General features: G+C 61.2%; 52 protein-coding genes (2 of these 52 cut by a window edge). 27 read left to right on the top strand and 25 right to left on the bottom strand.

Features of this window, described 5'->3' with window-relative positions; translation table 11 throughout:
- A protein-coding gene (gene lpxE, locus DMO26_RS23435; protein ID WP_117194583.1) for a lipid A 1-phosphatase LpxE crosses the window boundary here: on the top strand, window positions 1-710 show its 3' portion. 106 nt of this gene lie to the left of the window's left edge; only the last 710 of its 816 coding nucleotides appear in the window; the start codon falls outside the window, past its left edge; the stop codon is at window positions 708-710.
- A 97-nt stretch (window positions 711-807) separates the two neighbouring features.
- Here the strand turns inward: lpxE and DMO26_RS33830 are convergent, their stop codons facing one another.
- Both DMO26_RS33830 and DMO26_RS23440 read right to left on the bottom strand, forming a co-directional pair.
- The gene (locus DMO26_RS33830; RefSeq protein ID WP_162895038.1) at window positions 808-978 is read right to left on the bottom strand and encodes a hypothetical protein; all 171 of its coding nucleotides are present in this window, start codon (window positions 976-978) and stop codon (window positions 808-810) included.
- 112 nt (window positions 979-1,090) lie between these two features.
- The gene (locus DMO26_RS23440) at window positions 1,091-2,788 is read right to left on the bottom strand and encodes an MFS transporter (RefSeq protein WP_117194584.1); all 1,698 of its coding nucleotides are present in this window, start codon (window positions 2,786-2,788) and stop codon (window positions 1,091-1,093) included.
- A 184-nt stretch (window positions 2,789-2,972) separates the two neighbouring features.
- Here DMO26_RS23440 and DMO26_RS33835 point away from each other — a divergent pair, with 184 nt between their 5' ends.
- From DMO26_RS33835 to DMO26_RS23455, 3 genes are all read left to right on the top strand, one after another.
- The gene (locus tag DMO26_RS33835) at window positions 2,973-3,179 is read left to right on the top strand and encodes a hypothetical protein (RefSeq protein ID WP_162895033.1); all 207 of its coding nucleotides are present in this window, start codon (window positions 2,973-2,975) and stop codon (window positions 3,177-3,179) included.
- A gap of 114 nt (window positions 3,180-3,293) precedes the next feature.
- A complete protein-coding gene (locus DMO26_RS23450; protein ID WP_117194586.1) occupies window positions 3,294-4,328 on the top strand; it encodes an aspartate-semialdehyde dehydrogenase in 1,035 nt (344 codons plus the stop codon).
- 202 nt (window positions 4,329-4,530) lie between these two features.
- Complete coding sequence (locus DMO26_RS23455) at window positions 4,531-5,343, top strand: lytic murein transglycosylase (protein ID WP_117194587.1); 813 nt, start codon at window positions 4,531-4,533, stop codon at window positions 5,341-5,343.
- A 32-nt stretch (window positions 5,344-5,375) separates the two neighbouring features.
- On the opposite strand, the gene DMO26_RS23460 is transcribed toward DMO26_RS23455, so the two are convergent.
- Complete coding sequence (locus DMO26_RS23460; protein ID WP_117194588.1) at window positions 5,376-6,050, bottom strand: carbonic anhydrase; 675 nt, start codon at window positions 6,048-6,050, stop codon at window positions 5,376-5,378.
- A gap of 67 nt (window positions 6,051-6,117) precedes the next feature.
- Complete coding sequence (gene pdxY / locus DMO26_RS23465; RefSeq protein ID WP_117194589.1) at window positions 6,118-6,987, bottom strand: pyridoxal kinase PdxY; 870 nt, start codon at window positions 6,985-6,987, stop codon at window positions 6,118-6,120.
- 213 nt (window positions 6,988-7,200) lie between these two features.
- Between pdxY and DMO26_RS23470 the strand changes: the two genes are divergently transcribed.
- Both DMO26_RS23470 and DMO26_RS23475 read left to right on the top strand, forming a co-directional pair.
- Entirely contained in the window at window positions 7,201-11,961 is a 4,761-nt protein-coding gene (locus DMO26_RS23470) for an NAD-glutamate dehydrogenase (RefSeq protein ID WP_117194590.1), read from the top strand.
- A 132-nt stretch (window positions 11,962-12,093) separates the two neighbouring features.
- The gene (locus DMO26_RS23475) at window positions 12,094-13,476 is read left to right on the top strand and encodes an MFS transporter (protein WP_117194591.1); all 1,383 of its coding nucleotides are present in this window, start codon (window positions 12,094-12,096) and stop codon (window positions 13,474-13,476) included.
- A 63-nt stretch (window positions 13,477-13,539) separates the two neighbouring features.
- Here DMO26_RS23475 and purH read toward each other — a convergent pair whose 3' ends face one another.
- The 4 genes from purH to htpX all read right to left on the bottom strand — a co-directional run bounded on the left by purH (window position 13,540) and on the right by htpX (window position 19,433).
- Complete coding sequence (purH, locus tag DMO26_RS23480) at window positions 13,540-15,159, bottom strand: bifunctional phosphoribosylaminoimidazolecarboxamide formyltransferase/IMP cyclohydrolase (protein WP_117194592.1); 1,620 nt, start codon at window positions 15,157-15,159, stop codon at window positions 13,540-13,542.
- A gap of 84 nt (window positions 15,160-15,243) precedes the next feature.
- Window positions 15,244-16,926 (bottom strand): heparinase II/III family protein, encoded by a 1,683-nt coding sequence (locus DMO26_RS23485; protein ID WP_117194674.1) that lies wholly within the window; start codon window positions 16,924-16,926, stop codon window positions 15,244-15,246.
- 99 nt (window positions 16,927-17,025) lie between these two features.
- Window positions 17,026-18,447, bottom strand: coding sequence for an RsmB/NOP family class I SAM-dependent RNA methyltransferase (locus tag DMO26_RS23490; protein ID WP_117194593.1), 1,422 nt, complete (start codon window positions 18,445-18,447; stop codon window positions 17,026-17,028).
- Window positions 18,444-19,433 carry a zinc metalloprotease HtpX gene (gene htpX / locus DMO26_RS23495; RefSeq protein ID WP_117194675.1) on the bottom strand — a complete coding sequence of 330 codons (990 nt, stop codon included), beginning with the start codon at window positions 19,431-19,433 and terminating at the stop codon, window positions 18,444-18,446. The genes DMO26_RS23490 and htpX overlap by 4 nt, the downstream gene beginning before the upstream one ends.
- Window positions 19,434-19,555: 122 nt before the next feature.
- Between htpX and DMO26_RS23500 the strand changes: the two genes are divergently transcribed.
- On the top strand, window positions 19,556-19,774 hold the full coding sequence (locus DMO26_RS23500) for a DUF1674 domain-containing protein (protein WP_117194594.1): 219 nt from the start codon (window positions 19,556-19,558) through the stop codon (window positions 19,772-19,774).
- Between the two features lie 213 nt (window positions 19,775-19,987).
- Window positions 19,988-20,434 carry a thermonuclease family protein gene (locus DMO26_RS23505; RefSeq protein ID WP_117194595.1) on the top strand — a complete coding sequence of 149 codons (447 nt, stop codon included), beginning with the start codon at window positions 19,988-19,990 and terminating at the stop codon, window positions 20,432-20,434.
- A gap of 1 nt (window position 20,435) precedes the next feature.
- Here DMO26_RS23505 and DMO26_RS23510 read toward each other — a convergent pair whose 3' ends face one another.
- Window positions 20,436-21,077, bottom strand: coding sequence for a tetratricopeptide repeat protein (locus DMO26_RS23510; RefSeq protein WP_117194596.1), 642 nt, complete (start codon window positions 21,075-21,077; stop codon window positions 20,436-20,438).
- A 136-nt stretch (window positions 21,078-21,213) separates the two neighbouring features.
- Entirely contained in the window at window positions 21,214-23,166 is a 1,953-nt protein-coding gene (gene acs, locus DMO26_RS23515) for an acetate--CoA ligase (protein WP_117194597.1), read from the bottom strand.
- Between the two features lie 235 nt (window positions 23,167-23,401).
- Here acs and DMO26_RS23520 point away from each other — a divergent pair, with 235 nt between their 5' ends.
- Window positions 23,402-24,112 (top strand): DUF1013 domain-containing protein, encoded by a 711-nt coding sequence (locus DMO26_RS23520; protein WP_117194598.1) that lies wholly within the window; start codon window positions 23,402-23,404, stop codon window positions 24,110-24,112.
- Between the two features lie 72 nt (window positions 24,113-24,184).
- Here the strand turns inward: DMO26_RS23520 and DMO26_RS23525 are convergent, their stop codons facing one another.
- Both DMO26_RS23525 and DMO26_RS23530 read right to left on the bottom strand, forming a co-directional pair.
- The gene (locus tag DMO26_RS23525; protein WP_117194599.1) at window positions 24,185-26,101 is read right to left on the bottom strand and encodes a propionyl-CoA synthetase; all 1,917 of its coding nucleotides are present in this window, start codon (window positions 26,099-26,101) and stop codon (window positions 24,185-24,187) included.
- 106 nt (window positions 26,102-26,207) lie between these two features.
- Window positions 26,208-26,867, bottom strand: coding sequence for a YggS family pyridoxal phosphate-dependent enzyme (locus DMO26_RS23530; RefSeq protein ID WP_117194600.1), 660 nt, complete (start codon window positions 26,865-26,867; stop codon window positions 26,208-26,210).
- A gap of 177 nt (window positions 26,868-27,044) precedes the next feature.
- Here DMO26_RS23530 and leuS point away from each other — a divergent pair, with 177 nt between their 5' ends.
- Genes leuS through holA form a run of 3 tightly spaced genes read left to right on the top strand, consistent with a single transcriptional unit; the run spans window position 27,045 to window position 31,244 of the window.
- Window positions 27,045-29,675 (top strand): leucine--tRNA ligase, encoded by a 2,631-nt coding sequence (leuS, locus tag DMO26_RS23535; RefSeq protein WP_117194601.1) that lies wholly within the window; start codon window positions 27,045-27,047, stop codon window positions 29,673-29,675.
- Window positions 29,665-30,225: a hypothetical protein gene (locus DMO26_RS23540; protein WP_117194602.1), complete on the top strand. Its 561-nt coding sequence runs from the start codon at window positions 29,665-29,667 to the stop codon at window positions 30,223-30,225. The genes leuS and DMO26_RS23540 overlap by 11 nt, the downstream gene beginning before the upstream one ends.
- Window positions 30,213-31,244 carry a DNA polymerase III subunit delta gene (holA, locus tag DMO26_RS23545; protein WP_117194603.1) on the top strand — a complete coding sequence of 344 codons (1,032 nt, stop codon included), beginning with the start codon at window positions 30,213-30,215 and terminating at the stop codon, window positions 31,242-31,244. Before DMO26_RS23540 ends, holA begins: the two co-directional genes overlap by 13 nt.
- Window positions 31,245-31,250: 6 nt before the next feature.
- On the opposite strand, the gene DMO26_RS23550 is transcribed toward holA, so the two are convergent.
- The 8 genes from DMO26_RS23550 to hemE all read right to left on the bottom strand — a co-directional run bounded on the left by DMO26_RS23550 (window position 31,251) and on the right by hemE (window position 39,927).
- Window positions 31,251-32,132: a ParB/RepB/Spo0J family partition protein gene (locus DMO26_RS23550; protein ID WP_117194604.1), complete on the bottom strand. Its 882-nt coding sequence runs from the start codon at window positions 32,130-32,132 to the stop codon at window positions 31,251-31,253.
- 24 nt (window positions 32,133-32,156) lie between these two features.
- Entirely contained in the window at window positions 32,157-32,948 is a 792-nt protein-coding gene (locus DMO26_RS23555) for a ParA family protein (RefSeq protein WP_117194605.1), read from the bottom strand.
- 15 nt (window positions 32,949-32,963) lie between these two features.
- A complete protein-coding gene (gene rsmG, locus DMO26_RS23560; protein ID WP_117194606.1) occupies window positions 32,964-33,581 on the bottom strand; it encodes a 16S rRNA (guanine(527)-N(7))-methyltransferase RsmG in 618 nt (205 codons plus the stop codon).
- Entirely contained in the window at window positions 33,581-35,461 is a 1,881-nt protein-coding gene (gene mnmG / locus DMO26_RS23565; protein ID WP_404947077.1) for a tRNA uridine-5-carboxymethylaminomethyl(34) synthesis enzyme MnmG, read from the bottom strand. Before mnmG ends, rsmG begins: the two co-directional genes overlap by 1 nt.
- 37 nt (window positions 35,462-35,498) lie before the next feature.
- Window positions 35,499-36,806: a tRNA uridine-5-carboxymethylaminomethyl(34) synthesis GTPase MnmE gene (mnmE, locus tag DMO26_RS23570; RefSeq protein ID WP_117194607.1), complete on the bottom strand. Its 1,308-nt coding sequence runs from the start codon at window positions 36,804-36,806 to the stop codon at window positions 35,499-35,501.
- 86 nt (window positions 36,807-36,892) lie between these two features.
- A complete protein-coding gene (rho, locus tag DMO26_RS23575) occupies window positions 36,893-38,158 on the bottom strand; it encodes a transcription termination factor Rho (protein ID WP_117194608.1) in 1,266 nt (421 codons plus the stop codon).
- A 192-nt stretch (window positions 38,159-38,350) separates the two neighbouring features.
- Complete coding sequence (hemJ, locus tag DMO26_RS23580) at window positions 38,351-38,896, bottom strand: protoporphyrinogen oxidase HemJ (protein WP_117194609.1); 546 nt, start codon at window positions 38,894-38,896, stop codon at window positions 38,351-38,353.
- Window positions 38,893-39,927, bottom strand: coding sequence for a uroporphyrinogen decarboxylase (gene hemE, locus DMO26_RS23585; protein WP_117194610.1), 1,035 nt, complete (start codon window positions 39,925-39,927; stop codon window positions 38,893-38,895). Before hemE ends, hemJ begins: the two co-directional genes overlap by 4 nt.
- Before the next feature lie 405 nt (window positions 39,928-40,332).
- On the opposite strand from hemE, the gene DMO26_RS23590 reads away from it, so the two are divergent.
- Genes DMO26_RS23590 through dnaQ form a run of 5 tightly spaced genes read left to right on the top strand, consistent with a single transcriptional unit; the run spans window position 40,333 to window position 43,949 of the window.
- Entirely contained in the window at window positions 40,333-41,154 is an 822-nt protein-coding gene (locus DMO26_RS23590; protein ID WP_117194611.1) for a pyruvate, water dikinase regulatory protein, read from the top strand.
- Window positions 41,155-41,185: 31 nt separating this feature from the next.
- Complete coding sequence (locus DMO26_RS23595) at window positions 41,186-41,794, top strand: Maf-like protein (RefSeq protein WP_226951401.1); 609 nt, start codon at window positions 41,186-41,188, stop codon at window positions 41,792-41,794.
- On the top strand, window positions 41,787-42,644 hold the full coding sequence (locus tag DMO26_RS23600; protein WP_117194612.1) for a shikimate dehydrogenase: 858 nt from the start codon (window positions 41,787-41,789) through the stop codon (window positions 42,642-42,644). Before DMO26_RS23595 ends, DMO26_RS23600 begins: the two co-directional genes overlap by 8 nt.
- A complete protein-coding gene (gene coaE / locus DMO26_RS23605; protein WP_117194613.1) occupies window positions 42,644-43,252 on the top strand; it encodes a dephospho-CoA kinase in 609 nt (202 codons plus the stop codon). Before DMO26_RS23600 ends, coaE begins: the two co-directional genes overlap by 1 nt.
- Window positions 43,245-43,949, top strand: a complete 705-nt coding sequence (gene dnaQ, locus DMO26_RS23610) for a DNA polymerase III subunit epsilon (protein ID WP_117194614.1) — start codon at window positions 43,245-43,247, stop codon at window positions 43,947-43,949. The genes coaE and dnaQ overlap by 8 nt, the downstream gene beginning before the upstream one ends.
- A gap of 246 nt (window positions 43,950-44,195) precedes the next feature.
- Here the strand turns inward: dnaQ and DMO26_RS23615 are convergent, their stop codons facing one another.
- The 4 genes from DMO26_RS23615 to DMO26_RS23630 form a co-directional block, all read right to left on the bottom strand.
- The gene (locus DMO26_RS23615; RefSeq protein ID WP_117194615.1) at window positions 44,196-44,606 is read right to left on the bottom strand and encodes a DUF2442 domain-containing protein; all 411 of its coding nucleotides are present in this window, start codon (window positions 44,604-44,606) and stop codon (window positions 44,196-44,198) included.
- Complete coding sequence (locus DMO26_RS23620) at window positions 44,599-44,799, bottom strand: DUF4160 domain-containing protein (RefSeq protein WP_117194616.1); 201 nt, start codon at window positions 44,797-44,799, stop codon at window positions 44,599-44,601. Before DMO26_RS23620 ends, DMO26_RS23615 begins: the two co-directional genes overlap by 8 nt.
- A 137-nt stretch (window positions 44,800-44,936) precedes the next feature.
- Window positions 44,937-45,413: a protein-export chaperone SecB gene (secB, locus tag DMO26_RS23625; RefSeq protein ID WP_117194617.1), complete on the bottom strand. Its 477-nt coding sequence runs from the start codon at window positions 45,411-45,413 to the stop codon at window positions 44,937-44,939.
- Between the two features lie 144 nt (window positions 45,414-45,557).
- Window positions 45,558-46,085, bottom strand: a complete 528-nt coding sequence (locus DMO26_RS23630; protein WP_117194618.1) for an FxsA family protein — start codon at window positions 46,083-46,085, stop codon at window positions 45,558-45,560.
- 125 nt (window positions 46,086-46,210) lie between these two features.
- Here DMO26_RS23630 and DMO26_RS23635 point away from each other — a divergent pair, with 125 nt between their 5' ends.
- From DMO26_RS23635 to gyrB, 5 genes are all read left to right on the top strand, one after another.
- A complete protein-coding gene (locus tag DMO26_RS23635; protein WP_117194619.1) occupies window positions 46,211-46,909 on the top strand; it encodes a Tim44/TimA family putative adaptor protein in 699 nt (232 codons plus the stop codon).
- A complete protein-coding gene (mltA, locus tag DMO26_RS23640; protein ID WP_117194620.1) occupies window positions 46,906-48,033 on the top strand; it encodes a murein transglycosylase A in 1,128 nt (375 codons plus the stop codon). The genes DMO26_RS23635 and mltA overlap by 4 nt, the downstream gene beginning before the upstream one ends.
- Window positions 48,030-48,644, top strand: a complete 615-nt coding sequence (locus tag DMO26_RS23645) for a Smr/MutS family protein (RefSeq protein ID WP_117194621.1) — start codon at window positions 48,030-48,032, stop codon at window positions 48,642-48,644. The genes mltA and DMO26_RS23645 overlap by 4 nt, the downstream gene beginning before the upstream one ends.
- A complete protein-coding gene (locus DMO26_RS23650; RefSeq protein WP_117194622.1) occupies window positions 48,641-49,006 on the top strand; it encodes a helix-turn-helix domain-containing protein in 366 nt (121 codons plus the stop codon). Before DMO26_RS23645 ends, DMO26_RS23650 begins: the two co-directional genes overlap by 4 nt.
- A gap of 138 nt (window positions 49,007-49,144) precedes the next feature.
- Window positions 49,145-51,580 carry a DNA topoisomerase (ATP-hydrolyzing) subunit B gene (gene gyrB / locus DMO26_RS23655; RefSeq protein ID WP_117194623.1) on the top strand — a complete coding sequence of 812 codons (2,436 nt, stop codon included), beginning with the start codon at window positions 49,145-49,147 and terminating at the stop codon, window positions 51,578-51,580.
- 228 nt (window positions 51,581-51,808) lie between these two features.
- Here the strand turns inward: gyrB and DMO26_RS23660 are convergent, their stop codons facing one another.
- Window positions 51,809-52,408 carry a nitroreductase family protein gene (locus tag DMO26_RS23660; RefSeq protein ID WP_117194624.1) on the bottom strand — a complete coding sequence of 200 codons (600 nt, stop codon included), beginning with the start codon at window positions 52,406-52,408 and terminating at the stop codon, window positions 51,809-51,811.
- A 169-nt stretch (window positions 52,409-52,577) separates the two neighbouring features.
- Between DMO26_RS23660 and DMO26_RS23665 the strand changes: the two genes are divergently transcribed.
- The 5 genes from DMO26_RS23665 to DMO26_RS23690 form a co-directional block, all read left to right on the top strand.
- Complete coding sequence (locus tag DMO26_RS23665) at window positions 52,578-53,420, top strand: fumarylacetoacetate hydrolase family protein (protein ID WP_117194678.1); 843 nt, start codon at window positions 52,578-52,580, stop codon at window positions 53,418-53,420.
- 315 nt (window positions 53,421-53,735) lie between these two features.
- On the top strand, window positions 53,736-55,019 hold the full coding sequence (locus DMO26_RS23670) for a polyhydroxyalkanoate depolymerase (protein ID WP_117194679.1): 1,284 nt from the start codon (window positions 53,736-53,738) through the stop codon (window positions 55,017-55,019).
- Between the two features lie 311 nt (window positions 55,020-55,330).
- A complete protein-coding gene (locus tag DMO26_RS23680) occupies window positions 55,331-55,756 on the top strand; it encodes a DUF2852 domain-containing protein (protein WP_117194625.1) in 426 nt (141 codons plus the stop codon).
- 159 nt (window positions 55,757-55,915) lie between these two features.
- The gene (locus DMO26_RS23685; protein WP_117194626.1) at window positions 55,916-56,677 is read left to right on the top strand and encodes a M48 family metallopeptidase; all 762 of its coding nucleotides are present in this window, start codon (window positions 55,916-55,918) and stop codon (window positions 56,675-56,677) included.
- Window positions 56,678-57,480: 803 nt separating this feature from the next.
- Window positions 57,481-57,671, top strand: partial view of a phosphoribosylanthranilate isomerase gene (locus DMO26_RS23690; protein ID WP_117194627.1) — the 5' end (the start) only. Its footprint extends 466 nt past the window's final position; 191 of the gene's 657 nt are visible here — the first part of the coding sequence; it begins with the start codon at window positions 57,481-57,483; the stop codon falls past the right edge of the window.

Below are 57,671 nucleotides of genomic sequence, written 5' to 3' on the forward strand. Positions count from 1 at the left end.
TGATCGCCTTCTTTCTTCTCGATGCCCCGGTCGGTTCCTACGCCGCTCACACGCCCAATCTCCTCAAGCCTTTCGGCGAAACGATCACCGACCTCGGCAAATCCGGCTGGATCCTGTTCGCCAGCGCTATACTGTTCTTCGAGGCTCTGGCCGTCATCCGTCTGGCGCCGACGCTGAAGGCGCGCTTCCAGGCCATGCTGGTCAGTCACATGGCTTTCTACGTTTTCGTGTCCGTCGCCGGATCGGGCCTCGCCGCCAACCTCATCAAGCGGGCGATCGGCCGCGCCCGCCCCGGCCTTTACGAGCAATGGACTTCGCACGGCTTCAATCCGTTTTCGGGCGCCCGGTTCGAGAGTTTTCCATCCGGCCACGCCACGACGGTCGGCGCGCTGATGATGGTGATGGCCCTGCTCGCACCGCCCTATCGCCTGCTTTTCCTCATTATGAGCCTTTGGCTCGGTTTCTCGCGAGTCATCGTCGGCGCCCACTATCCGAGCGACGTCATCGCCGGACTTGCCTTCGGCGCCTGGTTTTCGGTCGTCACGGCGATCGTCTTTTCCCGCTACGGACTGCTCTTCCGGCAGGAACCGGACGGCTGGCCGGTCCTGCGCCATCCAATTCCGCTCGTCGGCCACCCCGATTGGGTGAATCGGCCCTTTCCGCCGCGCGGCATGCCATCGACGCGGGAGAAGAATAAAACGGTCGAGTGATCGGATATAAGAATGCCCGGCGCAGTGCCCTGCGCCGGGCTTTTTCAATTCTTGGCGGGGACGAAACCTCTACCTGGCCTGCCTTATCCGCGTGTCCCTATTCGGCCTGGATGTCGCGATCCTTGGTTTCCGGAAGGAACAGAACACCGATCACCAGGGTGATCACTTCAAAGACGATCGGATACCAGAGGCCGTAGTAGATATTGCCGGCGGCTGCGCTCATTGCCATTGCGGGCTTGGGGCTTGCCGTGAACCTGTTGAAGCGCATTATCAGCCCCGCGCGCGCCCTGGCCTCTACGAGCGATGGACTTCGCCACAAGAACCTTCAAAATAAGAGCCCGGCACATCGGCCGGGCTCCTTTTTATCCACTGATCTTGCCTCAGTGAGCGAGATCGACGTCCCGTCTCTCGCGGACGAACAACAGGCCGATGGCGACCGTCATAAGCGCGAACAGGACGGGGTACCAAAGCCCTGCGAAAATATCGCCGGTGGAGGCGACGATCGCGAAGGAAGTGGCCGGCAGGAGGCCGCCGAACCAGCCGTTACCGATGTGGTAAGGCAGGGACATGGCCGTATAGCGGATGCGGGTCGGGAAGAACTCGACCAGTGCTGCAGCGATCGGGCCGTAGACGATGGTGACGTAGATCACCATGATCGTCAGGATCGCAATGATCGTCAACGACTGACCGTTGGCCAAGGCGGAGAAGAAGCCGTTGACCTTGACCTTGGCCGGGTCGTTTGCCGCCGGATAGCCAGCCGCAATCATAGCCGGGCCGAGCGCCGCATTGAAAGCCGCAGCGTCGGTGAAGGTTATCGGCGCTCCGCCATTGATGACGAGTTGTGTCGGAGAGCCGGCAGGTGCGTCCACCTGCGTGTAGCGGAAAGCCTGATTTGACATGGTGCGGCGCATCACGTCGCAAGGCGACGTGAAGGTGCGGATGCCGACCGGGTCGAACAGGGAACCGCAGGTGGCGGGATCGGCCCTGACCTCGGCCTTAACGGTTTCGATCGCCCGGGCATAGGTCGGGTTGGCCGCCGATGTCAGGGCGCCGAACAGCGGGAAGTAAGTTGCTGCCGCGATAAGGCAGCCCGCCAGGATCACCGGCTTTCTTCCGATCCGGTCAGAAAGAGAGCCGAACACCAGGAAGAAGGGTGTTGCGATGATCAACGCCCAAGCGATCAGCACGTTGGCCGTCAGCAGATCGATCTTCAGAACGGTCTGCAGGAAGAACAGCGCATAGAACTGCCCCGTATACCAGACCACCGCCTGGCCGATCACGAGACCGCACAACGCGATCAGCACGATCTTGCCGTTCGCCCAGTTGCCGAAAGCTTCCGACAGCGGCGCCTTGGACTGGGTACCCTCTTCCTTCATCTTCTTGAAGAGTGGTGATTCATTCATCTGCAGGCGAATGTAGATCGAGATGATGAGCAGGATGATCGACAGCAGGAAGGGAATACGCCATCCACCCTTGAGGCCGAAGAAGATATTCTGCGTAGTCTGGAACGCTTCCTCACCGAGATTGATGCGCAAGGTCACGATGACGAAAAGCGACAGCAGCAGGCCCATCGTGGCCGTGGTCTGAATCCAGGCCGTGTAGAAACCTCGCCTGTTGCGGGGCGAATGTTCGGCGACATAAACCACCGCGCCGCCATATTCACCGCCGAGCGCCAGACCCTGAGCCATGCGTAGCGCGACGAGAATGATGGGTGCGGCGACGCCGATCTGATCATAGCTCGGCAGAAGGCCGACCGCGAAGGTCGACAGGCCCATGATCAAGATGGTGAGAAGGAAGGTGTATTTGCGGCCGACGAGATCGCCGAGGCGGCCGAAAACCAGCGCGCCGAAGGGGCGGACAAGGAAGCCGGCGGCAAAGGTCAACAGCGCGAAGATCGCCTGCGTTGCCGGCGGGAACTGAGAAAAGAACTGCTTGCCGATGATCGCAGCCAGCGTTCCGTAAAGATAGAAATCGTACCATTCGAAGACGGTGCCGAGCGAGGAGGCGATAATCACCTTCCGCTCCTCGGCCGTCATCGGCTTGGTTCTGGAGTCAGTCGCCGTTGCGACATTTGCCATTGTCGTCCTCCCAACAAGATGAAACTCACGCGCCAGCCTCCATACCCGTCCCTCCTGGATGCGGAAGATGGCGACGCATTGTCGCAGATTGGCAGAATTCGCGCGACAAGCAGAGAGATGCTTTGGGATTATGACTTTCGTCTAATATCACGCAGGCCGTGCAGGCAGACCGCTGCAACGCGGCATGATGGTGGTGCGCTGCAATACGCCGCGGGCTTCACTTGACTCGTCCGAAAAATCTTCTAAACAGCTTGCGAACGGGAAAACACCCATGCGTGCCTGCGAAGTCGAAATCGCTGCCTCCGCACTGCCGGCCATCGAGGCCGGGCAACGGGCATGTTTTGCCGCTTTCTCCAACACCAAGGCCAAAACGACGACGAAAACCGTCTGACGTCTCTGGCCCGCCGCTCTCTCCCCGGTTAGGCCGGGGACAAGGAATACCGCGACCGGCAAGGCGCGGCTTTCCCCTCACCACACCGAGGAGAGACAGAAAGAGAGCAAGAAAATGGGTTTCAAGATCGCAGTCGCCGGTGCAACCGGCAATGTCGGCAGGGAAATGCTGACCATCCTTTCGGAGCGCGGTTTTCCGGTCGACGAGGTGGTGGCACTGGCTTCCGCTCGTTCTCAGGGCACTGAAGTCTCCTTCGGCGACAAGACGCTGAAGGTTTCCAACCTCGAAAACTATGATTTTTCCGACACGGACATCTGCCTGATGTCGGCCGGAGGCGAGGTCTCCAAGAAGTGGTCCCCTAAGATCGGCGCGCAGGGCTGCGTCGTCATCGACAACTCTTCCGCCTGGCGTTACGACCAGGACGTCCCGCTGATCGTTCCGGAAGTGAACCCGGATGCGGTCTCCGGCTTCACCAAGCGGAATATCATCGCCAATCCGAATTGCTCGACCGCCCAGCTCGTCGTCGCCCTGAAGCCGCTGCATGACGTCGCGAGAATCAAGCGCGTGGTCGTCTCCACCTACCAGTCCGTCTCCGGCGCCGGCAAGGAAGGCATGGACGAACTTTTCACCCAGACCCGCGCCGTTTTCGTCGCCGATCCGGTCGAATCGAAGAAGTTCACCAAGCGCATCGCCTTCAACGTCATCCCACATATCGATAGCTTCATGGAAGACGGCTACACGAAGGAAGAGTGGAAGGTTCTCGCCGAAACCAAGAAGATGCTCGACCCGAAGATCAAGGTGACCTGCACCGCCGTGCGCGTGCCCGTCTTCATCGGCCATTCGGAATCGGTCAATATCGAGTTCGAGAACGAGATCACCGCCGACCAGGCCCGCGACATCCTGCGCGAGGCTCCAGGCTGCCTCGTCATCGACAAGCACGAGAACGGCGGCTACATCACGCCTTACGAATGCGCCGGCGAGGATGCCACTTACATTTCGCGTATCCGCGAGGATGCGACGGTGGAAAACGGCCTCAACATGTGGGTCGTCTCGGACAATCTGCGCAAGGGTGCGGCGCTCAACGCAGTCCAGATCGCCGAACTGCTCGTCAATCGCGGCCTGATCAAGCCGCGCAAGCTGGCTGCGTGATAAATAATAAATTTATTAAGCATGTTCCGATAGAAGCCTCGTCAGAAATGGCGGGGTTTTCTTTCGAATCACCTTCACTCACGAACTATTCATGAACGGGTGAGTTGCGAATGTTTGCAACCGCCGCCATAAGGCCGAATGAAAGCACATTATCCGGACGCTTCCGACCAAGCGATCCGGCACGCACGACGGGTTTGACCGCATGAAGAAGATTTTGCTGGCAGGATTGATCGCAACCGGTTTCTTGACGGCCACTCCGGCCCTCGCTGCACTTCAATGCGGCAACGACTCATCCGGCTTCGCCCGTTGGATCGATGAGTTCAAGCGGGTCGCCCCGGCAAACGGCATCAATCCTTCGGTCGTCGAAAAAGCCTTTGCAAACGTCTCCTACAATCGCGCGACGATCAGCGCCGACCGGGGCCAGAAGAGCTTCAAGCTCTCCTTCGACGAATTCATGAAGAAGCGCGGCGGGGCAGCCATCATTTCCCGCGGCAAGACGATGAAGTCAGGCAATGCCCAGCTCTTTGCATCGATCGAACGCCGTTTCGGCGTTCCGGCCGGTCCGATCATCGCGATCTGGGGCATGGAAACCGGTTTCGGCGGCTTCATGGGCGACCAGCACACGCTTTCCGCTGTCGCAACCCTCGCTTACGATTGCCGCCGCTCGGCCTATTTCACCGAGCAGCTCTATGCGGCTCTTCAGCTCGTCGCCCGCGGTGATCTGAGCGTCACCGCCCGCGGCGCTGCCCATGGCGAGATCGGCCAGACCCAGTTCCTGCCGCTGAACGTCATCCGCTACGGCGCCGACGGCGACGGCGACGGCCATATCGACATGGTCCGCTCGCGCGCCGATGCGCTTGCCTCGACCGCCAACTTCCTGAAGGGGCATGGCTGGCGCGCAGGGGCAGGCTATCAGCCGGGCGAACCGAATTTCGCCGCCATCCAGGGCTGGAACGCCGCGACCGTCTACCAGCGCGCCATCGCCTATATGGGTGCCCAGATCGACGGCCAATAACCGGCATCAAACCAACCGGCTTCAAACGAAGATCAGGCCGACGCCTGTTCGGCCTGCACCGGCAGCTCGTCCAGATCCGGACGGACGAAATCGCCCTTGTGGTTCATCACCCACAATTCGCCGGTCGAAATGTCGAACCAGGCGCCGTGAATGCCGAGTTCGCCTTTCTCCTGGCGTTTGCGGACGAAGGGAAACGTCTGGAGATTGGCGATCGAGTTGCGGATCGACACCCGTTCGAGCGCGGTCTGCCGTTCCGCCTGGGTCATGAACTCGTTGCTCTGGATCTGTTCGGCCGCCGGCCGCACCAGCGACATCCACCGGCCGATGAAATCGCCTGGCGACAGCGGCTGCATCGTCGGATCGAGGGCGGCCTGGATGCCGCCGCAGCGGCCATGGCCCATGACGACGATATTGGCGATCTCCAGCACCTGGACGGCATATTCGATCGCCGCCGACGTGCCGTGGAACTGGCTGTCCGGCTCGTAGCGCGGCACCATGTTCGCGACGTTGCGCACAACGAAGAGTTCACCGGGGCCGCAATCGAAAATCGTTTCCGGCGCGGCGCGGGAATCGCAGCAGGCTATGAGAAGCGTGTGGGGTTTCTGCCCCGTATCCGCCAGGACGCGATAGCGCTCGCGTTCATCCGCATAGCGCCCGCTCATGAAGCTGCGGTAGCCCGCCAGAAGTCTGTCAGGAAAGTCCGTCATGGAAGAAACGATTATAGTGCCCGTCGCCGAAGATCAACGACCATTGTGCGGTTGCGAGAAAGCGTACTTAGCGCTTTGCCTGCAGCGGGTGGATGAGTCGGCGCATCTGAACCATCGCCATGGGTGAGGAAAGGCTGGAAGCATCGGTTTCCAGCGTCAGTTCGTCACCGCCGCGTTTCGCCGTGCGGGCAAGGATCTCGAAGACACTGGCGGTGGCGAGCTGCAGGGCCTTTTCCTCATCCATGCCGGCCAGTATGCGCCCCAGGAACAGCGCGCCGAGCAAATCGCCCAGCCCATTCGGCGGATTGTCGATCAGCCGGTGCTCGGCGAGCAGCGCATGTTTGCCGGTAAGATAGAGATTGCCGGTGCCGCCCGCCATCATCGGCACGGCCGAGGTCACCAGGATCCGCGGCGGCCCGAGCGCGATCGCCGCATCCATGATGGCCGCATTGCTTTCAAGAGGGGCGCCGGAGAGCCAGGCGAGCTCGTAGCGGTTCGGCGTCGCGACCGTCGCAAGCGGGATGAGTTCGTCGCGGACTGCTTCGGCCGCCGGCTGGGGAATGTAGAGGCCGCCGAGATCGCCCATGACCGGATCGCAGACATAGAGAAGGTCCGGATTCCTCTCCTTCAGCGCCCGGATGAGACGCGCCACCGAACGGGGCTGAGCCGCATTGCCGAAATAGCCGGTCAGAACCGCCTTTACCTCGCCAAGCCATGGCGCGCGGATCAGATCGTCTATAGCCTTGTCGAAGTCTGATTCGGAAAAGGTAAGCCGCGTGGACGGCCCGTGACCGGGATGCCAGGGAAGAACGATGGTGGGCATGGCCCAGACAGGAAATCCCAGAGTTTCCAGCGCGAACACGGCGGCACGATTGCCGACCGAACCGCGCACGACATGGCTGGAGATGACGATGACGGCCTTGCTGGTATCCTGCATGATTTTGGCTTTCGGACTCGCTGGGCTTCCCGCTTTGATGGCCCTGTTGATGGTTTCTTCGCCGCGCCCTGTCAACGGGCTATGTCAACAAGGCTTCATGCAAGAATGAAAGGTATTGCCGCTGACGCGGATCGGCCACGTTGGCGCGGGATGACAGCGACTTCGATGCGACGATGTCGCAAGTGAAATTCCTAGGTGAAAGGGGAGGGGTGCATGGCTGCCAGACAGAATCCTAAACGGGAAAAGCAGATCGAAAACGCGCGCAAGATCGCCGCCGAGGGCAAGGGACCGCATCTGGATCCGCTCATCCTATTCGGACGCGCCAGCAATGACGACCTCGAAAATTATACCCCGGCCATGCTGGCCCTCTCGGCGCGCCATGCCGGCGAAAGACTGCAGGCCTGGACCCGGATAAAGGCCGACGTCACGGTCGAACCCGTGGCAGGCGTGGAGCCGGACGGCGTGCCCGTCTCCATTCTGACGGTCGTCGACCGCAACATGCCCTTCCTGTTCGATTCCGTCATGGGCGAGGTGACCGCAACCCATCGCGATCTGGTGATGGCGGTCCATCCGATCCTCAACCTGGAGCCGAGCAAGGAACCGGTTCTACGCTCCAACGAACAGCCCGGCGATCCCGCCCACCATGTGAGCCTCATCCAGATCCATGTCGCTCCGCTCAACGAGGAGCAGGCAGCCTCTCTCGTCGAACGCATCCGCTACGTTCTCGATCAGGTGCACCAGGCAATCACCGACTGGTCCTCCATGCTTGACGTGCTCGACGGTGCGGCGCGGCAACTCGACAATTCGACAAGCCGCCGCAAGGCCGACCGCGACGAAGCGCTCTCCTTCCTCGACTGGTTGCGCGACGACAATTTCACCTTCCTCGGCATGCGCGAATACGTCTATTCCGGCAAAGGCGCGGAGGCGAAGGTCGAGCGCGGCAAGGGCCGTGGCCTCGGCATCCTTTCGGATCCGGACGTGCTGGTGCTGCGGCTCGGCAAGGACCAGGTGACCACCACGCCGGAAATCCTCGAATTTCTCGACGGTCCGGATTTTCTGATCGTCACCAAGGCGAACGTCAAATCCGTCGTCCACCGCCGCGCCTACATGGATTATGTCGGCGTCAAGCGTTTCGATGAAAAGGGCGAAGTGGTCGGCGAGCTCAGGATCGTCGGCCTGTTCACCGCGACAGCTTATACCCGTTCCGTCCGCGACATCCCGCTGCTGCGCGCCAAGGCCGCCCGCATCGAGGAACATTTCGGCTTCGATCCCGACAGCCATTCCGGCCGCATGCTGGAAAACACGCTGGAATCCTACCCGCGCGACGATCTCTTCCAGATCGAAACCGACCTGCTCGCCCGTTTCTGCGAGCAGATCATGGAGCTGAGCGAGCGCCCGCGTGTCCGCGCCCTGCCGCGCATCGACCATTTCGACCGCTTCGTTTCGGTGATCGTTTATGTGCCGCGCGAGGATTACAATTCCTCGGTACGAGAAAAACTCGGCGCCTATCTCGCCAAGGTTTATGACGGCCATGTCTCCGCCTATTATCCGGCCTTCCCGGAAGGCGGCGTGGCGCGCGTCCACATGATCATCGGCCGCCGCGGCGGCAAGACGCCGCGCATCGCGCAAGCCAAGCTCGAAGAGGCGATCCGCCTGATCGCCACGCCTTGGGAGGAGCAGTTCGCCGCCCTTGCGGAGGGCGGTCCGCGGCTGTCCGTCACCCAGGCCTTCCAGGAGACTTTCGCGCCGGAGGAAGCTTTCGGCGACCTGCCGGATATCGCCGCCTGCGCCGAAGGCGAAACCATCCGGATCGCCTTCTACCGGCGCCCGGCCGACGCCCCGAACACCGTCTCGCTGAAGATCTTCCACAAGGATCGCCATCTCTCCCTCTCCCGTCGCGTGCCGCTTCTCGAAAACCTCGGCTTCCACGTCGTCAGCGAACAGACGTTTGAAGTCCATGTCGGCGCGGAGGCGCACCTTGTCGTGCTGCATGACATGGAACTTCAGCTCGACGGCAACCGGACCGTCGATCTTTCCCGCGAAGGGCCGCTTTTGGAAGAAGCCTTCCTTTCGGCCTTCGACGGCCTGATCGATAACGACAGCCTCAATCGGCTGGTCCTGCTCGCCGGTCTTTCCGCCCGCGAAGTGACGGTTCTGCGCGCCTATTCCCGCTATCTCCGCCAGACCGGGATCGTCTACTCACAGAGCTACATTGCCGATGTGTTGAACAAATACCCGGCGATCGCCGCTTCGATCTTCCGCCTCTTCCGTGAGGGCTTCGATCCGAAGACCACCGAAAAGACCCGCATCAAGAAACTCACCGATTGCCATGCGGAGATCGAGGAAGCGCTCGGCAATGTGCCCAACCTCGACGAGGACCGGACGCTGCGCCGCTTCGTCAACGCGGTCGATGCAACATTGCGCACCAATTATTTCCAGCGCGACGAAAACGACGCGCCCAGGAAGATGCTGGCCTTCAAGCTCGATCCGAAACTGCTCGACGGCCTGCCCGAACCGCGACCCTTCCGCGAGATCTATGTCTACGGCACCGAGGTGGAAGGTGTGCACCTGCGCTTCGGCAAGGTAGCGCGCGGCGGTATCCGATGGTCGGACCGCGGCGAGGATTACCGCACGGAAATCCTCGGGCTTGTGAAGGCGCAGCAGGTCAAGAACGCAGTCATCGTACCGGTCGGCGCCAAGGGCGGCTTCTTTCCTAAGATGCTGCCGCTCGGCGGCTCGCGCGACGAGTTCTTCAACGCCGGCCGCGAGGCCTACAAGACTTTCATCCGCACGCTGCTCTCGATCACCGACAACATCATCGGCACCGAGATCGTCGGGCCGGAGAAAACCGTCCGCATCGATGGCGACGACCCCTATTTCGTCGTCGCCGCCGACAAGGGCACCGCAACCTTCTCCGACACGGCGAATGGCCTGGCCCAGGAAGCCGGCTTCTGGCTGGACGACGCCTTCGCCTCGGGCGGCTCGGCGGGTTACGACCATAAGAAGATGGGCATCACCGCCCGCGGCGCCTGGGAGGCCGTGAAACGGCATTTCCGCGAGAAGGATATCGATATCCAGACGACGCCATTCACGGTCGCCGGCGTCGGCGACATGTCGGGCGACGTCTTCGGCAATGGCATGCTGCTCTCGCGAAAGATCCGCCTGCTGGCGGCCTTCGACCATCGCGACATCTTCATCGATCCTGACCCGGATACCGAAAAATCCTTCGCCGAGCGGGAGCGCATGTTTGCCCTGCCCCGTTCGAGCTGGCGCGACTACGATCAGTCCAAGCTCTCCGACGGCGCGATGATCATTTCGCGCGCGGAGAAATCGGTGAAGCTGACAAAGCAGGCCGCGGCCGCGATCGGCATCGACAAGACGACTGCGACGCCCTTCGAGATCATGACGGCGATCCTGAAGAGCCCGGTCGACCTCCTCTGGTTCGGCGGCATCGGCACCTACATCAAATCGGCCTCCGAAACCGACAGCGAAGTGGGCGACCGCGCCAACGATCCCATCCGCATCACGGCGGGTGAGGTCCGTGCCAGCGTGATCGGCGAGGGCGCCAATCTCGGCGTGACCCAGAAGGGCCGCATCGCCTATTCGCTGAATGGCGGTCGCTGCAATTCCGACGCGATCGACAATTCCGCCGGCGTCAACTCTTCCGACGTCGAGGTCAATATCAAGATCGCCTTGAACCCGGCCATGCAGGACGGCCGCCTGACCCGCGAAAAACGCAATACACTTCTCGCCTCGATGACCGAGGAAGTCGGCCATCTCGTGCTGCGCAACAACTACCTGCAGCCGCTGTCGATCTCGCTGACCGAACGCAAGGGCACCGCCAACCGCGAGGAATTGGCTCGGCTGATGTCCGTCCTGGAGGCCCAGGGCCAGCTCAGCCGAAAGGTGGAAACACTGCCGGACGACGCGGAACTGGCCGAACGTTATCTCTCCGGCCGGCCGCTGACCCGCCCGGAAATCGGCGTGCTGCTTTCCTATTCGAAGATCGTTCTCTTCGACGCGCTGATCGAAAGCACCGTTCCTGACGACCCGTATTTCTCCGCGGTGCTGAGGGCCTATTTCCCTGCAAAAATGCAGAAACCCTATGCGGGGGACATCGAAAAGCACCGCCTGCATCGCGAAATCGTCGCCACCGCCCTCGCCAACGAAGCGATCAACCGGGGCGGGCCGGGCTTCGTTCAGCAGATGAGCGACATGGCCGGTGCGACGGCGGCCAACGTAGTGAAAGCCGCCTTCCTGGCCCGCGACGGCTTCGAACTGCCGAAACTCTGGGCCGAGATCGACGCGCTGGACAGCAGGATTTCCGGTCAGGTCCAGAACGATCTTTACGCCCGCATCAGCGGCATCTTTGCCGAAGCGACCCGGCTTATCCTCCAGACACAGGCAAGCGCCGGTGAAATGGATACCGCGATGAGCCGGCTCAAGGCTGCCATCAAGGGACTGCGTGCGACGGTCGCCGCCGGCAATATCGTTGAGAATGCCGCAAAGGCGGCGGAACTGGAGGCCCAGGGCGTCCCCGCAAGCCTCGCCCGCGAGGTGCTACTGCTCTCCACCGTCGTCCTGGTGCCGGAAATCATGCTGATCGCCGACCGCACCGGCGAAACGATGGCGCGCGCGACGGAAAGCTATTTCGCGGTCACCGAGACCTTCCGCGTCAACCGCCTGATCGGTGTCGGCGAACGCATCACGACGGCGGATCACTACGAGAGCCTGGCGCTTTCCCGCAGCCTTCAGCAGATCGCCTCGGCCCGCCGGGATATCGTCATTGCGGCACTGACCAGCCACCAGAAGGAGAAGAAGCCTGTGGAAGCCTGGCATGCCGGCGACCGGGTACGGGTGAACCGCATCGGCGCCGAACTGGTGGCGCTCAGCGAAAGCGGCGACCTGACGCTTGCGAAGATGACCGTTGCTGCCGGCCTTCTGGGCGACCTCGTGAACAACCGCTCGATATAAGGATAGTCCGGCCGAGCCGCATAGCGGTTTTGCGGGTAGACTGCGCAAGCGAGAAAATAGAGCATTGCCGGCGATTTCGTTTTGACCGGCAATGTTTTAGGAATGGGCCGAACAGATCTATCCGGGGGAAGAATGGCTGTTTCTCAAGCTGACGGGGCACCGGCCGGGACAAGCCGGCGCGGCATCTGGGGGTGGATGCTGTTCGACTGGGCGGCACAGCCTTTCTTCACCGTCGTCACCACTTTCATCTTCGGTCCTTATTTCGTCTCGCGGCTGACCGAGGATCCGGTCTCCGCCCAGACCGCCTGGAGCAACATGGCGACGATCTCCTCGATTGCCATCGCCGTCCTGTCTCCGGTTCTCGGGGCGGTTGCCGACAAATCCGGTCCCCGAAAACCCTGGATCGCCTTCTTCGCGGTGATCAAGATCACCTGCGTCTCGGCGCTCTGGTTCGCCGCCCCCGGCTCGCCGATCATCTGGCCGATGATCTTCATGATCTTCGCCTCGATCGCCGCGGAATTCTCGACCGTCTTCAACGATTCCATGATGCCGCGCCTCGTCCCGAAGGACGAGGTGGGCAGGGTTTCCAACATCGCCTGGGGTCTCGGTTATCTCGGCGGCATGATCGTGCTGATCGTGGTCGTCGCCCTCCTCGCCGCCAATCCGGAAACGGGCCGGACGCTGATTGGGCTTCTGCCGCTCTTCGGCCTCGACCCGCATCTCGGCGAAGATGCCCGCATCACCGGACCAATTTCCGGCCTCTGGTATTTCCTGTTCATCCTGCCGATGTTTTTCTACACTCCCGATGCGAAGAAGGGCCTGCCGCTCGGCACTGCCGTCCGCTCCGGCCTCCGGGAACTGGGCGGCACACTTCGCGAACTGAGGCAGCGCAGCGGGATCATGAAGTTCCTGATCGCGCGCATGCTCTACCAGGACGGTGTCAATGGCCTGCTGATCCTCGGCGGCACTTTCGCGGCCGGCATGTTCGGCTGGGCGACGATCGAGATCGGCATCTACGGCATCATCCTCAATGTCGTGGCGATCTTCGGCTGCATTGCCGCTGGCTGGCTGGATCGGGCGCTCGGATCGAAAACCGTCGTGGTGATCAGCCTCGTCTTCCTGCTGATCGCCACGCTCGGCATCATTTCCACCGGTCCGGGCTTCGTTTTCTTCGACCTCATGCCGTTGTCCAATGCGGACGCCGGCGGCCTGTTCGGCACGGCGGCGGAAAAGGCCTATGTCCTCTTCGGCCTGTTGATCGGCATCGCCTTCGGGCCGGTCCAGGCCTCGTCGCGATCCTATCTCGCCCGCAGCGTCGATCTTTCGGAAACCGGCCGCTATTTCGGCATTTACGCACTTTCCGGCCGGGCGACCAGCTTCCTCGCCACCCTCGCCTTCTCGACGGTCACCTACGCCACGGACTCGGCCCGCTTCGGCATGTCGACGCTGCTGATCTTTCTGGTGGCAGGGTTGATTCTATTGCTGAGGACGCCGTATCCGGCCAATCGGAAGTAAGCAGGCATTCCCGCTTTCGTCATTCCTGTGCCTGTCACAGGGATGACGAAAGTAAGGCCGCACTCAGTGCCGGAAATGCCGCATCCCCGTGAAGACCATGGCCACGCCGTGCTCGTCGGCAGCGGCGATCACCTCGTCGTCGCGCATCGAACCGCCCGGTTGAATGACGGCCGTGGCGCCGGCGGCGATCGCCGAGAGCAGGCCGTCCGCGAACGGGAAGAAGGCTTCGGAGGCAACCGCCGAACCCTTGGTCATCGGTTCGGCCCAACCCATCGCCTTGGCGGCTTCCTCGGCCTTCAGGCCGGCAATGCGGGCGGAATCGATACGGCTCATCTGGCCGGCGCCGATACCGGCCGTCTGGCCGTCCTTGGCATAGACGATGGCGTTCGACTTGACGTGCTTGGCCACCTTGTAGGCGAACTTCATGTCATCGAGTTCGCTCGGTGTCGGCGCCCGCTTGGTGACGACGCGCAGGTCGATGTCCTCGATCATCCCGTTGTCGCGGGTCTGCACCAGGAGCCCGCCGGCAACCGTCTTGGCCGTGATGCCGCGCGAACGCGGGTCGGGCAGGCCTCCGGTGACGAGAAGGCGAAGATTCTTCTTTGCAGCGATGATCTGCTGGGCCTCGTCGGAAACCTCCGGCGCGATGATGACCTCGGTGAAGAGCTTGACGATCTCTTCGGCGGTTTCGGCGTCGAGAAGCTGGTTCACCGCGATGATACCGCCGAAGGCCGAGGTGGAATCACAGGCGAGCGCCTTGAGATAGGCATCCTTCAGCGTTCCGCCGGTGGCAACGCCGCAAGGGTTGGCATGCTTGATGATCGCGCAGGCCGGACCGCTCACCTCCGGCGCAAATTCGCCGATCAGCTCGAAGGCGCCATCGGTATCGTTGATGTTGTTGTAGGAAAGCTGCTTGCCCTGGAGAAGCTTTGCGGTCGCGACGCCCGGACGATTCTCGCCCGTCACGTAGAAACCGGCGCTCTGGTGCGGGTTTTCGCCGTAGCGCATCTCTTCCTTCAGCACGCCGCCGACCGTCCGGTAGCGCGGGATCTCGATGTCGAGCGCTTCCGCAAACCAGTTGGAGATCGCCGTGTCATAGGCGGCCGTGCGGGCATAGGCCTTGGCCGCCAGCTTCTGGCGGAAAGCATAGACCGTCTGCCCTTCGTTCGAACGCAGCGCCTCGATCACCGCCGGATAATCGGATGGATCGGTGACGATCGTCACATAGGCGTGGTTCTTGGCCGAAGCGCGGATCATCGCCGGCCCGCCGATGTCGATATTTTCCACCGTGGTCGGATAATCGCCGCCGGCAGCGCGTACCTCCTCGAACGGATAAAGGTTGATGACCGCGAGATCGATACCCTCGATGCCGTGTTCCTTCATGGCAGCCGTGTGCTCCGCGTCGTCGCGGATCGCGAGCAGCCCGCCATGCACGTTCGGATGCAGCGTCTTCACCCGGCCGTCCATGATTTCCGGAAAACCGGTCACCTCGGACACATCCGTCACCGCCAGCCCGGCGGCGGCGATCGCCTTGTGGGTGCCGCCGGTCGAAAGCAGCTTCACGCCCTGCTCTGTCAGCGCCTTGGCAAGTTCGATGATACCGGTCTTGTCGGAGACCGAGAGCAGTGCGGTGCGGATCTTCACACGGTCGGGAGCGGGGATTTTCTTGGAAACGACGGCCATCGGTCTCTCCTGAAAAGGCGCCGCGGAACCGGGCGCAGGGTAAGATGCGGGCCGGTTAGCACAGCTTGATCGGAGAAGAAACGTTTATTCGCCGCGTCTCAGCATCCAGCGGATTTCCGCCGTTTCCGGCGGAGAAAACTCGATGACAAGCTGCTGGCTCGGCCGCACGCCCGAGACATCCGCGAAGAAGATATCCTCGTCGATCATCACCTGCAGCCCCGGTGCCGCAAAAACCCAGGCCTCGCCGTCCGGCGCCCGCATCGTCACGCTCTCCTCGTCCCGCCGGGAGAGCACGATGGTGGGGTGGATGTGGAAACGCGCGACCGCCGAAAACGGCCCGCCCCCGGGCGCCTCGCCCTCCGGCAGGAAAAGCCGGTCATGGCCCTTGATCTTGTTGCCCTTGGTATTGAGGCCGATTTCGCGCTCGTGGAAATAGCCGAACTCGGCGGCATAACCGCCATGGCTGGCGCGCAGCCAGTCGTTGCCGTGCTGATCCTCCCAGCGCTCCACCTTCACCTCCGAAACGCCGCCGAGCATCAATGACCCGGCCAGCCGCGACCGGGCGAAATGGGAAGAGGAGGTTTCGTTCAAGGTCACGGTCGAATGCGCCGGCGTGGAGCGGGCGGCCTGCCGATAGTTGCGCGCGCCATTTTTCGGCGCCCCGCAATTGACGATGAAGCGGTTGCGGCCGGAAGACATCTCGAAGGAGAGACAGCCCGCATGAGCGCCGCGCGAAAGATCGGTCGAGAGCGGGTGGCCGGTATCGACGATCAGTGTCGTCCCTTCCGTCGAAAGCCGGTGGTAGTTCATGTGCGGCAGCGCCTTGAACGGCTTGCCGGCAGTCTCGTCGTAACGCAATACCGACATCAGCTCGCTCGCCGGCGTGGCCGTCGCGCCGTTGAACAGCGCGAGATCGCCGTCCTGATGGCGGAAGAATCTGAGCGCCGGGTACATCCGGTCGATCGTCGGGATCAGTTTCGACGGCAGGTCGTGGCCAAGGTTGATATAGGTCTGGCGGAGCGGCAGAAGATCGATGAGCAGGTCGAGAATCGCCCGCGGATTGCGTGATATATGGCCGCCATCGGCAAGAATCTGCCGTTCCAGTTCCCGGTCCAGCCGATTGCCTTCCCGGCGGATATAGGCGGCCCGGGTCGGCATGGAGATCGACGCCATGGCGAGCGCGATCCGCATCCGGAGCCGTGTGTCGCTCTCCGGCGTGCAGCCGGCTATCTTTCTGAGAAAACGCACCTGATAGGCGAGGCTTTTCATGAAACGGCGGTAGAAGCCGGCCTCGGCGCCCTGCAGGATCACCGTCGAGTGGGAAAGCCAGGCGATCACCCGTTCGGCCAGGACGTTCGCCTCCCAGGCGACGCCCCTCTGGCGCCGGCCATGGGTTGCGATCCAGTCTGCGACGATGCTGCGGACATGCGCGCAGGCCGCCTCGGTCTTGTTGGTGCGGATGTGCCGGAGCCAGGCGAAGGAATGCAGCCGCTCGGCAAAGGCATGCGACGGAAGGTCTACGGAAAACGGTGACTGTCCGAACGTCTCGAGGATCCGTCCGCCTATGGGAAAACGTCCCTCGAGGATTTCTTCCGCCACGAAGGGATCGAGCGCCCTGAGATCCGTCGGCGCCACGATCAGCCGCTCCGGCACCTGCAGAGAAAAGGATGTCACGGCGAGCCGCAGCCCGGCGCTGCGCCGGCACAGGCGCCGCCCGATCTCCCGCAAGCCGGAGGAAAAAAGCCTCCGGCGATCCGCGAGCCGCATCATCAATCTGGAACACTCCGCAGAAGCCGGTCTCCGCCCGACCGGCGGAAATCAATTTTAGATAAATCGAAATAATGGATTGGTATGGTGAAAAAAGCCTTACACGGACCGCTCTGCGTTTCCTGCTAGGCGGATCACGCTCGCAAAGAAGCCGTCCATACCACCCACAAATTTCTGGTCGCCCGGCAGCATGGCGGGCGTGGTGCGAAATTCACCGATCGGCGAGATAGCGGTCTCCAGGCCCGGCCAGTCTTTCGGATCGACGGCCACCCGCTCCAGTCCGGGGTGATCCTTGAGAACGCGGACCACCAGATCTTCCCCCTCGGACGAATCCAGCGAGCAGTTGGAGAAGACGATAAGGCCGCCGGGTTTCACCAGCGTGACGGCGTGGCGCAGCATCTTTTCTTGCAGTGCGGCGAGTTTGGCGATGTCCTCCGGTCCTTTGGTCCAGAGCACATCCGGATGCCGGCGGGTCGTGCCAGTGGAGGAGCAGGGCGCATCGAGCAGCACGCCGTCCAGCAATTCGTCCGGCCTGAAATTGAAGAGGTCGCCGCCCACCAGATCGGCTTCCAGTCCGAGACGCGCCAGGTTTTCCTTCAGCCGGGCAAGACGGTTGGCGGATTGCTCCACCGCGGTCACGCAGGCACCGGCCGCGATCAGCTGCGCGGTCTTGCCGCCCGGTGCTGCGCAGAGATCGGCAATCCGCTTGCCCTTCAGGTCGCCGAACAGCTGTGCCGGAATGCTGGCGGCGGCATCCTGCACCCACCATACCCCTTCGGAAAATCCTTCGAGGCCCGATACCGCGCCTTCAAAAGCGGCGAGCCGGATACTGCCGGTCGGCAGGACCTTGCCATCCAGCTTCTCCGCCCACAGGGCAGGGTCCGATTTCACCGTCAGATCGATCCCCGCCGGCACGAGCTGCGCTTCGGCAATGCGCCGGGCTTCCGCTTCGCCATAGATCGCTGCAAGGCGCTCCTGGAACCAGCCCGGCACCGGTGAGACGGCCGCGGTTGCTGTGAGCACTTCGTCCTTCTCCCGCACGAGGCGGCGTAGAACGGCGTTGACGAGCTTGGCGAAACGGCGATTGCGCGGATCGCGATTGGCCTGCTCGACGGCAAGATCGACAGCTGCGTGAGACGGCACGTCGAGATGCAGGATCTGCGCCGCTGCGATCACCAGCACATGGTGAAGTGCGCGGGCGCCTTCCGGCAGCGGGGTTTCGATCAGGGAAGCGACCGCTGCTTCGAGACGCGGCAGATATCTCAATGCGGTGGTGAGAATGGCTCGGGCAAGCGCCCGGTCTGCATCCCTCAGCGTCTTGTAGGCGGGATTGCCATGGGTGAGATCGAGCATGCCGTCAAGCGAGATCTTCCGATCGACGACGGCCGCCAGAAGCTTGGCGGCCGTGGCCCGGACTTCGAGACCCGGCTTGGATGGCGCTCCGCCGTCACGAGACGGAGCCGGTTTTGAGCGATTGTCCGATGGTTTGGAAGGCTTCTTGTTCTTCTTGCTGTCGTTCAAGACCAGGGACCTTTGCGCGGTTCGTTGCGACCGCGGCCCCAGGGCGAGTTGTCGCCGGTATTCGGAACGGAGCGCGCGGTGCGCTGCGGTCTATCAGCCCGCGGCGCAGCCGTCGAGCCGTTGCCCCGGAAGCCACCGGAGAACTCGCCCATCATCTGCTGAAGCGCGGCGATACGGTTTTCCGTGTTCGGGTGGGTGGAGAACAGGTTGTCCATTCGCTCGCCGGACAGAGGGTTGATGATGAACATATGCGCGGTTGCCGGATTGCGTTCCGCTTCGTAGTTCGGGATGGCATGCGCCGCACCGGCGATCTTGCCGAGTGCCGAAGCAAGCCACATCGGGTTGCCGCAGATTTCCGCGCCCCGCCGGTCGGCGGAATATTCGCGCGTCCGGCTGATCGCCATCTGTACCAGCATGGCGGCAAGCGGAGCGACGATCATCGCCACGATCACACCGATGAAACCGAGCGGATTGTTGTTGTTTTCGCGGTTGCCACCGAAGAAGAAGGCGAAATTGCCGAGCATGGAGATCGCACCGGCAAGCGTCGCGGTGATCGTCATGGTCAATGTGTCGCGGTTCTGGATATGCGCAAGCTCGTGCGCCATCACACCTGCGACTTCCTCATGCGTCAGGCGTTGCAGAAGGCCGGTCGAGGCGGCGACGGCGGCATTCTGCGGGTTGCGGCCGGTCGCGAATGCGTTCGGCTGCGGATTGTCGTAGATATAGACCTTCGGCATCGGCAGACCGGCATTGGCGGCCAGATCCCGGATCATGTTGTAGAATTCCGGCGCGGTGCGCCCGTCGACCTCCTGGGCGTGGTAGGCCGAAAGCACCATCTTGTCGGAATTCCAATAGGAAAACAGGTTCATGCCGGCAGCGATCACCAGCGCGATCATCATGCCGCCCTTGCCGCCGATCAGAAATCCGACCCCCATGAACAGGGCCGTCATGAAGGCCAGAAGCATGGCGGTGCGCATCACATTCATCGTCATCTCTCCGTTGCCGATTTCGTCCCGAGGGTTTCCAAGGGTTTTCTTGAGGTTGCGAACGCCCTATCATGTGGTCAACTCAACCACAGTTTTCAATAAACCATCCAGTGATCCGAAAGATGCAGACCGCGGACAACGATAACTCCGAAACAACACCGGAAGAAGGCGCACCCAGAAAGCCGCTTTCGCCTGCAGCGCAGCGCGCCCTGAAGGAAGCCGGGGAACGCCGCCAGGCCGCCGCCGGGACGGAAATGCCCGAGGAATTCGGCGGCCGAGGCGGCGCCGACCCGGCCCGCTTCGGCGACTGGGAGATCAACGGCCGCGCGATCGATTTCTAGAGCATGTCGCGCAAAAGTGTGCAGCGGTTTTGCGACAACGACATGCGTAAAAACAAGGATCTAAAGCGCGGCAAGCGAATCTGAAAGATCGCGACGCGCTTTCGACGGGGATAGGCGATGTGTAGGGGCGAGCCGTTTCCAGCCGACCGCTTCACCCAGAAATAAGATAAAATTCCTATTGACTCCGGTCGGATATCGGAATTTATTCCTTTCATGATCAAGGCGCTTCTGATTCTCCCGAGCCTGCTGGCGGCGTTATCTACCGAAGCGATTGCGCGTGACGAAATCTCCGGCCCGGTCGCGGCGGAAATCCTGCGCGTCGTCGACGGCGATACGCTGCTGGTCGAAGCGCAGCCCTGGCCGCAGCAGAAGATGGAAGTCTATGTCCGCATCCGCGGCATCGATGCCCCTGAGGTGAAGTCGAAATGCGAGCAGGTGCGGACGGCCGGGCTGGATGCGCAGCACGCCCTTGAGACGCTGACGGCACGCTCCAACCGGATCCAGCTCACGCGCATCTCGGGAGACAAATATTTCGGCCGCATCGTTGCGGACGTCACCCTGTCCGACGGCCGCAGCGCGGCCGACGATCTGCTTCTCGCCGGTCTCGTGCGGACTTACGACGGAGGCCGCAAGCCCCGCGAAACTTGCAATCTCAACTGAGCTACCGGCCCCGGCTTTCCAGAATCGCGTCGACGAGTTCCGAATTCGGCTCGAAATATTCGTCGAAATAGGCGCGGCCTTTGTTCTGGGCTTCCTCCATTTGCTGGCCGTTCAGCATGGATGCGAGCTGCATCGCGTTTCTCATCGCGTTGTCGTCCATGATCGACGCATGCGTCGCCGGGTAGATCCAGGCGAAACCTTCGACAAGATCCTGTTCGACGCCCTTGCCTTCGACATAGAGAAGCCCGAGTTCGTTCGACGCCCGGAAGTCGCCGCGCTTGGCGGCAAACTCATACCATTTGGCGGCTTCCGGATAATCCCGGGCGACGCCCTCCCCCTTGCGATAGGCTTGGCCGAGGTTGAACGCCGCCAGCACGCTGCCGCTTTGGGCGCCTTTCCTATAGGCGGCGACGGCCTGGGCCATGTCGCGCGGCACGGCCTTGCCTTCCGCATAGGCGACGCCGAGATTGTAATAAGCCTGTTCGTCACCCTTGTCGGCGGCCGCCTGAAGCTCCTTCATCGCTGTCCGGTAATCGCCGCGCTGATAGGCCGCTATACCCTTCGCCGTATCCGAGAGTGCCTGCCCGCCGCCGACCAGCGAGATGAGTGCCGAAAGAATGCCCATGCGCAATACCCCCTTCATGCCGAGTCCTTCCGATTGTGCCGTCAGGGGTTATAGGGCGCCGGAGATACCGGCCCAGATTGCCGCTTAAAGAAAATGCTGACGAAAAGAAAAGGGCGGGTCAACCGGCCCCGCCCCGATGATATCGAGCCGATACTTAACCGGCCTTGTTCTGCCGGTTGGCGATCAGGTCGTCCACCACGCCCGGATCGGCGAGCGTCGAGATATCCCCGAGCGAACCGAAATCGTCCTCGGCAATCTTGCGCAGGATGCGGCGCATGATCTTGCCCGACCGGGTCTTGGGCAGGCCGGGGGCGAACTGGATCTTGTCCGGTGCGGCGATCGGGCCGATTTCCTGGCGGACATGTTTCACCAGTTCCTGGCGCAGCGCATCGGTGCCCTCATGGCCGGCCATCAGGGTGACGTAGCAATAGATGCCCTGGCCCTTGATATTGTGCGGATAACCGACGACCGCGGCTTCGGACACGAGATTGTGCGAGACCAGCGCCGATTCCACTTCCGCCGTGCCGAGCCGGTGGCCGGAAACGTTCAATACGTCGTCGACGCGGCCGGTGATCCAGTAATAGCCGTCCTCGTCGCGCCGGCAGCCGTCGCCCGTGAAATATTTGCCCTTGTAGGTGGAGAAATAGGTCTGGATGAACCGCTCGTGGTCGCCATAGACCGTGCGCATCATGCCGGGCCACGCGTCGCTGATGCACAGATTGCCGTCGGCCGCCCCTTCCAGCACCTTGCCTTCGTTGTCGACCAGCTCCGGCTTGACGCCGAAGAACGGCTTGGTCGCCGAACCCGGCTTCAGGTCGGTCGCGCCCGGCAGCGGGGTGATCATGTGGCCGCCGGTCTCCGTCTGCCACCAGGTATCGACGACCGGGCAGCGCTTGTCGCCGACCACATCGTAATACCATTCCCAGGCTTCCGGATTGATCGGCTCGCCGACCGTGCCGAGCAGGCGCAGGCTCGAACGCGAAGAACGCTTCACGAATTCGTCGCCGGCACCCATCAGCGAACGGATCGCCGTCGGCGCGGTGTAGAAGATGTTGACCTTGTGCTTGTCGATGATTTCCCAGAAACGGCCCTGATCCGGGAAATTCGGCACACCTTCGAACATCAGCGAGGTAGCGCAGTTGGCGAGCGGCCCGTAGACGATATAGGAGTGACCGGTGACCCAGCCCACATCGGCGGTGCACCAGTAGATGTCGCCGTCATGGTAGTCGAACGTGTATTCGTGGGTCATCGCCGCGAAGACGAGATAGCCGCCGGTCGTGTGCAGCACGCCCTTCGGTTTGCCGGTGGAGCCCGACGTGTAGAGGATGAACAGCGGATCTTCCGCCTTCATCTTCACCGGCTCGCAATGTTCCTTCACGGTGGCGATTTCCTGGTGGTACCAGAGGTCGCGCCCGGGCGCCCAGCCGATCTTGCCGCCGGTGCGGCGCACCACCACGACCTTGTTGACGATCACGTGCTGGCGGGCGGCGATATGGATCGCCGTATCGGTATTGTCCTTGAGCGGCACGGGCTTGCCGCCGCGCACGCCCTCGTCGCAGGTAATCACGAAAGTGGACTGGCAGTCGATGATGCGGCCGGCCAGCGCTTCCGGCGAAAACCCGCCGAACACCACCGAATGCACCGCGCCGATCCGGGCGCAGGCGAGCATCGCATAGGCCGCTTCCGGGATCATCGGCATGTAGATGGTGACGCGGTCGCCCTTCTTGACGCCGTGTTTCTTCAGCACGTTCGCCAGCCGGCAGACCTGATCGTAAAGCTGGTTGTAGGTGATCTTCTTGTCGATATAGGGGTTGTCGCCTTCCCAGATCAGCGCGGTGCGCTCCCCATGCGTCTTCAGGTGGCGGTCGATGCAATTGTAGGAAACGTTGGTCAGCCCGTCCTCGAACCACTTGATCGAGACCTTGCCCTTGAAAGAGGTGTTCTTCACTTTCGTATAGGGCTTGAACCAGTCGATGCGCTTGCCGTGCTTGCCCCAGAACTTGTCCGGATCCTCGACGCTCTCCTCGTACCACTTTTCGTATTTGTCCTTGTCGATGAGCGCCTTGGTCTTGGCGGACTTGAGGACGGGGTAGATTTTTTCGGACATGAGCTCCTCCCTGATTGCTACGCGCAACGACGCATCGGGCCGCCTGCGATTTATGCTCATACATACCAGTTGGAACATGGGCGGCAATTAGACAAAGGGGCAATTAGATTAATCGGCGCCATCTCAAGATTTGCAATTCCGTCGCATTTCGATTATAGGGCGGTAAATTCCCGGAAATTGTGGTTGATACCCACGGCCCGCGACACCGGCGCGGACGGACAGAGGACCTATACCCATGGCTCAACAATTGCTCATGCCGAAGGCGACCGCCGTATGGCTGGTCGACAATACCGCACTTTCCTTCGATCAGATCGCCAATTTCTGCAAGCTCCACCCGCTCGAGGTGAAGGCGATTGCAGACGGCGAAGCGGCGCAGGGCATCAAGGGCCTCGACCCGATCGCCACCGGGCAGCTGTCGCGCGACGAGATCGAGCGCGCCGAAAAGGACATCAATTACAAGCTGAAGCTCTCGGAGCCTAAGGTTCGCGTGCCGGAATCGAAGCGCCGCGGCCCGCGTTATACGCCCGTCTCCAAGCGCCAGGATCGCCCCAACGCCATTCTCTGGCTGGTCCGCAACCATCCCGAACTCAAGGACGCGCAGATTTCCCGCCTGGTCGGCACCACCAAGTCCACCATCGAGCAGATCCGCGAGCGCACCCACTGGAATTCGGCCAACCTGACGCCGATGGATCCCGTCACGCTCGGCCTCTGCAGCCAGATCGACCTCGACCTCGAAGTTGAGCGCGCTTCCAAGGGCCGTCCGCTGCCGACGGCTGCCGAACTCGGCGCCTCCCTCCAACCCGCTTCCGAAACCGAAAACCTCGGCTTCAGTTATCGCAGCGAGCGCGAGGAAGAGAAGGAGATCGACGCGGACGCTGTTTTCGCGAAGCTTTCCTCGCTCAAATCCACCCGTCGCGACGAAGACGAGGAGGACGATCGCTTCTGAAGGCGATTGGACCGATCGAAACCGAAAGGCCCCGGAGCTTCCTCCGGGGCTTTTTCGTTCGGGCGCCGTGTTTCAGGCCGCGCTTTCCCGGGCGTAGCCGTTCGCCTTCAGGATCGCGGTGATCTCGTCGAGAGTGGCGGGATCGTCGATGGTCGCAGGCATTTTCCACGGCATGTTGTCGGCGATCTTCTGCATCGTGCCGCGCAATATCTTTCCGGATCGGGTCTTGGGCAGCTTGTGCACCACCATGACCGTCTTGAACGCCGCAACCGGGCCGATCTCGTGGCGCACCAGTTCGGCCACTTCCCTGGCAATAGCCGAGGTTTCCCGTGAAACATGGTTCTTCAGCACCAGGAAACCGCAGGGAATCTGGCCCTTGGTCGCATCATGTACACCGATCACGGCGCATTCGGCGACATCCGCATGCCGGGCGCAGACCTCCTCCATCGCCCCCGTCGAAAGCCGATGCCCGGCGCAATTGATGATATCATCGGTCCGGGCCATCACGAACACATAACCCTCGTCGTCCATCATCCCGGCATCGGCTGTCTTGTAATAGCCTGGGAACTCTTCGAGACATGCCTCCCTGAACCGCTGGTCGGCATTCCAGAAGCTCACGAGACAGCCGGGCGGCAGCGGCAGCTTGATGACGATGTTGCCGAGCGTGCCGCGCGGCACGGGGTGGCCGGCATCGTCCAGCACATCGAGCTGATAACCGGGCATCGGCCGGGTCGGCGACCCGTATTTGACCGGCATCAGACCGAGGCCCAACGTGTTGGCGGCGATCGGCCAACCCGTTTCCGTCTGCCACCAGTGATCGATCACCGGAACCTTCAGCTTCTGTTCGGCCCATTTCAGCGTTTCCGGATCGGCTCGTTCCCCGGCGAGAAAAAGCGCGCGCATGCCGAGAAGGTCGTGGTTCTCGATCAGTTCGCCGTCCGGATCGTCGCGGCGAATAGCCCGGAATGCGGTCGGCGCGGTAAACAGCACCTTTACGTCGTGATCGCTGACGACGCGCCAGAACGTGCCCGCGTCCGGCGTGCCGACCGGTTTGCCTTCGAAGATGACGCTGGTATTGCCCGCCAGCAGCGGCGCATAGACGATGTAAGAATGTCCTACGACCCAGCCGATATCCGAGGCTGTCCAGAAGACTTCACCGGGCTTCATTCCGAAGATGTTGAACATGCTCCAGTGGAGCGCCACCATGTGTCCGCCATTGTCGCGCACGACGCCCTTGGGCTGGCCGGTCGTGCCGGACGTGTAGAGGATGTAGAGCGGATCGGTGGCTTTCACGGGTACGCATTCGATTTCGGCGCCGCGCATCCTATCGACCTCTTCGGCAAAATCGAGCTCTCCCCGGTCCGGACGCAGCTCGGCCCGCAACTGCTCGCGCTGCAGGACAAGGCAGTGCCGCGGTTTCACCTGCGCGATTTCGATCGCCCGGTCGAGCAGCGGCTTATAGGCGACGAACCGGCCGGGCTCCAGGCCGCAGCTGGCGCTGATGACAAGTTTCGCTTCCGAATCGTTGAGCCGCGTTGCAAGCTCCTGCGCCGCAAACCCACCGAACACGACGGAATGGACGGCACCGAGCCGCGCGCAGGCGAGCATGGAGAAAATGGCTTCGGGTACCATCGGCATGTAGATGACCACCCGGTCGCCCTTTTCGATGCCGAGACCGCGGAGCACGGCGGCGATCGCCTTCACCTCTCCGAGCACCTGCGCATAGCTGAAACTCTTCTGCACGCCCGTCATGGCGCTGTCGTAGATGAAGGCGCGCTGGTCGCCACGGCCGGCCGCCACATGCCGGTCCAGGCAGTTGTGGCACGTATTCGTCTCCCCGCCCGGGAACCAGCGGCCATAGACGCCCTGATCCCCGTCGAAAACCTTTTCCGGTTGCCTGAACCAGTCGATCGCCGCGGCAGCGCCTTTCCAAAATCCTTCCGGATCCCTTTGCCAGCTTTCGTAGACGTCGAAATAGCGGCTTTGCATCTGCACCTCCCGTTACATTGCACTGCCTGGATCGAAATAATCTAGGATGCGGGAGGGACGCGGCAAACCCCGACGAAAGGGCTAGGAACTTGGCAAAAGACTATTTTTACCGCGAACCGAAAATCGCCGAACCGACGCGGACGCTGGTCGCCCCGAATTCGACGGCCGTCTCGAAATCGCCGGACATGCCCATGGAGAGCTTGGCCACGCCGCATTCGCGGGCAAGTTTGGCGAGCAGCGCGAAATGCGGCCCGGGATTTTCTTCGGCCGGCGGAATGCACATCAGCCCCTCGATCGAAAGCTGCAGTTCCTTGCGGCAGAACTCCACGAACGCCGTCGTCTCTTTCGGCTCGATGCCGGCCTTCTGCGGCTCCAGCCCCGTATTCACCTGCACGTAAAGTTTTGGCGCCCTGCCCTGCCTCCTCATCTCATCGGCCAGCGCCCGGGCGATCTTTTCCCGGTCCACCGTCTCGATCACGTCGAACAGCGCGACCGCATCGGCCGCCTTGTTGGATTGCAGCGGCCCGATCAGGTGCAGTTCGATACCCGGTGTCTCGGCCTTGAGTTCCGGCCACTTGCCTTGGCTTTCCTGCACCCGGTTTTCGCCGAAGACGCGCTGCCCGGCGGCGATCACCGGGCGGATATCGTCCGCATCGAAGGTCTTGGAAACCGCGACGAGCGTCACCGACCCTACCGGCCGTTTCGACAAGCGCTCCGCCTTTTCGATCCGTGCCTTCACATCCTGCAGCCGTTCTTCGACGCTCATGACCCATGCCTTCCGCTTTTCTTGCAAGCTCAGCGCTTAGCCCTCATATAAGGCGCTGCCAAGGGCGTTTCGCCTGAAACTTGACCTTCTCCGCCGCCTCCAAACTTGACGCTTGCGGGGTTTCATGGTGAAGGTCACGCCCGACTCTTGATCTTGTTTTCCCGGAATATCATTGAAATGGCGACTGAACGTTATAATCCGCGCGACGCCGAGCCCCGTTGGCAGAAGACGTGGAACGAGGCCAAGGTTTTCGAGACCGACCATAGCGATCCGCGCGAGAAATATTACGTCCTCGAGATGTTTCCCTACCCCTCCGGCCGCATCCATATGGGCCATGTGCGCAATTACGCCATGGGCGACGTGGTCGCCCGCTACAAGCGCGCCCGCGGTTTCAACGTTCTCCACCCGATGGGCTGGGACGCCTTCGGCATGCCGGCCGAAAACGCCGCCCGTGACAACAAGGTCCATCCGAAGACCTGGACCTATCAGAACATCGAATCCATGAAGGCCCAGCTGAAGGCCATGGGCCTGTCGCTGGATTGGTCCCGCGAATTCGCCACCTGCGACGTGGAATATTACCAGCAGCAGCAGCACCTCTTCCTCGACATGATGGAAAAGGGCCTGGTTTACCGCAAGCAGTCCAAGGTCAACTGGGACCCGGTCGACCAGACGGTTCTCGCCAACGAACAGGTCATCGACGGTCGCGGCTGGCGCTCAGGTGCCTTGGTGGAGCAGCGCGACCTGGTGCAGTGGTTCTTCAAGATCACCGATTTCAGCCAGGATCTGCTGGACTCGCTCGACACGCTCGACCAGTGGCCGGAAAAGGTCCGGCTGATGCAGAAGAACTGGATCGGCCGTTCCGAAGGCCTGACAGTGCGCTGGGAAATCGTGGCTTCGACGGCGCCCGCCGGCGAAAGCGAGGTCGTGGTCTACACGACCCGTCCCGACACGCTGTTCGGTGCCTCCTTCCTGGCGATCGCCGCCGATCATCCGCTGGCGAAGGCCGCGGCCACTCAGAATCCGGCTATCGAAGCCTTTGCCGAGGAATGCCGCCATCACGGTACCTCGCTCGCGGCACTCGAAACAGCCGAGAAGAAGGGTGTCGACACGGGTATCCGCGTCAGGCATCCGCTCGATCCCTCCTGGGAGCTGCCGGTCTATGTCGCGAATTTCGTGTTGATGGATTACGGCACCGGCGCCATCTTCGGCTGCCCGTCCGGCGACCAGCGCGACCTGGATTTCGCCCGCAAATACGGCCTGCCGGTCGTTCCGGTTGTCATGCCGAAGGACGGCGATGCCGCGACCTTTACGGTCGGCGATACGGCTTACGTCGATGACGGCGTGATGATCAATTCGCGTTTCCTCGACGGCAAGACGACCGAGGAAGCCTTCGAGATCGTCGCAAACCGCCTATCGGAAACGCTGGTCGGCAACATGCCGCAGGGCGAGCGCAAGGTGAATTTCCGCCTGCGCGACTGGGGCATTTCCCGCCAGCGCTACTGGGGCTGCCCGATCCCAGTCATCCATTGCGATGATTGCGGTGTGGTGCCGGTGCCGAAAGCGGACCTGCCGGTCAAGCTGCCGGACGATGTGACCTTCGACCTGCCGGGCAACCCGCTCGACCGCCATCCCACCTGGCGCCATGTCGCCTGCCCGCAATGCGGCAAGCAGGCACGCCGCGAGACGGACACGATGGATACGTTCGTCGATTCGAGCTGGTATTTCACCCGCTTTACCGCGCCCTGGGAAAAGGATCCGACCGATCCGGCTGTCGCCAACCGCTGGCTGCCGGTCGACCAGTATATCGGCGGCATCGAGCACGCGATCCTGCACCTGCTGTATTCGCGCTTCTTCACCCGCGCCATGCGCGAGACCGGCCATGTGGACGTCAAGGAGCCTTTCAAGGGCCTCTTCACTCAGGGTATGGTGGTCCATGAAACCTACCGGCTCGGCTCCGGCCCGAACGGCGAATGGGTCGCGCCGGCCGACGTCAAGATCGAGGAAGTGGACGGCAAGCGCCGCGCCACCATGCTGAAGAACGGCGAGGAAGTGGTGATCGGCTCGATCGAGAAGATGTCGAAGTCGAAGAAGAACGTCGTCGATCCGGACGATATCATCGCCTCCTACGGCGCCGATACCGCCCGCTTCTTCGTGCTGTCCGACTCGCCGCCGGACCGGGACGTGATCTGGTCGGAAGCCGGCGTCGAAGGTGCCCATCGCTTCACGCAGCGTCTGTGGCGCCTGATTTCGGAAGCATCCGCAAACCTGAAAGTCGTAGATCCGACTCCGGCTAAGGAAGGCGAGGCGCTGCCGATCTCACAGCTCGCCCACAAGACGCTGAAGGCGGTCCAGGGAGATCTCGACAAGCTCTCCTTCAACAAGGCTGTGGCACGCATCTATGAACTGGTGAACGCGCTGGCGGCACCGTTGGCGGACGTGGCCGCCGGCAAGGGGAATACCGCCTACCGCGCTGCCGTTCGCAACGCTGCGGAAATCCTCATCCAGATCGTCGCCCCCATGACGCCGCATCTGGCCGAGGAATGCTGGGCTGCGCTCGGCAATGCGCAATTGCTCTCACTTACAGCCTGGCCGCAATATGACGAAGCGCTCGTCGTCGAGAACGAGATCATCCTGCCCGTCCAGATCAACGGCAAGAAGCGTGGCGAATTGACAATCGCCCGCGACGCGGATCAAAGTACCGTCGAAGCTGCGGTCCTGGCGCTGGATGCGGTCAAGGCGGCTCTGGAAGGCCGAGCGCCGAAGAAAGTCATTGTCGTCCCACAGAGGATCGTGAACATTGTCGTCTGACCGCTCTCTTCGTCGCATCGGGCTCGTCTCCGGCCTCGCCATGCTGGCAATTCTGACCGGCTGCCAGGTCCGGCCGCTGTATTCCGAATCGGCCGGCACCGGCGAACGCCTTGCCGCCGTCAGTTTCTCGCAGCCGAAAAGCCGGGTCGACCAGGTTATCCGCAACCACCTGGTTTTCCTGACCTCCGGCGGCGCCGGTGAATCGGTCCGGCCCGCCTATGACGTGACGCTGACCGCCAAGAGCACCGCGTCCAGCATCATCGACGACGAGGACGACGACAACGTCTCCACCACGGGCGTGCCGCTTCCCGGCCGCGTCCAGGTGGAAGCGACCTATACGCTGACGCGCCATAGCGATGGACAGGTGCTGAAATCAGCCAAGCGCGAGGTCGTATCCCTTATCGACGTGTCCGGCCAGGGCTTTGCCAAGCTCCGGGCCGTCCGCGACGCTGAAAACCGGGCCGCAAGAGAGCTTGCTGAATTCATCCGCGCCGAAATCGCCATCGCGCTGGCGCGCGAACCTCAGCCGCAGACGGTATGGCAGAAATAAAATCTCACGAGTTCGAGCGCTTCGTCGACAGGGGCGCCGATCTCTACAGGATCTTCGTTATCTACGGACCCGACCGGGGCCTCGTCTCCGAACGGGCTGCCTTGCTGGCCGGCAAGACGGGCGTTTCACAGGACGACCCTTTCGCCATGCTCAAGCTCGACATCGCCGATCTCCAGGGCGATCCGGGCCGGCTGCTCGACGAGGTGAATTCGCTCGGTCTGTTCGGCGGCTCCAAGCTCGTCTGGTTGCGGGGGGCGGCAAATGAAAAACCTCTTCTCGATGCAATGCAGATTCTCGCCGGCGGCCCGGCTCCCGCCAATATCCTGATTGTCGAAGCCGGAGACCTGAAAAAGGGAAGCGGGCTGCGCAAGATCGCCGAACCGGCGAAGGGCGTAGCCGTCATTCCGTGTTACGCGGACGACATAAAGGCCTTGAACGGCCTCATCGACTCCGAACTGGGCGGCGAAGGCCTGAGAATCAGCCCAGCCGCCCGCGAGAGGCTTCTGGAGTTGCTTGGTGGGGATCGCGTGGCATCCCGTAACGAAATCCGCAAACTGGCGCTTTACTGCCGCGGCATGGGCATGGTCGAGGAAGATCATGTCAATGAGATCATCGGCGATGCCAGCTCCGTCTCCGCCGACGAAGCCGTCGATGCGATCCTGAGCGGCGACCTGCCGGGATTGCACCGCACCCTTCAAAAGTTGGTTTCCTCCAAAACGCCGGTTTTCCTCGTTCTTCAATCCTGTCTCAAACAACTCCAGCTGCTGGACGTGATGAAGTCGGAGATGGAGGAGAAGAAGCTGCCGGCGGGCCAGGTCATGATGACGCTCGGCCGGCATATCCATTTCAAGCGCAAGCCCCTTGTCGAGAAAGCGCTGAGAACGTGGAGCACGCCTATGTTGGCGCGTGAAACGGAAAGGCTGCAGGCCGCGGTCCTGATGTCCCGTCAGAAGCAGAGCCTGGAGCCGAGCATCGCCTTCCAGGCTCTTATGGCAATTGCCATCCAATCCGGCCGGTGAAACGGATCATCTCCGCTCCAGCAGCCGGCATATTTCCTCGAGCTGTTCCAGCGTCCGATATCCGATTCGGATCTGGCCGCTACCGTTCTTGTGATTGATTTTCACATCCAGTCCGAGCGCGTCCGACAGCGTTCGCTCCAGAGCGAGAGTATCCGAATCCTTTTGTTCCGCTTTCGAAACGGATGGCGGTTCAGACTGAGCCTTGATATCGTTCTGCGCCAATCTTTCGGCATCGCGAACGGACATGCCCTTATTGACGATCGTACGCGCCAGGGTAACGGGATCGGATGTCGTAATAAGTGCACGGGCATGGCCCGCCGAAAGGCTGCCCGCTGCAAGCATGTCCCGTACCGGATCAGGAAGCTTCAGAAGACGCAGGCTGTTGGCCACATGGCTGCGGCTCTTGCCGATAATCTCTCCCAGATCGTTCTGGGTGTAGCCATGTTCGGCAATCAGTTGCTCGTAACCCAGGGCTTCTTCGAGCGGGTTGAGATCTGATCGCTGGACGTTTTCGACAATGGCGATCTCGAGCGCCGTGCGGTCATCGACGTCACGAACGATAACCGGGATCTCGATGAGGCCAGCCAGCTGCGCGGCCCGCCAACGTCTTTCGCCGGCTATGATTTCATAGCGTTCCGCGCTCCGCGGCCGGACCACGACGGGCTGGACAATCCCATGTTGCCGTATCGAACTCGCAAGATCCTGAAGTTCGCCATCATCGAAATTTCGGCGTGGATTTTTCGGATTGCGCGAAACGTGCTCGATGGGAACCATTCGGTCGGCGCTCACGCCGCGTGGCGCGCTGTCCACAGGGACCGGTTGGTCCATCTCGCCGATAAGAGCCGCCAGACCGCGCCCGAGGCGCCTTTTCGAAAGATCGTCATTCATTCTGATCACCTGTCACTCAAGGCCTCAGGCGGCCTTGCGCCTGCGTTCGCGCTGAATCACTTCCGACGCCAGTTGCAGATAGGCCTGGCTTCCGGCGCATTTCAGATCATAGAGAATGGCCGGTTTGCCATAGGACGGAGCTTCCGAAACGCGGACATTGCGGGGAATAAGCGTATGATAGACCTTTTCCCCCAGATAAGTGCGCACATCGTTGACCACCTGCTGCGCCAGATTGTTGCGCGCATCGAACATCGTCAGGACGATTCCCTGAATATCCAGCGAGGGATTGACGGTCCGCCGCACTTGATCCACCGTTTCCAGCAGTTGACTGAGACCTTCTAACGCAAAAAACTCGCATTGCAGAGGAACCAGGACCGAATGAGCCGCCGCCATCGCGTTCATCGTCAGTAGATTGAAGGATGGCGGGCAATCCACGAGAATATAGGAATAGGACAGCGCGTCATCACTGTTCAGCGCTCGACGAAGCTTGAAAGCACGATCCGGCGCCTGTGAGATCTCCATCTCGAAACCAAGCAGATCCATTGTGGAGGGCACGATGGAAAGATTGGGCACGGCGGTCGCCAAAGCCGACTCGGCGATAGAGTTATAACCCATGAGAAGGTCATAGGAGGAAAGCTTGCGATCCCGCCGCTCAATCCCGAGACCCGTGCTCGCATTCCCTTGCGGGTCGAGATCGATGATCAGCACCTGCTCGCCGATTGCAGCAAGCGCAGTAGCGAGATTTATGGCGGTTGTGGTCTTTCCGACGCCACCCTTTTGGTTGGCAATCGTAATAATCCGATTTTTCTCGAACATGCCGCACCTGAAAATCTAGGGTTCTTTGTGCCTTAAATTGCTGATTTCGAGGATTATGGAATCCGGCTCGACGGCACTCTTATGTTCTACCAGATCAAAAGCCCAACCACCACGGGCTTTCGCAAGCTCCGTCAAGTAATCCCGGCCTTTATGAAAAAAGGCCCTTGTATTTTGCCGCTGCATCCATCCAGCCGAATAGGAAAGGAGCTGATCTAGGTCGGCCAAAGCACGCGCAGAGATACAGTCGCATTCAGGCACGGCCTCATAAGCAGCCTCGATGCGAATGGGATGCACCGACCCCCGAGCTCCGGTCTCCGCCAGTGCCACGCGCAGAAAAGCCGCCTTTTTCTGATTGCTTTCGATGAGGTGCACCCAGCCGTCATTCGCTTCCTTCAGCAGAATTGCAGTGATAACGCCGGGAAATCCCCCTCCCGAGCCGAGGTCCGCCCAGCGGCATGGTACCGGCTGAAGCTGAAAGATCTGAGCACTATCCGCAATATGGCGATCCCATAATTCGCCCATGGTGGAGGGCGCTATGAGATTGATGGCCTTGGCCCATTTTCGAAAGAGATGAGAGAAATGCTCAAGCCTCTCCTGCGTTTCACGTGAAACACTCTTCCCGTTCAATAACATCAAGAGACTCGCTTAAATCGTTCCGCGGTATCTTCCTGCTTCCGGAGGAGCGCCACAAGAAGAGCCAATGCCGCGGGTGTCATGCCATCAATTTTAGCGGCCTGGGCCAGATTTGCCGGTTTTGTCCGAGTGAGTTTCAGCCGCAATTCATTGGAGAGCCCCGGGATGGCAGAGAAATCAAACTCGACCGGAATAATCCGGGCCTCGTCGCGACGGGTCGCATGGATATCTGCCGCCTGCCGATCCATATAAACGGCATAGGCCGCCTCGATTTGCAAAGCTTCGGACGCTCTGCCATCAAGCTGGCTCAACTCCGGCCATAACAGCCGGAGTTTATCGACAGACTGATCTGGATAGGACAATAGGTCATACGCCGTTCTGCGAATCCCATCCCTGTTGAGCTTCATCCCTTGCCGATTTGCTTCGTCGGGCGTGACGGTAAGCGATTTGAGAAGCTGGCGGCCGAGATCCAGACTTCTTTCATAATCGCGGAACCGCGAGGATCGCTCGGCACCGACGCATCCCATCGCTATGCCTTCTGCAGTAAGCCGAACATCGGCATTATCCGCGCGAAGCGATAACCGATATTCCGCCCGGGAGGTGAACATCCGATAGGGCTCGGTGACCCCCTTCGAGGTAAGATCGTCGATCATAACGCCGATATAGGAACCCGCACGGCTGAATATGTGGGATTCCCCGCCGGAGGCCCGACGGGCCGCATTGAGGCCAGCGACGAGTCCTTGGGCAGCAGCCTCCTCATACCCTGTCGTACCATTGATCTGCCCCGCCAGAAAAAGCCCTGGGATCTTCCGGACCTCCAGGCTCGCCGTAAGTTCGCGCGGGTCCACGTGATCATATTCGATCGCATAACCTGGCTGCAGGATGGCCACTCTCTCCAAACCGGGGATCGTGCGAATAAATGCCTCCTGAACCGCGGCGGGCAGGGAAGTCGAAATGCCATTCGGGTAGACGGTCGGATCGTCCAAACCTTCCGGCTCCAGAAAAATCTGATGCCCGTCCCGCTCGCCGAACCGGACGATCTTGTCTTCGATCGATGGGCAATAACGCGGCCCTACGCCTTCGATCTGACCGGAATACATGGCGGATAGATGAATGTTGTCGGCAATGATCTTGTGCGTTGCTTCCGTCGTGCGCGTCACGCCGCAGGCGATCTGCGGCGTCGTAATCCGATCAGTCATAAAGGAGAAAGGTACCGGGTCTTCATCGGCCTCCTGACGTCCGACGTTCTCCCAATCGATGCTGTTTCCGTCCAGCCGCGCCGGCGTGCCGGTCTTCAGCCTGCCGAGTTGGAGGCCAAAATGCGCAAGCGTTTTCGAGAGCCCGAGGGAGGGCGCTTCACCCACTCGTCCGGCGGGAATCTTTTCATTTCCGATATGAATAAGGCCCCGGAGAAAGGTGCCGGTTGTCAGTACAGTCGTTCCGCATCCGAATCGACGTCCGTCTTTGAGGATGACCGCGACAACCGCACCATCCTTGACCTCGATGTCGAAAGCATCCCCTTCGATGACCGTCAGGTTGGCATGCTGGAATATTTCCCGCTGCATCGCCTGCCGGTAGAGCTTGCGATCGGCCTGGGTGCGGGGTCCGCGGACTGCCGGCCCTTTTTTCCTGTTCAAGAGCCGGAACTGGATGCCTGCCTGGTCCGCCACTCTTCCCATCAGGCCATCCAGGGCGTCCACCTCACGGACCAGGTGACCTTTCCCCAGCCCGCCGATCGCCGGATTGCAGGACATCACCCCGATCGTCTCACGTTTGTGCGTCACCAGCGCCGTATTCGCGCCCATGCGTGCGGCAGCGCTGGCAGCTTCGCAGCCCGCATGCCCTCCGCCGATGACGATCACGTCAAATGTCATATCCATATGTCACCTCATGAAACGGAAATGCGTTTCACGTGAATCACTTCCCAATGCAGAATTGCGAAAATATGATGTCGAGCAACTGCTCGATATCGACGCGGCCGGTAATCCGGCCCAATGACGTTGCCGCTGCCCTCAAGCTTTCCGCGCGCAGGTCCAGCTCCCGGCCGTTTAACGCTTCCGCGATGAAATTGGAAGCCTCTTTAAGATATTGATGATGCCGCAACCGGCTCGGGACAAGCGATCCCGACCACACGCGCCGAAGCTCCGCCAATATCCTTTCCCGCAACTCCGGCAGTCCTTCGCCGGTCAGGGTCGATATGCAGAGATCGTATTCCGGGGATCGGGCATGAGCATCGAGCTTCGTTCCGATCCTGAGCAATGATGCGGGAGAGGCAGGCGCGACATGTTTCGAATCCGAATCGATTTCCTGAAGCTGCAGGATCATATCCGCCTGTTCGATCGCAGCCCGAGCACGCCTCACACCTTCGCGCTCGACGATATCCTCGGTCTCCCGCAGACCGGCGGTGTCAAAAAACCGCACCAGGTAGCCCTCTATGTCGAGATCGACATGGAGAATATCCCGGGTCGTGCCGGCAATTTCCGTCACGATTGCCACGTCGCGTTTCGCGAGTGCGTTGAGGAGGCTCGATTTGCCTGAATTCGGAGGCCCGGCGATGACGATCTTGTACCCGTCGCGAATGATCTCACCTGCCTTGGCGGCAGACCGGTGCTCCTCTATTTCCAGATAGAGGTCACCGATATCGGACCAGATCCTTTCCGATACCGAACCCGGAACATCGTCCTCGTCGGCGAAATCCAACTCTGCCTCGATCAGGGCTCGGGCGCGTGTCAGGCGCTCGGCCCACTGCATATAGAGAGCCGATTGGCCCCCAAAACTCTGCTCCACGGCAAGCCGCCGCTGCATCTCCGTTTCTGCACCAACGAGGTCCGCAAGCCCTTCCGCTTCGACAAGATCCAGCTTGCCGTTTTCGAAGGCGCGACGGGTAAACTCGCCTGCTTCGGCAAGGCGGAGACCGGGGATAGTCTCCAACATGTCGTAGATCGCCGCCACCACCGCCCGGCTTCCATGCAGATGAAGCTCGACGCAATCCTCGCCGGTGAAAGAAGCAGGTTTCATAAAGGCAAGGATGAGAGCCTGGTCGAGGACTAGACCGTTCCGGCCGCGAATCGTTCTGAGAACCGCCCTGCGATCGGAGGACATGGGACCTGCGAGAATTTCAGCCGCATGAAAAGCCAACGATCCGCTCAACCGTACGACCGCAACGCCCGCCGGCAGGGTTCCGCTGGAAAGCGCAAAGATCGTGTCGTTATCTGACTGGGCCATCGGACGGGTTTATCAGAAATGTGCTCAAACTGAAAAGCGCCCGGTTAGAACCAGGCGCTTCATAGCGGTGTGAATCCGGCTAAGGATCAGGTGTTCATCGAGTCGAAGAAGTCGCTATTCGTTTTCGTCTGTTTCAGCTTGTCGATGAGGAATTCGATTGCATCGGTCGTTCCCATCGGCGCGAGAATGCGACGGAGAACGAAGATCTTCTGGAGATCCTGGCGCGGCACCAGCAGGTCTTCCTTGCGGGTACCGGATTTCAGAATATCCATCGACGGGAAGATGCGCTTGTCGGCGACCTTGCGGTCAAGCACGATTTCCGAGTTGCCGGTGCCCTTGAACTCTTCGAAGATGACTTCGTCCATGCGGCTGCCGGTATCGATCAGCGCCGTGGCGATGATCGTCAGCGACCCGCCTTCCTCGATATTGCGCGCCGCGCCGAAGAAGCGCTTCGGGCGCTGCAGCGCGTTGGCGTCGACACCGCCGGTCAGGACCTTGCCCGACGAAGGAACGACGGTGTTGTAGGCGCGGCCGAGCCGGGTGATCGAATCGAGCAGGATGACGACGTCGCGCCCGTGTTCGACAAGACGCTTTGCCTTCTCGATGACCATCTCGGCGACCTGCACGTGGCGGACGGCGGGTTCATCGAAGGTCGAGGAAACCACTTCGCCGCGCACCGAGCGCTGCATGTCCGTCACTTCTTCGGGGCGTTCGTCGATCAGAAGAACGATCAGATAACATTCCGGATGGTTGGCGGTGATCGAATGGGCGATGTTCTGCAGAAGAACGGTCTTACCGGTGCGCGGCGGGGCGACGATCAAGCCGCGCTGGCCCTTGCCGAGCGGCGCCACGAGATCGATGACACGGGCCGAGAGATCCTTGGATGTCGGGATCTCCAGTTCCATCTTGAACCGCTCGTTCGGATAGAGCGGCGTCAGGTTATCGAAATGCACCTTGTGCCGGATCTTTTCCGGATCGTCGAAATTGATCGTGTTGACCTTGAGAAGCGCGAAATAACGCTCGCCTTCCTTGGGTCCGCGGATCGGACCCTCGACCGTATCGCCGGTCTTCAGCGAGAAACGACGGATCTGCGAGGGAGAAATATAGATGTCGTCCGGGCCCGGCAGGTAGTTCGCATTGGCGGAACGCAGAAAGCCGAACCCGTCCTGGAGAACTTCGACCACCCCTTCGCCGATGATCTCGACGTCCTGGCTCGCCAGAACCTTGAGGATCGCGAACATCAGCTCCTGCTTGCGCATCGTGCTGGCATTCTCGACCTCCAACGATTCGGCGAAGGTCAGCAAATCGGTAGGGGATTTGCTTTTGAGTTCTTGAAGCTTCATTTCAGCCATGAAGGGGACCACATTGAGATTTTTTGGGGAATGTAGGCGTGTCGGTGAAATTCGCTACCGCGGAAGATGATCCGGGGACGATGGAAAATTACACGCATGCCACGAGATGAGATGACGAGGAAAATAGCGATTCACGTGGAACGCCGCAAGGGGTAAGACGGATTTCTTTGCCAAAGAACGAAGATGGAGCCGTCAGAACGGTTTCACGATCACGAGAATCACGATCCCGATCATCAGAACGGTCGGAAGCTCATTCATTATCCGCCAGTAGCGCGGCGTTTTGCGCGGGCCGTCGGCGGCAAAATTGACCACCGCGCGACTAAACAGCACATGCACCATGGTCAGCAACACGACCAGGGCGATTTTCGCATGCAGCCAGCCGCCGCGGAAGGCATACGCTTCCCATGCAAGATAAAGACCCAGAACCCAGGTCACCATCATCGCCGGGTTCATGATGATCTTCAGGAGCCGCCGCTCCATCATCTTGAAGGTTTCGGATTGCGCCGAACCCGGCTCCGCATCGCTGTGGTAGATGAAAAGCCGCGGCATGTAGAGCAGCCCGGCCATCCAGGATATGACCGCGATGACGTGAAAAGCCTTGATGTAGAGAAGAAAATCGTTCGGCCGCGCGAGATAGACCGCAGCCAGGATGGCGATGAACACGCCGAGCGCGATGAAGGCGCGCAGCGCCGATCGCCGCCCCGCCACCTCGCCCGCCTGCTTCTCCTCACCGTTCACGCCTTTGCTCCCCGCACCCGTTCGACCAGCTGCGTCACATGGTCCGGATCGGCCTCCGGCGTGATCCCGTGGCCGAGGTTGAAGATCAGCGGCCCGTTGCCCAGTGTTTCGAGAATGGCATCGATACCGTCCTCGAGCGAGCGCCCGCCGGCGACAACGCGCATCGGATCAAGATTGCCCTGCACTGGTCCGTCCTTCTGCAGTTCAGCCGCGAACGACAACGGCACCGACCAGTCGAGGCCGATCGCATCCGCGCCGGTCTTCTGCCGGTAGGATTTCAGGTTCAGTCCGGCGCCCTTGGCAAAAGCGATGATCTTGGCGGCTGGTCGAGCTTTGCGGACGATCTCGATCATGCGCGCCACCGGCTTTGCGGCATAGGCCTCGAATTCCTTCTCACCGAGCACACCCGCCCAGGAATCGAAAATCTGCACCGCATCCGCACCAGCATCGATCTGGGCGATGAGATATTCCGCGGAGACCTCCGCCAAGAACGACAGCAGTTTTTCAAAAGCCTCAGGATGCCGGTAGGCGAACAGCCGGGCAGGGGCCTGATCCGACGTTCCATGGCCGGCGATCATATAGGTCGCCACTGTCCAGGGCGCTCCGCAGAAACCGAGCAGCGTCGTCTCGGCAGGCAATTCATTCCGCAAACGGCGGACCGTCTCGATCACCGGAGCAAGATGGGAAAGAACCCCCTCGCTCTTCAGAACCTCGATGCCGGCGACATCGATCGGGTCCATCTGCGGGCCTTCGCCCTGGACAAAACGAACATTCCTGTGAAGCGCGTCGGGGATGACCAGGATATCGGAAAACAGGATGGCCGCGTCGAACCCGTAGCGCCGGATTGGCTGGAGGGTGACCTCGACAGCCAAATCCGGCGTGTAACAGAGATCGAGAAAACCTCCCGCCTTGGCACGGGTTTCCCGGTATTCCGGCAGATACCGTCCTGCCTGCCTCATCAGCCAGATCGGTGGCGGAGCGACGGCCTTGCCGTTCAGCACCTCGACGATTTTCCGGTATGGGCCGGTCAATGGGTTCTCCCTAAAATCAAAGAAATGAATCTTAAAAGATTTTCTATTTCTTAGAGTCGGTGACTAGCAAGGATTAAAGTCAAACCACTGACGGCGCGACGATCCGTCGCTTTCCGCCGCTACTGGGGACAGGAGTATCCGGCTTGAAACGGGTCTTCTGGAAAAGCTTTGATTCGAAGAATGATTTCAGAATGATAACCGAAACTCGATATCGTGCTCCATTGTGGATAGGCTGGGGAGAAAGATCGGCCTTGAAGATGTTGTCCCCAGAGTGCACAAAGCCATTCCATTTGCGTCCGGCAGATTTGCGAATGTGGAAAACTCGCCGCTTTTCCCAGGGCCGGATCGGCCTCTGCAACACACCGATCGTCTCTCCCGAGTTATCAACAAAGGGTTAAGAACAGCGTGGAGAACAGAAAAAACTTCTTCCATCTACACCTGATTTCTGACTCGACGGGCGAGACCCTCATCTCCGCAGGACGGGCCGCATCCGCCCAGTTTCAGGCGTCGCTGGCCATCGAGCACGTCTATCCGCTGATTCGGAACCGCAAGCAGTTGCTGGCGGTGCTGGAGGAGGTGGACCAGGAACCGGGCATCGTTCTTTACACGATCGTCGATCAGGAGCTTGCCGGGCTCATCGATCTGCGCTGCCGGGAAATGGGTGTGCCGTGCGTCAACGTCCTGGAACCGGTCATGGCCATATTCCAGGCCTATCTCGGAGCTCCTTCCCGCCGCCGCGTCGGTGCCCAGCACGCGCTCAACGCGGATTATTTCAAGCGCATCGAAGCGCTCAACTTCACAATGGATCACGACGACGGTCAGCTGCCGGAAGATTACGAGGAAGCGGACGTGGTTTTGGTCGGCATCAGCCGCACCTCGAAAACCCCGACCAGCATCTATCTCGCCAATCGCGGCATCAAGACTGCCAACATCCCGATCGTGCCAGGCGTCGATCTGCCCGATAGCCTTTATCGGGCGACGCATCCGCTGATCGTCGGCCTGGTCGCGACGACCGACCGCATCAGCCAGGTGCGGGAAAACCGCGAGCTCGGGGTGGCGCAGGGTTTCGATCGACGCCATTATACCGATCGTGCCACGATCAACGAGGAGCTGAAATATGCCCGCGCGCTCTGCGCTCGTCACAACTGGCCGGTCATCGACGTGACGCGCCGTTCCATCGAGGAGACAGCGGCGGCGATCGTTGCGCTGCGTCCGAAGCTGCGTTAAGCGAAACCGCTCGTCGCCTTGGGAGATCTTCGTGGCAATTCCTATCGTACAAACGCGCCTTGTGCTTGCGTCCTCCAGCCCCTTCCGCCGGATGCTGATGGAAAATGCCGGCCTGGCATTCGAGAGCCGTGCGGCGGATATCGACGAGCGGAAGATCGAGGCGGGACTGGAGGGCGCAAACCCCGATCAGGTCGCATCGACGCTCGCCGCCGCCAAGGCGATCGAGGTGAGCGGGCATTTTCCCGGCGCGCTGGTCATCGGCTCGGATCAGACCATGTCGCTCGACAGCCGCGTCTATCACAAGCCGAGGACACTTTCGGAGGCGCGTGAAAATCTCCTGTCGCTGTCCGGCAGGACCCATCGTCTGAACAGCGCCCTCGCCTTCGCGCGTGACGGGCAGATCATCTGGAAACATGTGGCCCACGCGGATCTCACCGTCCGGCCGCTCGGCGAGGCTTTTGTCGATCGTTATCTTTCGCGCGTCGGGGAAAAAGTCTTCGGCAGCGTCGGCGCCTATCAGCTGGAAGGCGAGGGCATCCAGCTCTTTTCGAAGATCGACGGCGACTATTTCACCATCCTCGGTCTGCCCATGCTGCCGCTCTTGGAAGAGCTTCGCGAACTCGGAGCCATCGATGGCTGATTCACGTGAAACACGCTTGGTTAATGCCTTCGTAACCGGCTGGCCGATCAAGCATTCCCGCTCGCCGCTGATCCACGGGCACTGGCTGAAGCAGTTTGGTATGACGGGGACCTATAAGGCAGTGCCGGTGACGGAAGAGGATTTCCCAGCCTTCATCCAATCCTTGAAGGACGGCAGTTCCGGTTATCGCGGGGGCAACGTCACCATTCCGCACAAGGAACATGCCTTCCAGCTTGCCGACCGGCCGGATGCGCTTGCCGAAGAACTCGGCGCCTGCAATACGCTCTGGATGGAAGACGGCTTGCTATGGGCCACCAATACTGACGGTCACGGTTTTACCGCGAACCTCGATGACCGCCGTCCGGGTTGGGATGCGACAGGCCGCGCCGTAATCCTCGGCGCCGGCGGCGCGAGCCGCGCGGTGATCCAGGCGATCCGCGACCGCGGCATCGGCGAGATCCATGTGGTCAACCGGACCGTTGCCCGGGCCCGGGAGCTGGCCGACCGCTTCGGTCCCAGGGTGCACGCCCATCCGATGGGAGCGCTCGCCGAGGTCACAACCGGCGCCGGGCTTTTCGTGAACACGACATCGCTCGGCATGGATGGCGGCGAAGCGCCGGCGATCGATTTTTCGCCGCTTGCAGCAGGCGCCGTCGTCACCGATATCGTCTACGTGCCGCTGAAAACGCCGCTGCTCGTCCAGGCCGAAGAACAGGGTTTTCCGATCATCGACGGGCTGGGCATGCTGCTTCATCAGGCCGTGCCCGGTTTCGAAAAATGGTTCGGCCGCCGGCCCGTGGTCGACAAGCTGCTTCGCGATCTCGTCATCGCCGACATGGAAAAACATTGATGATCGTCATCGGCCTCACCGGCTCCATCGGAATGGGAAAGTCCACCACCGCGAAAATGTTCGCGGAGGAGGGGGTTCCGGTGAACGATTCCGATGCGGTCGTCCACGATCTTTACCGCACCGATGCGGTCGTCCCGGTCGGCAAGGCGTTTCCCGGCACCGTCAGCGACGGAGCGGTCGACCGCGCCGAACTTTCCCGCCAGCTTTCCGCCGCGCCGGAAAAATTCCCGGTCCTGGAAGCGATCGTCCATCCGCTGGTCCGTCAGCGCGAGGTGGATTTCCTGAAGCGCCACCGCGAGGCGGGCACCGCTCTCGTCCTCCTCGACATCCCGCTTCTCTTCGAGGTGAAGGGTGCATCCCGCGTCGATGTCATCGTCGTCGTCACCTGTGATCCACAGATACAGAAGGAAAGGGTGCTTGCGCGGCCCGGCATGACGGAGGAAAAATTGGCGATGATTCTCTCCCGCCAGATGCCGGATGCCGAAAAGCGCCGGCGGGCGGATTTCCTCGTCGATACCGGTTTTGGTCTCGAAGCGGCAAGAGAGAGGGTACGCCAGATCATAACCGCCCTCAGGGCCGGAAAGACGAGCGAAAAGACCCATGCGTGAGATCATCTTCGATACGGAAACCACCGGCCTCGAATCCCGGTTCGACCGCGTGATCGAAATCGGCGGCATCGAGCTCATCAACAATTTTCCGACCGGAAAGACCCTTCACCTCTACATCAATCCGGGCGACCGCAAGGTTCATCCGGATGCTTTGGCGGTGCACGGCATTACCGACGAGTTCCTGAAGGACAAGCCGAGCTTCGCCGACGTGGTGGAGCAGATCGTCGAGTTTTTCGACGGCGCCAAATGGATCGCCCACAACGCCACCTTCGACATGGGCTTCATCAATGCCGAGTTCGCCCGGCTTGGCCTGCCGCCGGTCCAGACGGACCGGGTCGTCGACACGCTTGCCATGGCCCGCCGCAAGCACCCGATGGGCCCGAACTCGCTCGATGCGCTCTGCCGGCGTTACGGCATCGACAATGCCCATCGCACGAAGCACGGCGCGCTTCTCGACTCCGAACTTCTGGCGGAAGTCTATATCGAGATGACCGGCGGCCGGCAGGCAGCTCTCGGCCTGATGGGCACCGATCGCGTGGCAACCGTCATCGAGGTGGAAGAGATGGCGGTCACCGCCCTCGGCCGGCCGCGTCCGCTGCCGAACCGGGTGACGGAGGCGGAACTCGAGGCGCATGCCGCCACGGTCGCTTCGATGAAGGGCAAATCCCTCTGGCTGAAATACGAGCCGACCAAATGAAAAAAGCCGAGTTTAGCCCCAGCCACCTACTTAAATGTGGATTCGTTTGAATTATCGGCAAGCAATTTCCGCTACAACGTCAGTTGTCGAGGGCATTGCCGATCTGGAGATTTTTGCGGAAGACCCAAAGCGGCTTCGACTTGCCTTGGCGAACCTAAACTTCGAATAGTCGCCAAGCCCGAAGAATTGGGGTTCGGGCCTGCCTTCGGCCTTATGGCAGGCTTTGCATCAGCCATCCGCAAGCGCCTAGCCGTTCTTCCGCGGGCGTCCGCCCTTGGCACCGTTGGTACGGCTTGCCTCGACCTTTGCGGCTGATCGGGATTGGCCGCCTCGGCGTTGCGCGTCCATGAACTTCGCGGTCCCGAAGATGCCGTTCATCAGCCCGGCGATGGTAAAATCCACGTCCAGGCTTTCCCAGTGCAGTCCGGTCTCGCCAAGAAGCTCGACCTCCGCCAACTGCGCAACGGTCGCATTCTCCAGGCCCTGGATCGATCGGGCAGGCACCATGAACGCAGCGCCGTTGGTGAAATCCACGACGATGCGGCCGGATGTTTCATCAAAACGGGCTGATGCCGGGATAGGCGCGCGGGCGCGTTCCGCCTCCCCCTTCAGGGTAGCGTCTCGGTAGTGGCGATCTTCAAAGGTCACTTCACCCATGGATGCTCTCCCATTTCTCGATAAACAGGCGCTTGTTCGCCTGGACAATGGCAAGGGCGATGCCCAAATCCCGCTTCTTCATTCCCCGGTTCGATAACACCGTGAGATCAAGGATATTGATGCGGGCTTCCCCATCTCCATAGACATGGGTGTGCCCCGGTTCGTGGTCATCCGTGTAAATGACAAGTCGCATTCCTGCTTCGCGGAGAACGGTGACCGTGCTCCAGAATAACCTAACAACTTGGGTTTTTCAAGAGCTGCAAGGCGCTCGACTGCCAGTTTTCGAACGCGAAATGGCACCGACGAAACTTTTGTCGCGGAAAACCGGGCTCAGCTGTTGAGCGCCTGGACCTTGGCGCGGGCCTGTTCCTCGGCCATGCGCTGGGTGAACATCTGAGCGAAATCGATGGGGTCGATCATCAGCGGAGGGAAACCGCCGTTGCGGGTGACGTCTGCGATGATCTGGCGGGCGAAGGGGAACAACAGGCGCGGGCACTCGATGAAGAGCAGCGGCAGCATGTGTTCCTGTGGGAAACCGGTGATGCGGAAGACGCCGCCATAGACCAGTTCGGCGGCGAAAACGATCTTGTCGTCTTCCTTCGCCTTGGCGTCCAGCGTCAGGACCACGTCGAAATCCACCTCGGAAAGCGGATTGGCGTTGACGTTGACATTGATGTTGATCGCCGGCGCCTTGTCGCGGGCCTGCAACGAGCGCGGAGCGCCCGGGTTCTCGAAGGAGAGATCCTTGGTATATTGCGCCAGAATGTTGATGGACGGCGCGGAGGCCTGGTTGTTTTCATCTGCCATTGGGATTTCCTCGAGGCTGGAGTTGTCTGGCCTCTATCATTTCGGCCCACAGCGTTTCAAGGCTAAATGGCGTCCGCAGTCTTCGGCTTCTCAAACTGAGGTAAACGCGTGCGCTCTGTTTCCCGACAGAACCGGCAGACGGCCTCAAGGTTCCCTGCCGTTCGGCCCGGCCCATGGAGAGGGCCGGTTGGGTGCGGGCGGATTGGGATCGCGATGGAAATCCTGCTCATCGAGATCCACGACAGGACCACCCGGCTGCTGCGGCTCCGGCTTCTTGTTCTCGTACCGATAGCTCCGGCTGCTTGCGGAACGCACCACGACGACGCGACGGCCGATGCGCGACCATATGAGGCGGCGCACCAGGGGAATGAACAGCGCCAGCCCGACGATATCGGTCAGGAAGCCCGGCAGTAGGAGCAGGATGCCGGCGACGACGATCATCGCCCCGTCGACCAGCGCATGGCCCGGCACCCGGCCTTCGCGGCTTTCCGTCGAAATCTGCCGCAGGATATGCATGCCCTGGCTGCGCAGCAGGATGGCGCCCAGCATGGCGGTTCCGACGACCAGGCCTAGCGTCGCCCAGAGACCGACCGCGCGGCCGACCAGCACGAAACCGGCGATTTCCGCCAGCGGCCAGCCGATAAGAAAAATCGGCACGAGAAAGAAACGCATCTTGCTCCCTGTTCCTGTATGATCCTGCAGCGTCCTGCCGCCAGCTCTTCGCCATTTGAATGATCGGTGGATGCGGACTATATGAGAAAGTGCATCGAACAATTAAACGGCAATTGCGGGTTAAGATGGGCTCCAACGATTTTATAACACTCTTTTTCCTTGTCGCTGCAGTCCTGATCTTCCTGCAACTGCGCAGTGTGCTCGGACGGCGGACGGGAAATGAGAAGCCGCCTTTCGACCCTTACACCCCCCGCGACGTGGCGAAGAACCCCGGCGGCGACGATAGCAAGGTCGTGACCCTGCCGCGCCGCGACGTTCCCGAAGACGAACAGCGTTACGCGGATATCGACGCGGTTGCAAAACCCGATACACCGCTCAATGCGGCGCTGCGCGAACTCCTGAAGAACGATCCGTCCTTCCGCCCGCGCGATTTCCTGAACGGCGCCAAGATGGCTTATGAGATGATCGTCATGGCTTTCGCCGATGGCGACCGGAAGACCTTGCGGGGACTTCTCTCCAAGGAAGTCTTCGACGGATTCGACAATGCGATCACCGAACGGGAAGCCAGGGGCGAAGTGGTGAAGTCCACGTTCGTCGGCATTGACAAGGCCGACATCACCCATGCGGTGGTCAAGGACAGTGAAGCGCAGCTCACTGTCCGCATCGTCAGCCAGCTCATTTCCGCCACTTACGACAAGGCCGGCATACTGACGGAAGGCGACCAGGAAACCGTGGCGGAAGTCACCGACATCTGGACCTTTGCGCGCGACACGCGGTCCCGCGATCCGAACTGGAAGCTGATCGCCACTGAATCCGAACAATGAGCGGAGCGGAGGACTATACGCTTCGGCAGGTCGCCTTTTCCGATCTGCCGGGCTGGGACAAGGACGATCCGACGCCCCTTTTTTCCGGCATGCGGGCCTGTCTTCGGCATATCCGCGAGGTCAAACCTTACCGCACCGGCTCGCTCGGCCTGACGGCCGACGAACTTTCCGTTCTTCTTGCGGCCGCTCCGGATCTTCCGCAAGATGCTTCCTCCGCCCGCGCCTTCTTCGAAACCCGCTGCACTCCCTTCCTTATCTGCCGGACCGACGGCAAACGCGGCTTCGTCACGGCTTTTTACGAGCCCGAGGTCGAGGTCTCCGACATGCGTGACGAGGTATGGGCGCATCCGTTTTATTATCGCCCCGACGACCTCGTCGATCTCGACGACAATAATCGGCCGGCGGACATGGACCCGGGCTATATGTTCGGCCGCCTTACGCCGCACGGCATCGAACCCTATGCCGACCGCGGGGAAATCGATCGTGGCCTGCTTGAAGGGCGTGGGCTGGAAATCGCCTATGCGAAGTCAAAGGTCGATGTCTTCTTCGTCCACGTTCAGGGCGCTGCGCGGCTGAGATATCCGGACGGCCGCGTCCGCCGCATCACCTATGCGGCCAAGGCCGGCCATCCGTTCTCGCCGATCGGCAGGCTCCTGATCGACCGCGGCGAGATCGACCCGGCAAGAATTTCCATGCAGAGCATCCGCGCCTGGCTGGCGGCCCATCCGGAAAAGGTGGACGAAGTGTTATGGCACAACCGGTCCTACATCTTCTTCCGGGAAGCGGATGTCTCCGAGCCGTCGCTCGGTCCGGTCGCCGCCGCCAAGGTGCCGCTGATCGCCGGTCGATCGCTCGCCGTCGACCGGCAGATCCATACCTTCGGTTTTCCCTTCTTCATCCGCTCCGAAACGCTCACCCATCTCGATGGCGTTCAAGGAGGCAACAAGTCCTTCGGCCGCCTGATGCTGGCGCTCGACACCGGCTCGGCGATCGTCGGTCCGGCCCGTGGCGATATTTTCACCGGTTCCGGCAATGTCGCCGGAGAACTGGCCGGAACGGTGCGCAATGACGCCGATTTCTATATCCTGATCCCCAAGGCGGCTGCGGTCAGGTTCAGCAGATGAAGGGCGGCCGAAAACTCGATCCGGAAGAACGAATCCTCTGGGGCAAGGTGGCGAAATCCACCCGCGCCATGCCGGGCCGTATGAAGGAAATTCTGGAATTCGAGGAGGCCGAAGAAGCGAGGCTGGCTGCCGAGGAAGCAGCCAGGACGGCGGAGAAAGAGGCCGCAAAACCGAAGCCGGCGCCGCGGCAGGTCACCCAGGTCGTCGACAGCCTCCCGCCGACGCCGGCACGCCGCTCCACCGTCCTTCACCATCCGCTTGAAAAACCGGTCAAGAAAAAGCTCGCCAAGGGCCGCCTGCCGATCGAGGCGCGCCTCGACCTGCACGGTCTCTTTCAGGACGAAGCCCACGATCTGCTGCTCGATTTCCTGTTGCGCGCTCATGACCGCGGCCTGCGGCACGTCCTGGTCATCACCGGCAAGGGCAGTTCGATGGGCAGCGAAGGCGCGCTCCGCCGCGCCGTGCCGCTCTGGTTTTCGAAAGCGGAGTTCCGATTCCTGATCTCGTCCTACGAATGGGCCGCGCGCCATCACGGCGGCGAGGGCGCCATGTATGTGCGGCTTGCCCGCGGCCGCGGCGCCGGCGACAGAACCGGTGGAGACTGGAAATGACCCCCTTCGGCCATGCGATGCGGGAACTGCGCCGCCGCAAGGGCGTGACGCAGAAGGCGCTTGCGGAAGCGATCGGCGTGACGCCCGCCTATCTTTCGGCTCTGGAGCATGGCAGGCGCGGCCGCCCGACGTTCGAATTGCTCCAGCGGATTGCCGGATATTTCAACGTCATCTGGGACGAGGCGGAGGAGCTTTTCCGTCTGGCCGAGACATCGCATCCGAAAGTCGTGCTCGATACGGCCGGCCTGCCGCCGTCATACACAGGCTTCGCCAACCGTCTGGCCCAACGGATTCGCACTTTGCCGCCCGACGTGATAGAAGAAATGAACAGGCTTCTGGAAAAGCCCCGCTCTCAGGGCTGATTTCTCCAAACATCCACGGCTTTCAAGCCGTATTAACGAGGCTCAACCTTTAGAAACCGCCCCGATTTCCCTATATTTCAGGGTGGAATAGCCGGTGATTCGCTCGACCGGCATATCAAACGAATTGGAAGATAGTTGATGACCGATACACCCGTCAGCGAGAACGGCGCGAGTGCCGAATATGGTGCCGACTCGATCAAGGTTCTGAAGGGCCTCGATGCCGTGCGCAAGCGCCCCGGCATGTATATCGGCGACACCGACGACGGCTCCGGCCTGCATCACATGGTCTACGAAGTCGTGGACAACGCGATTGACGAGGCATTGGCCGGCCATGCCGACCTGGTGACGGTGACGCTCAATCCGGACGGTTCCGTCACCGTGACCGACAACGGCCGCGGCATTCCGACCGATATCCACAGCGGCGAGGGCGTCTCCGCCGCCGAAGTCATCATGACCCAGCTCCATGCGGGCGGCAAGTTCGACCAGAATTCCTACAAGGTCTCCGGCGGTCTGCACGGCGTCGGCGTATCCGTCGTCAACGCGCTCTCCGTCTGGCTGAAGCTGCGCATCCGCCGTAACGGCAAGGTCCACCAGATTTCCTTCACCCACGGGGTGGCCGACGCCCCGCTCGAAGTGGTCGGAGAATACGAGGGCCGGTCGGGCACGGAAGTGACCTTCCTGGCAAGCCCCCAGACCTTCACGATGACCGAGTACGACTACAACACGCTCGAACATCGCCTGCGCGAACTGGCCTTCCTGAATTCCGGTGTCAGAATCCGGCTCACGGACAAGCGCAAGCCGGATATCAAGGAAGAGGAGATGCTGTATGATGGCGGCCTTGAAGCCTTCGTCCGTTATCTCGACCGCTCCAAGAAGCCGCTCGTCGAAAAGCCGGTCGCCATCAAGGGCGAGAAGGACGGCATCACCGTCGAAGTGGCCATGTGGTGGAACGACAGCTACCACGAAAACGTGCTATGCTTCACCAACAACATCCCGCAGCGCGACGGCGGCACCCATATGGCCGGTTTCCGCGGCGCCCTGACGCGCCAGGTGACCTCCTATGCGGATAGCTCCGGCATCACCAAGAAGGAAAAGGTGACGCTGCAGGGCGAGGACTGCCGCGAAGGCCTGACCGCCGTCCTGTCGGTCAAGGTGCCGGATCCCAAATTCTCGTCGCAGACCAAGGATAAGCTCGTATCGTCGGAAGTCCGGCCCGTGGTCGAAAGTCTCGTCAACGAGGCGCTGAGCACCTGGTTCGAAGAGCATCCAACCGAGGCCAAGATCCTTGTCGGCAAGGTGGTCGAGGCGGCCGTCGCCCGCGAAGCCGCCCGCAAGGCCCGGGAACTCACCCGCCGCAAGGGCGTTCTCGACATCGCCTCGCTGCCCGGCAAGCTTGCCGATTGCTCCGAGCGTGATCCGGCCAAATCGGAAGTCTTCCTCGTCGAAGGCGATTCGGCCGGCGGTTCCGCCAAGCAGGGCCGTTCACGCGAGAACCAGGCCATTCTCCCCTTGCGCGGAAAAATCCTCAATGTCGAGCGCGCTCGTTTCGACAAGATGCTCTCCAGCCAGGAGATCGGCACGCTGATCACCGCGCTCGGCACCTCGATCGGCAAGGACGAGTTCAATGCCGACAAGCTGCGTTATCACAAGATCATCATCATGACGGACGCCGACGTCGACGGCGCCCATATCCGCACCCTGCTGCTGACCTTCTTCTTCCGGCAGATGCCGGAACTCATCGAGCGTGGCCATATCTATATCGCCCAGCCGCCGCTCTATAAGGTCACTCGCGGCAAGTCGATCCAGTACCTGAAGGATGAAAAGGCGCTGGAGGAATATCTGATCGGCATGGGTCTCGAAGAGGCGACCCTGAGGCTCGGCTCGGGCGAGGTGCGGGCCGGCCAGGACCTTCGCGAGGTCATCCAGGATGCCTTGCGGCTGCGTTCGCTCGTCGAGGGACTGCATTCCCGCTACAACCGCGCGATCATTGAGCAGGCGGCGATCGCTGGCGCTCTCAACCCGGAACTGACCGACAATCGCGAGCGCGCCCAGCAGACCGCCGACGAGGTGGCCCGCCGTCTCGACATGATCGCCGAGGAGACCGAACGCGGCTGGTCCGGCCACGTGACCGGCGAGGGTGGCCTGCGCTTCGAGCGCATGGTGCGCGGCGTCCGCGAAGTCGCCTTTGTCGACGTCGCGCTGATCGGCTCGGCCGATGCCCGCCATATCGATCACATGGCGGCTCGTCTGCAGGAGATCTACCGCACGCCGCCGGTTCTTGCCCGCAAGGACGGCGAGCAGGAAATTTCCGGTCCGCGCGCGCTTCTCGACCTGATCTTCGCCTCCGGCCGCAAGGGCCTGTCGATGCAGCGTTACAAGGGTCTCGGCGAGATGAATGCCGAACAGCTCTGGGAAACGACGCTCGATCCGAACGTTCGCTCGCTGCTGCAGGTCAGGGTCAACGACGCGACCGATGCCGACGGCCTCTTCTCGCGCCTGATGGGTGATGAAGTCGAGCCGCGTCGCGAGTTCATTCAGGAAAACGCGTTGAGCGTCGCCAACCTGGACATCTAAGAAGGCGTTCCTCGGGCTCGTCCCGAGGATCTAAGCCGCGTCAACCGACTCGACGTGGATAGATTCTCGGCTCAAGCCCGAGAATGACGAAACCGAATATTTAGCTTTCACAAAAACGGCGGCTCCTGTGGGCCGCCGTTTTTGTTTGTCCAGTTGAAAAATGTTTCACGTGAATCTTTCCTGTGGATACGGATTCACGTGAAACAATTCCTGACGACGGCGAGGGCGTCATGCCTCGCCGGTGAATTTTCCCTCGAAGGCGATCTCGGAGACCGGCTTGCGCTTGCTCGGGAATTCCCGCTCGGCAAGATCGTCGGGCAGGGTGCTCCGGTCGGCGATCCGGCCGATCGCCGCCGCCGCTTCCGGCCGGTATCCCTCCGGAAGAGCGAGCACCTCGACCGCCTTTTCCTTGTCGAACCCTTCCATGCCATGGGCGTGGTAACCGAGCTTCATCGCTTGGCAGATGACGGAAAACCAGGCCGCGCCCGTATCGTAGGAATGGGTATAGGCGGTGCGCCGCTCTCCGTCATGGCTGATGCGGTAGGTCTTCGAAACGACGATCATCAATGCGGCGGCATTCCGGGCCCAGCGCTGGTTGCCGGGGACAAGAATATCGAGCAGCACGTCGAACGAGGGCGTACCGCGCAGGCCGTAGACGAAGCGCCAGGGCTGGTTGTTGCCGGAAGACGGCGCCCAGTGGGCCGCGTCCAGAATAGTCAGCATTGTCTCCCGGCTCACCGTCTCGTCGGTAAAGGCCCGCGGCGACCACCGGTCGAGAAAGAACGTGTCGATCGGAAATTCCGAATCGCGGGTGTTGCTGCTGGTCATGGCGTCCTCGTGAAAATGATTTATGTGCGGGGCTGGAGGCGAAGAATAGGGGTCATCCGCCGCTTGGCAACAGATTTCCGGTTGCCGTACCGGTGGCGTGGAAATGAGGGGTGACAAGCCCCGGCGCATGTTTCATAAACCTTCGCAAATCGAAGTGGAGGGACATCCTTTGAAACTGATGCGTGTTGGCGAGCTGGGCCATGAAAAGCCGGCAATTCTCGATGGCAATGGCAGGATCCGCGACCTCTCCGGCCATGTGGCCGATATCGGCGGCGCCGCCATCTCGCCGGAGGGCTTGAAGAAGATCGCCGCTCTCGATTTCGAAAGCCTGCCGGAACTGCAGCCGGGCCGCATCGGCGCCTGCGTCGCGGGCACCGGCAAGTTCATCTGCATCGGCCTCAACTATTCCGATCACGCCGCCGAGACCGGCGCCACGGTTCCGCCGGAACCGATCATCTTCATGAAAGCGACCTCGGCGATCGTCGGCCCGAACGACGATGTCGTCATTCCCCGCGGTTCGGTGAAGACCGACTGGGAAGTCGAACTCGGCGTCATTATCGGCAAGACGGCCAAATATGTCTCCGAAGCGGACGCGCTGGACTATGTCGCCGGCTACTGCCTGACCAACGACGTTTCCGAACGCGCCTTTCAGTCCGAACGCTCCGGCCAGTGGACCAAGGGCAAGTCCTGCGACACGTTCGGCCCGATCGGCCCCTGGCTCGTCACCCGGGACGAGATCGCCGACCCGCAGAACCTCGGCATGTGGCTCACCGTCAATGGCGAGAAGATGCAGAACGGTTCGACCAGAACGATGGTATACGGCGTCCGTTATCTCGTCTCTTATTTGAGCCAGTTCATGTCGCTGCATCCGGGCGACGTCATCTCCACCGGCACGCCGCCCGGCGTCGGCCTCGGCATGAAGCCGCAGCGCTTCCTGAAAGCCGGCGATGTCGTCGAGCTCGGCATCGAGGGTCTCGGCACCCAAAAACAGACCTTCGTTGCCGATATCTGAAAATTCAAATGCGCGCTGTTTGTGCGGCGGTTTGCGCAATGCGGATAACCTATAAGTGATGATGGACCTGTGTTTGGCCGGAACACGGGTCCTTAACCACTCTTGGAAGACGGAACTTTAAGGCTTACATGCCATTGTAAGGTTACCAGATGATCTCGGTATCCACCCGTCCCTGCCCAGGCAAATCCAGCCGGTATCCCCACCATGTTGCACCGCAATAAAAAAGTGCTAGCCTATCCCCATCCTGCTCCTGAACCGGTCGGTTCGATGTCCTTCTCGGACACGCTGTCGGAAATGACGAAAGGTAGCACTTCGATGTTCTATCAGCTTTACGAGATGAATCACGCGGCCGTGGCGCCGCTGCGCGCGGCTGCGGATGCCATGCGCTTCTTTTACAGGAACCCTCTGAACCCGCTCTCCTACACGGAATTCGGCCGCACCGTTTCGGCCGGCCTCGAGCTTTTCGAACGCGTCACCCGCCGTTACGGCAAGCCGGAATTCGGCCTTCCGGTGACGACCGTCGATGGTCGGACCGTGGACGTGACGGAGGAGATCGTCTGGGCCAAGCCCTTCTGCAACCTCCTGCATTTCCGCCGCGACCTGCCGGCCGGCAGGGCGCCGGACCAACGGATTCTGATCGTCGCGCCGATGTCCGGCCATTATGCGACGCTGCTGCGCGGCACGGTGGAAGCGCTGCTGCCGCATGCGGAAGTCTACATCACCGATTGGATCGATGCCCGCATGGTACCGCTTACCGAGGGCCGCTTCGATCTCGACGACTATATCGACTACGTCATCGACATGCTGCATGCGGTCGGTCCCGGCGCGCATGTCGTCGGTGTTTGCCAGCCTTCGGTGCCGGTGCTCGCCGCCGTTGCGGTGATGGAATCCCAGCGCGATTCGATGCTGCCTGCCTCGATGACCCTGATGGGCGGCCCGATCGATACCCGCATCAACCCGACCGCGGTCAACAAGCTTGCCGAAGAACATTCGATCGAATGGTTCCGCGATAACGTCATCATGAACGTGCCGTGGCCGCATGCCGGTTTCATGCGCCGGGTCTATCCGGGTTTCCTGCAATTGTCCGGCTTCATGTCGATGAACCTCGACCGCCATGTGAGCGCCCACAAGGAGTTCTTCGAACATCTCGTCAAGAACGATGGCGAGTCCGCCGAGAAGCACCGCGATTTCTACGACGAATATCTTGCGGTCATGGACTTGACGGAGGAGTTCTATCTCCAGACGGTCGAGACCGTCTTCATCCGGCATTCGCTGCCCAAGGGTGAGATGATGCACCGGACGGTGCGGGTCGATACTAAGGCGATCCGCAACGTCGCGCTCCTGACGATCGAAGGCGAGAACGACGACATTTCCGGCCTCGGCCAGACAAAGGCGGCGCAGACTATTTGCTCCAACATCCCGGACGAGATGCGCCTGCATTACATGCAGCCGGATGTCGGCCATTACGGCGTCTTCAACGGCTCCCGCTTCCGCCGTGAGATCGCCCCGCGCATCGTCGACTTCACCCGGCAACATGCCAGGACTGTGACGAAGAAGACCCCGGTCAAGCGCGTCATCAAGGGTGGCAAGGCGGATTGAGCTCCCCCCGATTGAGGTAGGCGGGTGTCGCCCCCTCACCCGGCCTCCACTACGTTCGGCCACCCTCTCCCCGAGGGGAGAGGAGAATCTGAGACGTCGCGGCAACTTTCCTTCTCCCCAGCGGGGAGAAGGTGGCCCGAAGGGTCGGATGAGGGGGCCACACCCTCCGCCCTATCCCGATTTCCCCCAAGCATTTCAGCATCTTCTTGAATTTAATAATCCATCTTCTTGAAGGCGCATCGGGCACTCACCAAATCGAAATCAGACGGGCTGGCAGTTGGCCACCCGCTGAAACCAACAGGGTGTGACCTATGAACCAGTCAGCATTGATTCGTCCGGAATGGACGCCGGCCACCATCGCCCTCATGGTGCTCGGTTTCGTGGTCTTCTGGCCTCTGGGCCTGGCCATGCTTGCCTATATCATCTTCGGTGACAGGCTTCGCGGCTTCAAGCGCGATGCCAATAACCGGGCGGACCGCTGGTTTGCCGGCTGCCGCCGCGCGACCTCGCGTTACAATACGCATTTCACCAGCGGCAACGTCGCCTTCGACGATTGGCGCAAGGCCGAGCTCGACCGTCTCGAAGAAGAGCGCCGCAAGCTCGACGAGATGCGCGAAGAGTTCGACAGCTACATGCGCGAGCTTCGCCGCGCCAAGGACCAGGAAGAATTCGACCGTTTCATGCGTGACCGCAGGAACAACCGTCCTGCCGGCGACAATCCGGTCGTGGACCTCTGACTGGTCTCGTCTGGATTCACGTGAAACAATCGTGCGGCGCAAAGTGTCTGCGGTTTTGCGGCAACGCCATGCGAAAATGGAAATCGAACGTGCAGTGTTTATGGCCGGCGTCCTGAGACGCCGGCTTTTTTATATTCGGGAATCGGCTAAAACAGGATCATGTTCGCGCTTCTCAAAAAACCTGTCCGTGCGAAATCGAAACCGCTCGAAACGGTGAAGCGCACCCTTCACGTCGGCACGCGCTCGATGCCGCTGACCATCAGGGAAAACCGCCGCGCCACCCGCATCACGCTGCGCATCGAGCCGGGCGGCCGGGCGCTGGCGCTGACGGTGCCGGCCGGCCTGCGCAAACACGAGATCGACGATTTTCTCGACCGACACCAGGGCTGGCTCCTGACCAAGCTCGCCAAGTTCTCGGCCGAAAACCCCGTCCGCTCCGGCGGCCGCATTCCCTTCCGGGGCGTCCCGCACCGTATCGAGCACACAGGCACCTTGCGCGGCGTCACCGAAGCGACCGTGGTCGATGGCGAGCCGGTGCTGAAGGTCAGCGGCCTGGAGGACCATATGGGCCGCCGGCTTTCCGCATTTTTCAAGAAGGAGGCGCGCAAAGACCTGGAAGTGCTGGTGGCGCGCCACGCCGCCGCCATCCGCAAGCCGGTGAAATCGGTTTCGATGAAGGACACCCGCAGCCGCTGGGGCTCCTGTTCCTGGGATGCAAACCTCAGCTTCTCCTGGCGCATCGTCATGGCTCCGCCGCTGGTCATCGATTACCTCGCGGCTCACGAGGTGGCGCATCTGAAGGAGATGAATCACGGCCCGAAATTCTGGGCGCTCTGCCGGGAGCTCTGCCCGAGGATGGAAGAGGCGCGAAAGTGGCTGAAGCAGCACGGGTCGCAATTGCACGCGATCGATTTTGATTGAGGACTGGTCGGCGAAGCCGACGAAACGATCCGGCGAAATCATTTCGAAGGATGAACGCCCGAGCGTAAGCGAAGGGCTGAAGCGGTCGAGCCCGGAACTATCCCCTCACGTGCAATTTCCAACACTTAGCCCGTGGTTCAATATTGAAATTGCTTTCTCTCCCTCAAGGGAGAGATAACGGTGCCGCACCGCTGCAATTCTCTCAAGCGTGGAAGCCGGTGCGACAAAAATTTGTGGCCCCTCGACCTCTCTCCTGTGGGAGAGGTTGCAAAATCAAGACCTTAGCGTCAGCGAAGGCTTGGATTTTGTTGGTGAGGGGATCCCTCCGCCCCGAAACTTTTCCCCGCCCTCCGAAGCCGTGCCATCATCTCCTCGTCCTGCTTCGGCTGCACCGGTCCGCATAACCGGCGAGGCGGGACCGGTGATCCGGCGGACTGTCCTTATGCAAACGGGCTGCCGGGGGCTGCGCAGAAAATGGTCTCCCTCCCGCCTCAAGGCGGGGCGTGCGTGTGTCGCACACAACCCGGTATGGCATCCGTGCTCATCTCCACGGAGTTAAATTCCATACCGCCGCAGAGGGACCGGAGTTGCGCGGATAAACACACCGAACGGGGCACGTCGCGTGTCACTGTTAAAATTTCATTCGAGGCACACGACGTGTCCCGGCCGAAACGGAAAACCGCCCGCAGCACCAAGGGAGGACTCCGTCTGCCGCTGGCCTAGCATTAGTTTTTGGCCGAGTTCGATCCGAATAGCAGGATTTGCCTCGACTCCGGCAAGATTTCATGTCACTCCCGCACCTCATGAGACCTGATATCAAGATCTGTGGGTTGAAGACCTCCGAGGCCGTCGATCGCGCCGTCGCACGGGGCGCCACGCATATCGGTTTTATCTTCTTCCCCAAAAGCCCGCGCAATATCGCGCCCGATCTGGCCGGCGAGCTGGCGGATCGCGTCCGCGGCCGGGTGAAGATCGTCGCCGTCACGGTGAATGC

It is taken from the genome of Rhizobium terrae (genome assembly GCF_003425685.1).
In the GTDB taxonomy this organism is placed as follows: Bacteria; Pseudomonadota; Alphaproteobacteria; order Rhizobiales; family Rhizobiaceae; genus Neorhizobium; species Neorhizobium terrae.

Coding starts and splice junctions, on each gene's coding strand:
- DMO26_RS33830 (WP_162895038.1), bottom strand. CDS start 978: ATGCGCTTCAACAGGTTCACGGCAAGCCCCAAGCCCGCAATGGCAATG.
- DMO26_RS23440 (WP_117194584.1), bottom strand. CDS start 2,788: ATGGCAAATGTCGCAACGGCGACTGACTCCAGAACCAAGCCGATGACG.
- DMO26_RS33835 (WP_162895033.1), top strand. CDS start 2,973: ATGATGGTGGTGCGCTGCAATACGCCGCGGGCTTCACTTGACTCGTCC.
- DMO26_RS23450 (WP_117194586.1), top strand. CDS start 3,294: ATGGGTTTCAAGATCGCAGTCGCCGGTGCAACCGGCAATGTCGGCAGG.
- DMO26_RS23455 (WP_117194587.1), top strand. CDS start 4,531: ATGAAGAAGATTTTGCTGGCAGGATTGATCGCAACCGGTTTCTTGACG.
- DMO26_RS23460 (WP_117194588.1), bottom strand. CDS start 6,050: ATGACGGACTTTCCTGACAGACTTCTGGCGGGCTACCGCAGCTTCATG.
- pdxY (WP_117194589.1), bottom strand. CDS start 6,987: ATGCAGGATACCAGCAAGGCCGTCATCGTCATCTCCAGCCATGTCGTG.
- DMO26_RS23470 (WP_117194590.1), top strand. CDS start 7,201: ATGGCTGCCAGACAGAATCCTAAACGGGAAAAGCAGATCGAAAACGCG.
- DMO26_RS23475 (WP_117194591.1), top strand. CDS start 12,094: ATGGCTGTTTCTCAAGCTGACGGGGCACCGGCCGGGACAAGCCGGCGC.
- purH (WP_117194592.1), bottom strand. CDS start 15,159: ATGGCCGTCGTTTCCAAGAAAATCCCCGCTCCCGACCGTGTGAAGATC.
- DMO26_RS23485 (WP_117194674.1), bottom strand. CDS start 16,926: ATGCGGCTCGCGGATCGCCGGAGGCTTTTTTCCTCCGGCTTGCGGGAG.
- htpX (WP_117194675.1), bottom strand. CDS start 19,433: ATGAATGTGATGCGCACCGCCATGCTTCTGGCCTTCATGACGGCCCTG.
- DMO26_RS23500 (WP_117194594.1), top strand. CDS start 19,556: ATGCAGACCGCGGACAACGATAACTCCGAAACAACACCGGAAGAAGGC.
- DMO26_RS23505 (WP_117194595.1), top strand. CDS start 19,988: ATGATCAAGGCGCTTCTGATTCTCCCGAGCCTGCTGGCGGCGTTATCT.
- DMO26_RS23510 (WP_117194596.1), bottom strand. CDS start 21,077: ATGAAGGGGGTATTGCGCATGGGCATTCTTTCGGCACTCATCTCGCTG.
- acs (WP_117194597.1), bottom strand. CDS start 23,166: ATGTCCGAAAAAATCTACCCCGTCCTCAAGTCCGCCAAGACCAAGGCG.
- DMO26_RS23520 (WP_117194598.1), top strand. CDS start 23,402: ATGGCTCAACAATTGCTCATGCCGAAGGCGACCGCCGTATGGCTGGTC.
- DMO26_RS23525 (WP_117194599.1), bottom strand. CDS start 26,101: ATGCAAAGCCGCTATTTCGACGTCTACGAAAGCTGGCAAAGGGATCCG.
- DMO26_RS23530 (WP_117194600.1), bottom strand. CDS start 26,867: ATGAGCGTCGAAGAACGGCTGCAGGATGTGAAGGCACGGATCGAAAAG.
- leuS (WP_117194601.1), top strand. CDS start 27,045: ATGGCGACTGAACGTTATAATCCGCGCGACGCCGAGCCCCGTTGGCAG.
- holA (WP_117194603.1), top strand. CDS start 30,213: ATGGCAGAAATAAAATCTCACGAGTTCGAGCGCTTCGTCGACAGGGGC.
- DMO26_RS23550 (WP_117194604.1), bottom strand. CDS start 32,132: ATGAATGACGATCTTTCGAAAAGGCGCCTCGGGCGCGGTCTGGCGGCT.
- DMO26_RS23555 (WP_117194605.1), bottom strand. CDS start 32,948: ATGTTCGAGAAAAATCGGATTATTACGATTGCCAACCAAAAGGGTGGC.
- rsmG (WP_117194606.1), bottom strand. CDS start 33,581: ATGTTATTGAACGGGAAGAGTGTTTCACGTGAAACGCAGGAGAGGCTT.
- mnmG (WP_404947077.1), bottom strand. CDS start 35,461: ATGGATATGACATTTGACGTGATCGTCATCGGCGGAGGGCATGCGGGC.
- mnmE (WP_117194607.1), bottom strand. CDS start 36,806: ATGGCCCAGTCAGATAACGACACGATCTTTGCGCTTTCCAGCGGAACC.
- rho (WP_117194608.1), bottom strand. CDS start 38,158: ATGGCTGAAATGAAGCTTCAAGAACTCAAAAGCAAATCCCCTACCGAT.
- DMO26_RS23600 (WP_117194612.1), top strand. CDS start 41,787: ATGGCTGATTCACGTGAAACACGCTTGGTTAATGCCTTCGTAACCGGC.
- coaE (WP_117194613.1), top strand. CDS start 42,644: ATGATCGTCATCGGCCTCACCGGCTCCATCGGAATGGGAAAGTCCACC.
- dnaQ (WP_117194614.1), top strand. CDS start 43,245: ATGCGTGAGATCATCTTCGATACGGAAACCACCGGCCTCGAATCCCGG.
- DMO26_RS23615 (WP_117194615.1), bottom strand. CDS start 44,606: ATGGGTGAAGTGACCTTTGAAGATCGCCACTACCGAGACGCTACCCTG.
- DMO26_RS23620 (WP_117194616.1), bottom strand. CDS start 44,799: ATGCGACTTGTCATTTACACGGATGACCACGAACCGGGGCACACCCAT.
- secB (WP_117194617.1), bottom strand. CDS start 45,413: ATGGCAGATGAAAACAACCAGGCCTCCGCGCCGTCCATCAACATTCTG.
- DMO26_RS23630 (WP_117194618.1), bottom strand. CDS start 46,085: ATGCGTTTCTTTCTCGTGCCGATTTTTCTTATCGGCTGGCCGCTGGCG.
- DMO26_RS23635 (WP_117194619.1), top strand. CDS start 46,211: ATGGGCTCCAACGATTTTATAACACTCTTTTTCCTTGTCGCTGCAGTC.
- mltA (WP_117194620.1), top strand. CDS start 46,906: ATGAGCGGAGCGGAGGACTATACGCTTCGGCAGGTCGCCTTTTCCGAT.
- DMO26_RS23645 (WP_117194621.1), top strand. CDS start 48,030: ATGAAGGGCGGCCGAAAACTCGATCCGGAAGAACGAATCCTCTGGGGC.
- DMO26_RS23650 (WP_117194622.1), top strand. CDS start 48,641: ATGACCCCCTTCGGCCATGCGATGCGGGAACTGCGCCGCCGCAAGGGC.
- gyrB (WP_117194623.1), top strand. CDS start 49,145: ATGACCGATACACCCGTCAGCGAGAACGGCGCGAGTGCCGAATATGGT.
- DMO26_RS23660 (WP_117194624.1), bottom strand. CDS start 52,408: ATGACCAGCAGCAACACCCGCGATTCGGAATTTCCGATCGACACGTTC.
- DMO26_RS23670 (WP_117194679.1), top strand. CDS start 53,736: ATGTTCTATCAGCTTTACGAGATGAATCACGCGGCCGTGGCGCCGCTG.
- DMO26_RS23680 (WP_117194625.1), top strand. CDS start 55,331: ATGAACCAGTCAGCATTGATTCGTCCGGAATGGACGCCGGCCACCATC.
- DMO26_RS23685 (WP_117194626.1), top strand. CDS start 55,916: ATGTTCGCGCTTCTCAAAAAACCTGTCCGTGCGAAATCGAAACCGCTC.